We start from the raw sequence: 55,998 nt of genomic DNA, 5'->3' as shown, positions 1-55,998 counted from the left end.
GAGATGGCGGTGGAAAGCGATGACACGCGGGGGATTGAGGCATCCGTTTCCGCCGATTTGGCGGTGCATGCCGTGTTGGCGGGCTCAGAGCCGCCGTTTGTCGAGCGGATTGCGCATGGCGGGGTCTTGCCCGAATTGGCGGTGATCAAGGTGAATATGTATGTCGCTGATCCGGTGCATTCCGAGGCGGTGTCGGCTTTGGCTGAGATGATCCGGCAGGTGTATCTGTCGCGGGCAATCCGGTCTGCGGCGTGAGCGCCAAGCCGCCCTGGACTTGATCCGGGGCGGCGGGGTGTGAGCTTATAGGGTGATCACAACCTTGCCAGTGGCTTGACGGCTGCGCAGCAGCTCGAGGCCTTTGGGGTAATCTGCGAAGGCCAACTCGTGGCTGATGTGGGGGCGCAGGCCACCTTCCGCGAACCATTGGAACAGCGTGCGCAGGCTGTCGGTCAGCACGTGCGGTGCAAAGGTCAGATAGCCGCCCCAGTACAGGCCGATCACGCTGAGGTTTTTCACCAGCAGGTGGTTGGCAGGGATGTCTGGCACCTGACCGCTGGCGAAACCGATGGTCAGCAGGCGGCCTTCGGGGCGGCAAGCCGAGAGGGCTGCACTGAAGGCGGGGCCGCCAACCGGGTCATAGACCACATCGACGCCGCCCCAAGGTTTTGCGGCGGCCTTAAGCGCGGCTTTCAGATCAGGGGTGTCGCTGTCGATGAGAATGTCGGCTCCGGCAGCGCGGGCGATGGCCAGCTTTTCCGGGCCACGCGCGCAGGCGATCACCTTTGCCCCCATGCGTTTGCCGATTTCCACCGCCGTCAGACCGACGCCTCCGGCAGCACCGAACACCAGCAGAGTTTCGCCGGGTTGCAGCCTGGCTTTGTGGGCAAGTGCCAAGTGCGAGGTGCCATAGGCGATCTGGAAGCCTGCGGCTTGCTGGAAGCTCATGCTGTCGGGCAGCGCGATCAGTTGGGCGGCTGGGGCGGTGATATATTCGGCCAAAGCGCCGTGGCTGGCAAAGCCTGCAACACGGGTGCCGGGTTTCAGAGTGGTGGGCGTGGCGGGATGCAGGGCGTCAACGGTGCCGGCAAATTCCATGCCGGGGATGAAGGGCAGCGTGGGGTGCTCTTGATATTTGCCCTCGGCCATCAGCAGATCGGCAAAATTCAACCCGACGGCGGCGACTTTCAACCGGGCCTGTCCCGGTTCGGGTGTAGGCAGTGGACGCTCTGCCTGATGCGCTGGGGTGCCCAAAGCTGCGACTTGCCAAACCTGCATTTCCCGCCTCCGATTGCTGAGCAGGTGGTGTCAGATTTTTCTGGAAAACGCCAACAAAATGGCCAGGATTGCCTTTAGGGCAACAAATTCATGGTACGGAAACGACCCTATTCGAATTGGAAACGATGCCATGCGGAAGTACTGTAGCAATATGCAATTTTCTGGCGCATTTAATTGCAAAATGCAATGCAAAATAATATGCACGCTTAGGGAGAGTTAACTGCTAAGCGTAAACGCAAGGGGATGTAGCCCGCATCTGGGGGCTGTTTCTTCTCCGCCTGTATAATTGGACATATCCAAAAAGACAGGTTTTCAGAAAGCTTTCGGAAAATCTGAGGAGAAAGTTGGTTTTACAAAAGTTGGCACGGAAATTGCTTTGTAAGCGAGTGTCAGGTAGCATTGAAAGTGGAGACTGTTATGAAACACCCCGTTGACGCTCATGTCGGCAAGCGCATCCGCCATCGCCGGTGGATGATCGGTATGACGCAGCAACAGCTTGCGGATAAGGTGGGTATCAAGTTCCAGCAGATCCAAAAGTATGAGACCGGGATGAACCGGGTTTCTGCCTCGCGGCTGTGGGATGTTGCAGAAACGCTTGGGGTGACGATTGCCTTCTTCTTTGAAGGTCTGGCCGATGGCGCACAAGCCGCAGCAGCCGGGCATGACTTGATGGCGGATAAAGAAGCGCTGGAACTGGTGCGGTCTTATTACGCGATCCCCGAAGCACAGCGGCGCCGGCTGTTCGATCTGGCACGCGTATTGAGTGAAGCGGCTTAATCGCTGGGCACATAGCTTTGTAACCCGGCGTGCATTGCCCCCAATTGCGCTGGTTACAAAGCTTGACCGCTTGCCTGCAAGTGCTTAGCCAAGGCAAGACACTTACGGGCGACGGGCGTTTTTTGGCCCCGGTAATGGGGCGAAACATGACGAAATTTTCTGACACTGAAGCGCAAGATATCATCCGCACGGCGGCGCGGCTGGCGGATGCGGCGCGCGTGGCGACCTTGCAGCATTTTCGCAGCGATGGTCTGACGGCAGATAACAAAGAAGCGGCGCGGTTTGATCCGGTGACGGTGGCGGATCGCTTGTCGGAGCAGCGGATGCGGGAGATCCTCGCCGCGCATCGGCCTTTGGATGGGATATTGGGTGAGGAATTCGCACCGGTGGTTGGGTCTTCGGGGCTGACCTGGGTGTTGGACCCGATTGACGGCACGCGCGGATATTTGTCGGGCACGCCGACCTGGGGGGTGCTGATCTCGGTTCGTGACGCTTCCGGCGTGATTTATGGCGTGATCGACCAGCCCTATATTGGTGAACGGTTTGAAGGTGGTTTGGGGCGCGCGGAAGTGAACGGGCCGATGGGGCGCAAGGTTTTGCGCACGCGGGCGGCGCGGCCGTTGTCGGAGGCGATTTTGTTCTCGACTTTCCCGGAAGTGGGCACTGCCGAGGAGGGCGCGGCATTCCGGCGCGTGGCACCGCAGGCAAAACTGGTGCGCTATGGCATGGATTGCTACGCTTACGGGCTGGTCGCTGCCGGGCAGATTGATTTGGTGATTGAGGCGGGTTTGCAGGCCTATGACGTGCAGGCGCCGATCGCGGTGATTGAAGCGGCGGGCGGGATTGTCACCGATTGGTCGGGGCGGCCTTGTCTGGAGGGTGGTCAGGTGTTGGCCGCGGCGAATGCGGCGATTCACGCCGAGGCTTTGGCTTTCTTGAACGCGTAGCCGATTTTTGAAAGAGATCGTGGGGGGCGGTCTGCCCCCTCGGCCTGCGGCCTCACCCCGGAGAGTATTTTTACCAATGTGAAATGGCTTGGCGGCTGGGCAAGGCTTTGCTAAGTTTACCCGCGCGAGTCCTTAGCTCCCCCTTCTGTCGCGCTTCCCTGATCCACCGAAGGGGGTGGTATTCAGGGGAAATCATGTCCGAAATTCTGATCAAGAACGCCGATGTTGTGGTGACGATGGATGGCGCGCGCCGCGAGATTGCGGGCGGCGATGTGTTGCTGCGCGGTGGGCTGATTGCGGCGGTCGGGCAGGGGCTTGTCACCTCGGGCGCGGTGGTGGAGGCGCGGGGTTGCGTGGTGACGCCGGGTTTGGTCAACACCCATCATCATCTGTATCAGACCCTGACGCGGGCGGTGCCGGGGGGGCAGGACGCGCTGCTGTTTGGCTGGTTGCAGACGTTGTATCCGATTTGGGCAAAGTTTGGGCCGGAGGAGATGTTTATCTCGGCACAGGTGGGCTTGGCGGAACTGGCACTGTCGGGCTGTTCGCTGACGTCGGATCATCTTTATCTGTTCCCGAATGGGTCGCGGTTGGATGATACGATTGCGGCGGCGGGCGAGGTGGGCTTGCGGTTTCACCCCACCCGCGGCGCGATGAGCATTGGGGTGAGCGATGGCGGGTTGCCGCCGGATGCGTTGGTGGAGCGCGAGGCTTTGATCCTTGAGGATTGCATCCGGGTGGTGGATCGTTTCCATGATGCGGGTGAGGGTTCGATGCTGCGGGTGGGAATAGCGCCTTGTTCGCCGTTTTCCGTCAGTCGCGATTTGATGCGCGAGGCAGCGGTGTTGGCACGGGACAAGGGCGTGATGTTGCACACCCATCTGGCCGAGAATGACGAAGATATCGCCTATTCGCTGGCGAAATTCGGCTGCCGCCCAGGGCAATATGCCGAGGATTTGGGCTGGACCGGGGATGATGTCTGGCACGCGCATTGTGTGAAGCTGGATGCGGCTGAGATTGATTTGTTTGCGCGCTCGGGCACCGGGGTGGCGCATTGCCCGTGTTCGAATTGTCGCTTGGGGTCGGGGATTGCGCCGGTTCGGGCGATGCGGGATCGGGGCGTGAAGGTCGGGCTGGGGGTGGATGGTTCGGCCAGCAATGACGCGGGGAATTTGATTCTGGAGGCGCGGCAGGCGTTACTGTTGCAAAGGGTGTCGCGCGGGGCCGATGCGATGGCGGCGCGCGAGGCGTTGGAGATTGCCACTTTGGGGGGGGCGGGCGTGCTGGGGCGCGGGGATTGCGGCGCGTTGGAGGTCGGCAAACGCGCCGATATTGCGATCTGGGATGTGTCGGGGATTGAGGCGGCGGGGTCTTGGGATCCTGTGGCGAGTTTGCTTCTTTGTGGACCATCAAAGGTGCGGGATTTGTTCGTCGAGGGCCGTGCGGTGGTGCGCGGTGGCCAGATGGTGACGATTGATTTGGCCAAGGTGATCGCGCGGCAGAACCAGTTGGCGCGGCGGTTGATTTAAGCGCGCGCGAAAAAACATTTACAGGCCGCAGTGCATCCGCTATCCAAATCCTATGATCACCCGGACCGCCTGTTTCGCCCGTCCCCGACGCCTGCGCTGAAAAGCGCAGACGTTTGATCCGCTTTGGCCCGGCGAAATGGGCTGCCCTCCGTTGACTTCCCCTACACTCCTTGGCTACGCCTAGGCTTTCCCGTGAAAGGCCCCGCCCATGATCACCGCAGTTTTGCCCACCTACAACCGCGCGCCGATGGCTTTTGTCAAAGGCGAAGGCTCTTGGCTGACCGCAGAGGATGGCAGCCGATATCTGGATTTGGGCGCAGGCATTGCGGTGAACGCGTTGGGCCATGCCAATCCGGCGCTTGTTGCGGCGTTGACCGAGCAGGCAGGCCAGTTGTGGCATGTCTCGAACCTGTATCGCATCCCGCAGCAGGAAAAGCTGGCGCAGATGCTGGTGGACAAGACCTTTGCCGATACGGTGTTTTTCACCAATTCCGGCACAGAAGCCTGCGAATTGGCGATCAAAATGGCCCGGAAATACCATTATGACAATGATATGGCCGACCGGGTTGAGATTATCGCGTTTGAGGGTGCCTTCCATGGCCGCTCTACCGGGGCGATTGCGGCGGCGGGATCGGAAAAGATGGTCAAGGGCTTTGGCCCGCTGATGCCCGGCTTCAAGCAGTTGAAATGGGGCGATCACGATGCGATCCGCGCGGCGATCAGCACCCGCACCTGTGCGGTGATTATCGAGCCGGTGCAGGGCGAAGGCGGCATCCGGGTGGTGCCGGATCAATGCCTGAAGGGCCTGCGCGATCTGTGCGATGAAACCGGCACTTTGCTGATTTTCGACGAGGTGCAATGTGGCGTCGGGCGAACTGGCAAGCTGTTCGCGCATGAATGGGCGGGGGTTTACCCCGATATCATGATGGTCGCCAAGGGCATCGGCGGCGGCTTTCCACTGGGCGCGGTGCTGGCGACCGAAAACGCGGCCAGTGGCATGGTCGCAGGCACGCATGGCTCGACCTATGGCGGCAATCCATTGGGCTGTGCTGTGGGCGCGAAAGTGATGGAGATTGTCGCTGATGATGCCTTCCTGGATGCGGTGTCGCGCAAAGCGGCGCAGTTCCGGCAGGGGCTAGAGGGCCTGGTCGCCTCACACCCAACCGTGTTTGAGGCGGTGCGCGGCCAAGGGCTTATTCTGGGGCTGAAGTGCAAGGCTGCGACCACGGATGTGGTGAAGGCGGCATATGCCGAACACCTGTTGACCGTGCCTGCGGCGGATAACGTGCTGCGGTTGCTGCCTGCTTTGAACATCCCCGATGCCGATATAACGGAAGCTTTGGCGCGGCTGGATCGCACCGCGCTTCGGATTGAGGCGGCATAATGCGACTGATCCACCCCAGCGCCGAGGCGGCCCATTGTGCGTCCCGACGAGTATTTTGCTGACCTTTTGGTCATCCTCTCTGCTCAAATATCCTATGGGGTTTGGGGGTGTAAAACCCCCAATCTCTCATCAACAAGAGACGCTTTATGAAACATTTCCTCGATATCCACAAAACTGACGCCAGCGATTTGCGGGCGATGATCAACTCGGCGCTGGCGATGAAGACCGCGCGCAACAACCGCCCCAAGGGCACGCCGGATGATGACCAGCCCTTGGCGGGGCGGATGGTGGCGCTGATTTTTGAGAAACCTTCCACCCGCACCCGTGTGTCGTTTGACGTGGGCGTGCGGCAGTTGGGCGGGCAGACCATGGTGCTGTCCGGTAAGGAAATGCAGTTGGGCCATGGCGAGACGATTGCCGATACCGCGCGGGTTTTGTCGCGTTATGTCGATCTGATCATGATCCGCACGTTTGAAGAGGCGACGCTGCTTGAGATGGCCGAGCACGCCACGGTGCCGGTGATCAATGGGCTGACCAACCGCACGCATCCCTGTCAGATCATGGCGGATGTGATGACCTATGAAGAACATCGCGGCCCGATTGCGGGTAAAAAGGTGGTTTGGGCGGGCGACGGCAACAACGTCTGCGGCAGCTTCCTGCATGCGGCGGGGCAGTTTGGTTTTGATTTCACCTTTACCGGGCCGGAAACCTTGGAGCCGGAGGGTAAGTTCATCGGGTTTGCGCGCGAAAAGGGCAGTCGGGTGACGATTGAGCGCGATCCGGCGAAGGCGGTCACCGGGGCGGATTTGGTGGTGACTGATACTTGGGTGTCGATGCACGACCCCGAGTCTGCAAAAGAACGGCGGCACAATCAGTTGCGGTCCTATCAGGTCAACGAGGCTTTGATGGCGCGCGCCAAGCCGGATGCCTTGTTCATGCATTGCCTGCCTGCACACCGCAATGATGAGGCGACGTCTGCGGTGATGGACGGGCCGCATTCGGTGATCTTTGATGAGGCTGAGAACCGGCTGCATGCTCAAAAGGCGGTGATGCGCTGGTGTTTGGGGGTTTGAGCGTGCTGCTGTCCGCGCTGGGCACTGAAGCAGCGGTATAAGAATCAATGGCTTATCCAGCCCAGATGAAGGTTTGTTGATCTGGGCTGGTTTTGATCGGGCGATTGTCCCCCTTGCATCTTCGGGGTTTGTGCGGCCATCTATCGGCCAGAAAACATCGCCTGAAAGGCCGCACTGATGCAAAATCCAGTCCCGTTCTTCACCCATTCGCTGACCGCTTTGTCGAAGATCCTTGATAAGGCCGAAGCCTTTGCAGAGGCTAAAAAGTTGAAGCCCGAGGTGATCCCGCAACTGCGGCTGATCGCGGATATGTTGCCACTGTGGCGGCAGGTGACGATTGCTTGCGATCATGCCAAAGGCGCGCCTGCCCGATTGGCGGGGCTGGAGGTGCCGAGCTTTGCCGATACCGAAACCACCTTGGCCGAGTTGAAAGAGCGCATCGCCAAGACGATTGCGTTCCTTGCCACCATCCCGGCGGATGCGTTTGACGGCGCCGAGGCGCGCACCATCGCGGTGAAGGCGGGGCCTCGCGAATTGTCGTTTGCGGCGGCGCAGTACTACCACGGCTATGCGGTGCCGAATTTCTATTTCCACATGACGACGGCCTATAACATCCTGCGCGCCAATGGCGTTGAGGTGGGTAAGACCGACTTTTTGGGGGCGTAATGATGTCAACGGCTTTGCTGGTGATCGACGTGCAGATGGATTTCGTCACGCGGCGTGATCGCGGTATGGTTTGGGGCAACCCTGACGCCGACACCAGCATTGCCAAGGTTCTGAAAGCGTTTCGTGACAAGGGTTTGCCGGTGCTGCATGTGCATCACAATGACCCGAACCCCGAAGACAGCTTTCACGCGGGTCAACCGGGATCGGCGGTGCAGCCTTTCGCTGCTCCGCTGCCGGGTGAAGCGGTGTTTATAAAGCACGGCTCGTCGGGGTTCATTGGCACCGGTTTGGCCGATCACCTGACCGCCGAAGGCATCACCGGCTTGGTGATTGTCGGTGGCGCTGCGAATTACTGCGTGGATTCAACCGCGCGGATGGCGGGGAATTTGGGCTATGCCACCACGGTGGTGGGCGATGCTTTGATCAACTTCCGCCAGCGTCTGCGCGATGGCCGCGAGATGGCGGCGGGCGATGTGCTGGCGCTGACCTTGGCCAATCTGGAGGGCGAATGCGCGCATATCGCCTCGGTGAATGAGATTTTGACGCAAGTGGCCACTTGACCCGCTGCACCAGAATATTCTCGATCGTCTACAACATATTGTGGAAATAGCCGCAGAATTAGGCATTTTACACAAGTGATTCCCCGCGGGGAAGACTTTTTCGGGCCAGTAACGCCCCGCAGATCACTGACCAGCCAAACCTGTGGTCCTCACCCCGTCAGCGGCTTTCACCCTTGGCGCAAGTGCTGTGACGATCAGAAGCACCACGGCGAGGGCGGCATAGGTGGCGCGAAAGCCGATGTGATCGGCGATGAAGCCGATGCTGGACGGAGCCACCAATATGCCTGCATAGCCGACCATGGTGACGGTGGAAATTGCAGCGCCTGCGGCCATGCCGGGGTGGTTGCCTGCGGCGGAAAACAGGATCGGCACCATGTTGGCGACGCCCAGACCTGCGAAGGTGAAGCTGGCGATGGCTGTGATGTCATTCGGGGCCAATGCACCGCCCATCAGGCCTGCGGCTGAGATAATGCCAGAGATTTGCAGGGTTTTCACGGCTCCGAAGCGGTTGCGCAAACGGTCGCCTGCAAAGCGCATCACTGCCATAGCGCCCGCGAAACCGGCAAAGCCGAGACCTGCGCGGAACAAATCGGACCCCAGTTCGCGGCTGAGGTAGATCGCCGCCCAATCCAGCACCGCGCCTTCGGGGACCATGCAGAACAGCGCCATAAAGCCCAGAATCCAGAGCGAAGCGTCACGCGGGAACAATGCGTGGGGCACGGGCTTTTCAGCGCTGGGATGCGGCGCGTCGGCGATCAGGTGCGGGCCTGCCAGCAGCACGGTCAGCAGGGCGATGCAGGCCACGATCAGGGCCTGGGTCTCGGCCCCCAAAAGGGCCGCGACATAGCTGCCCGCAAAGCCGCCGATGAAGCCGCCAAGGCTCCAGAACCCGTGGCTGGAGGACATTATGGCGCGACCCATGCGGCGTTCGACCTCGATCGCGTTGGCGTTTATCGCCACATCCATGCAGCCGATCAGCGCACCCATCAGCGCCATCGCCGGGGTCAGCAGCCAGAGGTCGGGGGCAAAGACCACCAGCGGCAGGGCGGGGGCGGTGGCAAGGCCAAAGGCGCGGGCGATGCGGCGCGAGCCATGGCTTTGGATCAGGCGACCGGCGAACAGCATGGCGCTGACAGCACCCAGGCCGAGCGCAAGGATCAGCAGGCCAAGGGTGGTGTTGGTGATATTGTGCCGTGTCAGCAGCAGCGGGATTTGCGGTGCCCAAGCGCCCATCACGAAGCCATTGGTGGCAAACATCGCCGCCACCGCCCAGCGTGCCGTTTGTATTTTCTGCATCGTGACCCTCCCGTTAGCGCTGACAGGCTTAGGGTTTGGCGGCGGGAAGGGGAAGGGGCGGATGTGGCTTTTGTGCCGCCTGTGTCAGGGGGGAGGGTATTTTGGCGGAAAAGGGCGGCGTCGGTGGATGCTATCGGCGTTCCGGGGGTTGATCCGGCGGTGTGATTTCAGTGGCCCGGTGTGAAGCGCCATTCGGTGATTTGGGTCAGGGTTTCGCCTTTTGCCAAGGTGATCGGCGGGAAGCCGGGTTTGTTGGGGGCATCGGGCCAGCCCTGCGCCTCAATCGCGAGGCCTTTGTAGGCATCATGGCGGCAGTCGTAGATCTGGATGCCGGGTTCGGTGGTGGCGACGGTCATTTTGAGGTTTGATTGGCCGGTCAGGGTGAGGACATCGCGCAGGGGGTGCTGCGTGGTGCTGAGACAAAAGCAATTGTCCAGGTCAGGGGATTGTGGGGCGACGGGTCTTGGTTTGCGGAAATCGAACATATCGTGGGCGGGGCGGATTTCTCCGGTCGGGATGAATTCATCGCTGGCGGGAAGGTAGTGATCGGCAGCGATCTGTAGGCTGTGGCCGGTGAAATCTGCGCTGCCGTCAAGGTTCCAATAGCTGTGGTTGGTGGCATTCAGCAGGGTGTCGGCATCGGTTTGGGTGGTGATCGTCAGGCGCAGGCTGGCGGGGGCTGTGACCTGAAACAGCGCGGTGATGCGGCGGGTGCCGGGGAAGCCACCTTCGTTGTGGGGCAGGGTGAGGGCGAGGAGACACTCGGTTTCAGTGGCGTGGACGATTTGCCAGACCTTCAGATGGGTGCCTGCATCGCCGGAGTGCAAGGTGTGCTGGCCGTTGAAATTCAGTTGAAAGTGCAGGGTTTTGTCACAGAGCGGGGCTTGGGCATTGCTCAGGCGGTTCACAACCGGGGCGATGATCGAGCCGTGATAGCGCAGCGAGCCTTCGTAATCGGTGAGGGTTTCGGAGCCTAGGGTAAGATCGTAGGGGATTTTGGCGAGGCGGACGGATTGGATCACGGCACCCCACGTCAGGATCGCGACGGTGAGATCGCCTGCGGTGAGGGTGATTTTCTCAACCGCCTCGCCTGTGGTGGTTGTGCCGAAATGTGCCATGCTGCCTCCGCTTGCTGCGGCGATGAAGCTTTATCGCCGCAGCAAGGTCAAGCGGGTTTGGCGGGTGCGTCGAAGCGCTTCAGCCGTTCAGGCAATCGGTCAGAGTTTTGGCAATGCTGCGCATCAGGGTGTCATAGGCATCGGGACCAAATGGCAGCGAGGAGCCGACGGGATCGAGGGCTGCGCCCAGTTTGGTGGCGGTGCCCTGCATCAGTTGCGTCAGCATCGCGGGGTCGTGTTGCACTTCGGGGAAGGCGCAGGTGTAGGCGCCGGATTTCAGCTCGGCTTGCAACTCGGTCAGTTTGGCGGCACCGGGCGTGGTGGCATCGCCCATTGCGAGTGATCCGTGATGGGCGAGGCCGTAATGAGTGGTGAAATAACCGTAGGCGGCGTGGAAGGTGACGAAAGGTTTGTCTTTTATTGCAATTAGTTGCGCGGTGATTTCGGCATCCATCGCGGTGATGCGGGCTTTGGTGGCGGCGGCGTTGGCAGCGTAGGTGGTGGCGTGTTCGGGGTCTAGCGCGCTAAGGTCTGCGGCGATCAGATCGGCCCAGATCGCGGCATTGGCGGGGTTCATCCAGGCATGGGGGTCGGTGCTGTCATGGGCGTGGCTGTGTCCGACTTCGGTGGTGTCGGCATCATCATGGGCTGGCTCTTCCTCGCCCCGAGCTGCGGGATAGGCTTGGGTTTCGGTGCCTTTGTCGTCCAGCAGGGCCAGCGACACCGCCTTGCTGTCGGTCATCGCGCGGTCGAGCCATGGCGTCAGTTCCGGGCCGATCCAGATCACGGTGTCGGCGTCGGCAATGCTTTGCATCTGGCTGGGGCGGAGTTGGAAATCATGCTCATCCGCGCCCTTTTCCAGCAGCAAAACGGGCGTGCCGAGGCCGCCCATCACTTGGCTTACCAGCGCGTGAACCGGGGGGATGTCGGTGACGACTTTGGGAACTTCGGCGAGGGCAAGCGTTGGCAGACTGGCAAGCGCAAGTGATATGATATAACGCATCGGTAAGGCCTTTTGTTTTGCGACGAAGGGCGGTATAAATGTTATAATATAACATGTCAAGAGGGCCGCATGGCGCATTCACATATCGACGCATGCCCCGGCTGCGAGGTGCCGGATCTGGCTTTTGCGGCGCATGACCACGCGCATTGCAGTGCCGATGCGCTGGCGCGGGCCGAGGCTTTGGTGGCCGAGAAGGGGCTGCGGCTGACCCCGGTGCGCCGTAGGGTTTTAGAGATTTTGCTGGAGGAGCATCGGGCGCTTGGAGCCTATGATGTGCTGACCAGGTTGGCCGCCGAGGGCTTTGGCAATCAGCCGCCTGTGGCTTACCGCGCGCTGGATTTTCTTGAGGAACAAGGGCTTGCGCATCGTATCCGCCGCCTAAACGCCTTTACCGCTTGTATGCATCCTGGTGAGGCGCATGCGCCTGCGTTCCTGATCTGCCGCGGCTGTAATGTGGTGGCCGAAGCGCCCGCAGCACCCGTTATGGCGGCGTTGCAGGTGGCGGCAGGGCAGAGCGGCTTTGTGATCGAACGCTCTACCATCGAGGCTTTGGGGCTGTGCCCAAACTGTCAGGTGGCGGCATGAGTTTGCTTGCGGCGCATAAAATCACCGTGCGGTTTGGCGGCGAGGCGGTGCTGTCGGATGTGTCCTTGGCGATCGAGCCGGGGGAGATCGTGACGATTCTGGGGCCGAATGGCTCGGGAAAATCGACGTTGTTGCGGGCGTTGCTGGGCATTTTGCCGTTGGCAGCGGGGTCGGTCAGCCGCGCTGTGGGGCTGCGGCTGGGCTATGTGCCGCAGAAACTGAGCATTGATCGGTCAATGCCGATGACGGTGCGGCGGTTTTTGTCGCTGCCGGTGCGGGTGGGTGATACGGAAGCCACGACGGCGCTGGCGCGGGTGGGTCTGCCGGGGTTAGAGGCGCGGCAGATGGCCGGGTTGTCGGGGGGGCAGTTTCAGCGGGTGCTGTTGGCGCGGGCTTTGTTGTCGGCGCCGCAACTGTTGATTTTGGACGAGCCTACCCAAGGGTTGGATCAGCCCGGCGAGGCCGGGTTTTATCGGCTGATTGAGGAAGTGCGGCGGGAAACCGGGGCGGCGATTTTGATGGTCAGCCACGATCTGCATGTGGTGATGGCGGCGTCGGACCGGGTGATTTGTCTGAACGGCCATATTTGCTGTCAGGGCTCGCCGCTGGTGGTGTCGAATGCGCCGGAATATCGGGCGTTGTTTGGGCTGGGATCGCAGGGCGCGCTGGCACTGTACCAGCATCAGCATGATCACAGCCACGAGCCGGATATGGTCGATGCCCATGGCCGCGCGCCGTCTGACCCGCATCATGGACATAATCATGCTTGACGATTTTCTGATACGCGCGGTTTTGGCCGGGATTGGTTTGGCGCTGGCGACCGGGCCTTTGGGGTCTTTCGTGGTCTGGCGGCGGATGGCGTATTTTGGCGATGCCACGTCCCACGCGGCGATCCTCGGCGTGGCTTTGGCGCTGGCCTTGCAGCTGCCGATTGGGGTGGGCACGCTGCTGGTGGCGCTGGCGATGGCCGGGACGGTTTCAACTTTGGCGGCGCGGGGCTGGTTGATGGATACCACTTTGGGGGTGCTGGCACATTCGGCTTTGGCCTTTGGGCTGGTGGCAATTTCCTATGTGCCGGGGGTGCGGGCGGATTTATCCAGTTATCTGTTTGGCGATATTCTGGCGGTGTCCAAGGCCGATCTGGGGTTCATCTGGGCCGGGTCTTTGCTGGTGGTGGCGCTGCTGGTCTGGCGCTGGCAGGCGTTGTTGACGGCGACGCTGAATGAGGATCTTGCGCATGCCTCGGGATTGAACCCGGACCGCGAGCGGTTGGTTTTGACGCTGGCCTTGGCTTTGGTGGTGGCGGTGGCGTTGAAGATCGTCGGGGCGTTGCTGATCGCGGCGATGCTGATTATTCCGGCTGCAGCGGCGCGCGGCTTGGCGCGGACGCCCGAGGCGATGGCGCTTTATGCTGCGGGGTTTGGTGCGCTGGCCTGTCTGGTTGGGCTGCGGCTGTCGTTGTGGCAAGACACCCCTGCGGGCCCGTCGATTGTCAGTGCGGCAGCGGTGATTTTCGCGCTGGCGGCGGTGTTTGGGCGGATGCGGCGAATGTAAACCGGGCGGGTGGCGCCGCTGGCGATGCCGCTTTTTGACGCCCATGTCGTTTTTATCCGCCATGTGTCGGCTGGCCTTGCCCGCTGAGCTGCGCTTGCGGCACATATGGTGCAAATTCCATTCGGAGAGACTCGATGAAGACTCATGTCAAGGCGCTGGTTGTGGGCGGTGGTGCGGTTGGTAATGGCATTGCCTATCATCTGGCGAAGGCCGGATGGGACACCATGCTGGTGGAACGGGATGAGCTGACGTCAGGCTCGACCTGGCACGCAGCGGGGCTGCTGCCTTTGTTCAACATGGGCTATGCGACGACGCATATTCACAAGTATTCGGTGGATTTTTATAAGTCACTGGAGGCCGAAACCGGGCTGAACGCGGGATTCGCCGTGGTTGGCAATTTGCGGATGGCGCAAAATGCCGCGCGGATGGATGAGTATATGCTCTATTCGTCGGTGGCAGAAACCGCCGGGGTTTACCATGAGTTTATGACTCCGGTGCAGATGAAAGAGCGTTGGCCGTTGCTGCGCACCGATGATCTGGTGGGCGCTTTGTATCACCCGCAGGATGGTTACATTAACCCCGCCGATGTGACGCAGGCGATGGCCAAGGGCGCGCGACAGCATGGCGTGACGATCGAGCGTAAGGTGCAGGTGGACGGTTATAAGTGGGCGGGATCTGAGTGGATCGTGTCTTGCACCCGGATGGTCGAGCAGGGCGGCAACCTGGTCGCCTCGGACGATAAGTTTGAAATCCGGGCCGAGCATGTGGTGACGGCAACCGGCAACCACGCGCAGCGCACGGCGCGGCTGTTGGGGATCAAAATTCCGGCGATTCCGGTCGAGCATCAGTTCATCGTGACCGAGCCTGATCCGATGTTGGTTGAGTATCGCAAGACCAACCCCGAGCATCCGGTTTTGCGCGATGCGGATGCCAAGTGGTATGTGCGCGAAGAGCGCGGCGGCTGGATTTTGGGGCCGTATGAAAAGGGTGCGCCTGCCCGGTTTGAATATTCGGTGCCCGATAGCTTCCGTGCCGATCTGTTCCCGCTGAACCTAGAGCGGATCGAGGCGGAGTACATGGCGATGATCCACCGCTTGCCGTCGTCGGAAGTGGTTGGTTTGAAAGACGATTTCAACGGCCCGATCTGCTACACGCCAGATGGCAACCCGCTGGTTGGCCCGGTTCCGGGCTTGCGGAATATGTGGATTGCGGAAGGCTTTTCGTTTGGCATCACGGCGGCGGGCGGTACGGGCTACTACCTTGCGCAGATGATGGTGAATGGCGAGGCCGAGATTGACATGGCCTCGCTGGACCCGCGCCGCTATGGCTCGTGGATCACCACCGAATATGCCGCGCGGAAGAATGAAGAATGCTACGACCATGTGTTCGTGCTGCACCACCCGGATGAAGAACGTGAGGCGTGCCGTCCGCTGCGCACTGCTCCGGTTTATGACCGCCAGAAGGCTTTGGGCGCGCAATTTGGTCAGGTGAATGGCTGGGAGCGGCCGATTTACTACGGGCCATTGGATGCACCAGAGGATTTCGACCACACATCGCGGTCGTTCCGGCGTGGGGCCTGGTGGCAATATGCGGTCGAGGAAGCCAAGGCTATCCGCGAAACCGCTGGGCTGATTGATGCGACGGCGTTCACCAAGCATGTGGTGAAAGGACCGGGGGCGACGGCGTTCCTTGACTGGTTCACCTGTAACGCTTTGCCGAAAGTTGGCCGGATCAATCTGACCTATGCGCTAACGCCTGCCGGTACGACGCGGACGGAATACACCATCGTGCGCAATGGCGAGGATGATTATTATCTGGTCAGCGCCGGTGCTTGGACCGCTTACGACGCCGATTTCTTGCGGAAGTGTGCGGAAGATAAAGCGCCGGAGTTTGGTTACATCGAGATTCACGATGTGACGACCCAGTGGGGGGTGTTTGCGATTGCGGGGCCGAACAGCCGCAAGATTTTGGCTGAGATCATCAAGGATGAGAACCCGACGACGGCTTTGTCGAACAAGCGCTTCCCGTGGCTGTCGGCGCGGCGGATTGAACTGGGCATGTGCCCGGTCAATGCGATCCGGGTGGCTTACACTGGCGAACTGGGCTGGGAATTGCACCATCCGATCGAGATGCAGCGCTATTTGTGGGATCAGTTGATCGCCGCTGGGGCCAAGCATGGCATGAAGTTGGTCGGCGCACGGGCGCAGAACTGGCTGCGGCAGGAGAAATCGTATCGGGCGTTTGGCAACGAATTGGGCCGTGATGCGACGCCACTGGAGGCGGCTTTGGATCGGTTTGTCGATCTGAAGAAGGACTTTCAGGGCAAGCAGGCGATGCTGGATGTGGGGATCCGGTCGAAATGCTGCACGTTGTTGATTGATGGGCCTTCGGATACCGATCCGTGGGGCAAAGAGGCGTTGTTGCTGGATGGCGTGAAGATCGGGCGTCTGACCTCGGGCGGCTATTCGGTGGCTTTTGGCAAGCAGATCGGCATGGGCTATGTGCGGCCTGATCTGGCGGAAGTTGGCACCAAGTTGAAGGTTCGGATGAACCTGGAGCTGTGGGATGCAGTGGTGGTTGAGGATTCTCCGTTTGATCCGAGCAATGCGCGGATCAGGGTTGATGGCTGATTTGTCTGCGCGTGGGCGCTGGAACTAACCTATTGAGATCAAAGGGTTGGGTTTGAACGTTTACGGATCGTTCAGGATTTGGGGCGGTGGGAGTGATCCTGCCGCCCTTCTTTTTGGGGCTGATCGCCGGGGGTTTCACACCCCCAGACCCCCGTGGAGTATTTGTGCCAATGTGAAATTGCAGAGCGGGGCGGGCGACCTCGCGGGAGAAAATTTTAGACGAATTTTAGCAGTTGGGAGTTGGTCTAGCGCTGGCTGGCGGCGAGCCATGCTTGCCAGTCGCGGGCGTTGCCTGCGAAGGCGTTGAGGTCAACTTTGCCTGCGATGCCGGGGACTTGGCCGGTGCCGCTGTATTGCCAGAAGGTCCAGTGCTGGCCTGCGTAGAGGTCGCGCGGATGTGCTGCAACGGAGCGCAGCCAGAAATCAGCGCCTTGGACTTTCCACATCTGGTTGTCTTCGAAGAAGTCGATGGCGGTGTAAAGGATCGGGCGCTGGCCGTAGTGGGATTGCAGGGCGCGGATGAAGATTTGCGCCTCGGACCGGATGTGGTCTGGGCTGTTGCGGATGCGGCAGGTCGGGGAAGTGGGGGTCCACTCCATGTCGAGCACCGGCGGGAGTGCTCCGGGCGTGCGGGGGACATGGGCGAAGAACCAGCGGGCTTGCTCGATGGCCGGGCGGCAGTGGTAGAAGAAATGGTAAGCGCCGCGCGGGACGCCTGCGCGGGCTGAGCCTTGCCAATGTTGGGTGAAGAGGGGATCGGCTTGGTCGCCGCCTTCGGTGGCTTTGATGAAAGCAAAGCTGACGCCGTTGGCTTGCGCGGTTTGCCAATCGACGGCGGTCTGGAACTTTGAGACGTCAATGCCGTGGATGCGGTGATCTTGCGGTGCTGCCGAACCGAAATCTTGCGGATGGACATCGCCGAAATTGGCGCGGTTCGGGGTGGCGGTGGGCGAGGAGGTGGATTGGGTGGTTTCGCGCGGACGCCCGCCGCAGGCGGCGAGGGTGAGGATCAGGGCGAGGGTGAGGGCGTGGCGCATCGGGTCAAAATGCCAGAGCCGGCGGGGTTTGTCAGTGGGGGAAATTTAAGGCTCGGCGGGATTCCCCCTGCGGTTTTGCGGCGGCCTCATGCGGTGGCGACCCGGTGGCCCCGGCTTTTGCCGGGGCGGCTTGGCGGAGGGGGTTATCCGAAGCGCGCGGGCGACAGTGAGGCGATCAGGCTGGCGCTGGCGTTGGGTGGAGTGCCGATGATCAGATCGGCGCTAAGTTGGCTGGCCGCGGGGCTGGATTGAAAGCCGTAGCCACCTTGGCCCGCCAGCCAGAAGAAGCTGGGGTCGCGGGCGTCGGGGCCGATCACCAGCACGCGGTCGGGGCTGAAGGTGCGCAGGCCCGCCCAGTTTGACAGCAGTTTTGTGACGGGTTCGGTGACGAATTCTTCGTAGCGGGCAAGGCCCTCGGCCAGCACCATATCGTCGGCCCAAGCGTCGTGCGGCTCCATCGGGTGTTCCTCGGCGGGCGAGACGATCAGCGCGCCTGCGTCGGGTTTGGCATACCATGTCTCGCCGCAACCAAACATCATTGGCCAATGGGTGACATCATGGCCGCCGGGGGCGGGGATGCGGGCCATCGAGCGACGGTTGGGCTGGAAGCCGAGCGGGGTGATGCCGGCCATTGCTGCGGTGTGGTCGACCCAAGCGCCGGAGGCGTTGATCAGGATGGCGGCTTCATATTCGCCGTTGGCGGTGGTGACGCGCCAGCCTTTGGCGGTTTTGGTGATGGCGGTGGCGCGGGCGTTGAGGTGGAATTCGGCCGCATTGGCTTTCGCTTCGCGGGCAAAATTTTGCAGGAGGAGGTCGGTGTCGATGTCCCATGCATGGCTGGCGAGGGCGGCGCGGGTGACGGTTTCGGGGTTGAGGATCGGCACGAGGGCGCGCGCCTCGTCGAAGGCGATTTCGGGCAGGTGCATATCGGCGATGTCATGCTCGAAGGCTGTGTCTTCGCCGGGGCGACCCAAGATCATGATGCCGCGCGGGGAGAGCACGTTGGGTTGCGCGCGGAAGTATTCGCCTGAGGCGATGGAGAGTTCGACCACTGGGGCGAGGCCGTAGCGGGGTTCATAAAGGGCAGCCGAGCGGCCAGAGGCATGGTGGGCGAGGTTGGATTCGGCCTCGAGCAGGGTGACTTTGCCATGCTGGGAGAGGCGGGCTGCGGCAGAAACGCCTGCGATGCCACCGCCGATGATCAGGAAATCTGTGTGCATGTCTGCCCCCATGGTTTTGCGCGATTGGTTGGTATGCTTGGGCGAAACGCAAGGGGGCGGTGGCGAAATGTTGTGGGATTTCGGCGATATGGCGTGGGATGCTGCGGGTCTGCGGCGTTGTGCTGGTTGGGGCCGCGCAGTTTGAGTATTTGAGAAAGAGCAATTCTGTGTTGGTTCGGTTTGGTTGCGGCGGAGCGGTCAGCCGCGCCGGGCGGCGTCGATTTTGGCGACGTCGATTTTCTGCATCGTCATCATGGCGGCAAAAGCGCGCGCGGCCTCGGCTCCGCCTGCGACCATGGCTTCGGTCAGGGTGCGCGGGGTGATTTGCCAGTTGATGCCCCATTTGTCGCGGCACCAGCCACATTCGCTGGCCTGGCCGCCATTGTCGATGATGGCGTTCCAGTAGCGGTCGGTTTCGGCTTGGTCGTCGGTGGCGATCTGCATGGAAAACGCCTCGGTGTGTTTGAACGCAGGCCCGCCGTTCAACCCGATGCAGCGGACGCCGCAAACGGTGAAATCGACGGTGAGCACATCGCCCTTATGGCCTGACGGATAGTCGCCGGGGGCGTGAAAGACGGCGTTGACGGACGTATCGGGGAAGATGCTGGCGTAGAAGTTTGCGGCTTCTTCGGCGTCTTTGTCATACCAGATACAGATGGTATTTTTCGCGGCTTTGGCCATCGGGCGTTCCTTTCGGTCTGCTGGGTTGATGCAGCTTTCTACCGGATTGGGCTTGTGGCAAGCAAAAGGCCCGCGCTGGTTGCGCGGGCCTTCTTTGGTGGCAAGGATTGGCTTAGAAACTGCGTTTGACTTAGGACGCGCTTTCGACGCCTTTGACAAACCAGTCGATGGTGGCGAGTTGCTCTAGCGTCATGATCTCACCCGCTTTGACCTTTTCCACCCCGTCCTGGTCGAAAATCGGGCCAGTGAAGATGTCGTAGCTGCCGTCTTTGTAGCCTGCTTGCACTGCATCGGCCAAGGCCACCACATCGGCGGGGATCGCGGCATTGTAGGGGGCGATCACAACGGTGCCTTCTTTCATGCCATCCCACGTGTCGGTCGAGGTCCAAGTGCCGTCAACGATGGCTTGGGCGCGTTGAACGTAATACGGCCCCCAGATGTCCTCAATCGCAGTCAAATGCGCGGTGGGGGCGAAGGCCGACATATCGGCGCCTTGGCCAAAGCCGTAGAGGCCTTTCTGCTCGAGGATTTGCAGTGGGCCGGGGCTGTCGGTGTGGGTGGTGACGATATCGCAGCCGAGGTTGATCAGGGTCTCGGTCGCAGCGGCTTCTTTCGGTGGGTCGAACCAAGAATCGATCAGCACCAGTTTCACGGTCGCAGCCGGGTTTTGCTTTTGCGCCGCAAGAGTGAAGGCGTTCACGCCCAAGACCACTTCCGGCACTTTGTAGGAGCCGAGATAGCCCAAGCTGCCGGATTTCGACATTTTACCCGCGATGGTGCCCAGAACGGCGCGGCCTTCGTGGAATTTGGAGTTATAGGTCGCGACGTTATCGGTGCGCTTGAAGCCCGTGCAATGTTCAAACTTCACATCGGGGAACTCGGCGGCGACGGCCAAAGTTTGGTCCATGTAGCCGTAAGAGCAGGTGAAGATCAGCTTGCAACCTTGCTGAGCCAGATCGCGGATCAGCGGAATCGCCGACGCATCTTCAGCGACATTTTCGACATAGATCGTCTCGACCTTGTCGCCAAGCGCTGCGTCAATCGCCTCGCGGCCTTTGTTATGCGCCCAGGTCCAGCCATAGTCGCCGATGGGGCCGAGGAAGATGAAGCCGATTTTCACTTTGTCGGCGGCATGGGCTGTGGTGCCGACCAGTGAAAGCGTGGCAGCAGCGCCCACGGCTTTCATCAGACTGCGACGGTTGAGTGTCGTCATATTATTCTCCTGTTGGTGTTTAGGTAGAAGGTAGGAATGGTTTGCCGAGGCAGGCGGGGGCAGAGGCCCCGACGTTGCCACGGGACGAAATCAGGGTCAGGGCCACCACTGTCATAACGTATGGCATAGCCGCCCAGAATTGCGAGGGTATCGCTTGGATAAACGGCAGGCTGGGGCCAAAGCCGTTGGCCTTGGCAAATAATTCCAGCCACATCAGGAAGCCGAAAAAATACGCCCCCGCCAGCAAGCGCCCGGTGCGCCAGCCGGCGAAGACCACCAGCGCCAGCGCGATCCAACCGCGTCCGGCGGTCATTTTCTCGGCCCACATTGGGGTGATCACCATGCTGAAATAGGCGCCGCCGATGCCTGCCATAGCGCCGCCAAAGGCGATGGCGGCGTAACGCACGCCTGTCACGGAATAACCGATGGAATGGGCGGAATGGTCGTTTTCGCCGACTGCGCGCAGGATCAGGCCCGCGCGGGTGGATTTCAGGAACCATGCGGTAAGCGGCACCATGATCAGGGCGAAATAGACGAGGGGGGAGTAGCCGAAGAACAGCTTCCAGATCGGGTCTTTCGCCAGCACGTCGGGAAAGATCGAGCCAAACTGCGGCACGATGCGGCCAGTGAAAGATACGCCGATCAGCGACGACAGGCCGGTGCCGAAGATCGACAGCGCAAGGCCGGTGGCGACTTGGTTGGAGTTGAGTTGCAGCACGAGAACGGCGAACAGCATCGACGACAGCGCGCCGCCTGCGGCTGCTCCGATCACGCCAAGCCATGGGTTGAAGGTCAGGGCGGTGATGACAAAGCCCGAGATCGCCCCCATCAGCATCATCCCCTCAACCCCGAGGTTCAGCACACCGGATTTCTCGGTGATGAGTTCGCCCAAGCCCGCCAGCAGGATCGGCGTGGTGAGGCCGATGATGGTGACAATCGAGGCGATGATGAATTCCGGGCTCATATGTGCGCTTCCGTTGAGTTGGCGGTTTTTTTGGGGATGAAGCGGACGCGGTAGCGGATCAGGATGTCTGAGGCGAGGATGAAGAACAGCATCATGGCTTGGAAAATGCCAGCGGTGGAATTCGGGATATGGACGGTGGTTTGCGCGACTTGGCCGCCGACATAGGTGACGGCCAGCACAAAGCCCGCAATCAGGCAGCCGATGGGATTGAGGCGGCCCAAAAAGGCGACGATGATGGCGGAAAAGCCGTAGCCGGAGGGGAAACCGAGGTTGATGGCTTTCAGCGATCCGGTGAATTCCAAGGCTCCGGCAAGGCCCGCCATGCCGCCGCCGATCAGCAGGGCCATCCAGATGGTTTGCTTGGCGTCAAAGCCGCCGTGGCGGGCGGCGTGCGGGGCAGAGCCTACGACTCGGATCTGAAAGCCGAAGACGGATTTTGACATCAGCACCCAGAACACGAAGGGCAGGATCAAAGCGATGGCAACGCCAAGGTGGACGGTGGTGCCTTGGAACAGGATCGGCAGGGTGAGGCTTTCAGGCAGGGGTGCTGTGGCGGGGAAGTTGCGGCCATTGGGGTCTTTCCACGGGCCGCCGACCAAGAAGCCCAAGACTTGGAACGAGACATAGGTGAGCATCAAGGAGGTGAGGATTTCGTTGACGTCCCAGCGGGTTTTCAGAAACGCCGGGATCGCAGCCCAAGCCGCACCGCCGACGATGCCAGCAAGGATCATCAGGATCAGGGTGAAGGGGCCGCCCGTTGGGCCTGCGGCAATGCCGACGCCCGCGGCAAACAGCGCACCCAGCACATATTGGCCCTCTGCGCCGATGTTCCAGATTTGGGCGCGATTGCCGATCGAGAGGCCAAGCGCGATGATGATCAAGGGGGCGGCTTTGACGGCGACGTCCTGCCATTTGTAGCTGGCGAGGATCGGGGTCAGGAAAATATCGACCACGGCGCGCTGGCCGTCGATGCCGATGGCGTCGAACACGATGACGCCGATCAGCATGGTCAGCAGCACCGAGGCGATGGGGGTGGCGATCAGCATGAAGGTGCTGGGGACGGAGCGTTTTTCCAGCTTAATACGCATGGGCGACCTCGCTGGAGATGTGGGTTGGCGCGTTGGGGTCGCCGTGGACACCGCCCATGAGCAGGCCGATTTCTTCAATATTGGCGCCTGCGACCGGCATCGGTTTCGACAGGTGCCCTTCGTTGATCACCGCAAGGGTGTCGCAGAGCGAGAGCAGTTCATCAAGGTCTTGGCTGATCACCACGATGGCCGATCCGGTGGCGGCAAGGTCTACCAGCGCCTGATGGATCGCAGCGGCCGCCCCGGCGTCGACGCCCCAGGTCGGCTGGCTGACCACCAGAACCTGCGGTTTCTGCATGATCTCGCGGCCCATTATGAACTTTTGCAGATTGCCACCCGAGAGTGAGTCGGCCATCGCCGCGGGGCCGGTGGCTTTGACCGAGAAGGCGGCGATCACCTCGCCTGCGTAGGTGCGCGCGGAACGCGCGTTGACCATCCCGCCCGACACCATGCCCATGCGGTCGCGCGCGGTCAGGATAGCGTTGTCGGACAGGCTGAAATCGGGCACGGCGGCGTGGCCGTTGCGTTCCTCGGGGACGCTTGCCATCCCCGCAAGGCGGCGTTGTTTGGCGGTGAGAGCGGCGATTTTGCTGCCATCGATCTGGATGGCGTCGGGGTTTTGCGACGGGGTTTCACCGGAAAGCGCGAGCAGCAGGGCGTTCTGACCGTTGCCCGCGACGCCCGCGATGCCGAAAATCTCGCCCGCTTTGACCGAAAAGCTGATGTCTTTCAGCGCGATACCGAAGGGGCCGTCTTTCGGGATGCTAAGGCCCTGCACGGCCAGCTTGGCGCTGCCCAAGGCGCGCCCCTCGCCGCGTTGGATGTCTTTCAGGCTGCCGCCGATCATCTTCTCGGCCATCGAGCGCGAAGTTTCCTTCGCCGGATCGCAGGTATCGACCAATTTCCCGCCGCGCAGGATGGTGGCGGCATCACACAGCGCTTTGATTTCATGCAGTTTGTGGGAGATGTAGAGGATCGAGCAGCCTTCTTTCGCCAGTTGCCGCAGCACGACGAACAGTTGTTCGACTTCTTGCGGGGTCAGCACCGAAGTCGGTTCGTCCATGATCAGCAGGTTGGGGTTCAAGAGCAAAGCGCGGACGATCTCAATGCGTTGGCGCTCACCCACCGAAAGGGTCGAGACAATGCGGTGGGGTTCGAGTTTTAACCCGTATTGTTGCATGACGGAGAGGATTTTCGCCTCAAGATCGCGGGCGGGGATTTTGGCGTCCATACCGAGGGCGATATTTTCCAAGACCGTCATCGCCTCAAACAGCGAGAAATGCTGGAACACCATGCCGATGCCGAGTTTGCGGGCGGCTTTGGGGTTGGCGATGGTGATGCGCGCACCGTTCCAGCGGATTTCTCCGGCGTCGGGCTGCATGATGCCGTAGATCATCTTCACCAGCGTCGACTTGCCCGCGCCATTTTCGCCCAGCAGCGCATGGATCTCGCCGGGTTGCACCGCAAAGCTGACCTGATCATTGGCAAGCACGCCGGGGAAGCGTTTGGTGATGCCCGAAAGATCAAGGCGTGGCGGCGTTTGCATCGGGTGCGTGGTCCTTCGGGCTGAGGGGTGGTGGCGTAGTGGACACTGTTGCGTGGGGCGGTGGCTATGCGGATTGAGGTTGAAAGACTTTCAAGGTTTCCGCGCTTAATTGCGTTGGTTTTTCTTGAAAGCGGCGGGCCGGCGTTTTTTTTGAGAGGGCAGCAGATGCTGGGTTTTTGCGCAGTTAAGCTTAGGCAGGTTAGACCGGATGGCTTTGCTGTCGCAAGCGCCGCGTCTGCCGAGGGGGCGGATTTATAGGATTGGGTGAATGTCTGAAAATATATCAATATCAAGGTGATATAGAGTGTCATGGTGCATGGATGCGGATGCGGCGTGGGTTGTGTCGCTGTATTTGTAGGCAAAGCCAGAAGCAGCTGCTGAATTATGCCGCAGAATGGGGGCGAAACTTGGCTTGCTTGCGGGCGGGGAAGCGGTGACTCTGTCATCAGATATTGGGACAGAAAAGGAGCGGGCGATGGCGGGTGAAGCACTGGATCATGTGTCGCTGTTGCGGCTGGCGATTGCCGAATCCGCGAAAGCGCGGGACGCCGGGGTGCATCCGTTCGCCTCGATTTTGGTCGGGCCGGATGGCGCGGTGCTGATGACGCAGCACAATGCTTTTATGCCGGATCACGATATGACGGGTCATGCCGAGCGGGTTTTGATGACGCGGGCCTCGACCAGTTTGCCAGCGGAATTGCTGCGAGAGTGTACGATTTACACCTCGGCCGAGCCCTGCGCGATGTGTTCGGGGGCGATTTATTGGACCGGGTTACGCCGCGTTGTTTACGGGATGTCAGAGCAACTGTTGAAAGAGATGACCGGCAACCACCCGGAGAATCCGACGCTGGATTTGCCGTGTCGGGTGGTGTTTGCGGCGGGGCAGCGGCAGATTGAGGTGATTGGGCCGATGCTGGAGGATGAGGCGGCGTTGGTGCATGTCGGGGTTTGGGGGTAGCGATTTATGAAGTCATAAATCAGGGTCTGTGACGCGGGCAGCACCCTATGCAATGCTGTCTGCAGGGTGGCCTTTTCACATATCGGAGGCGACTTGCGTGATCTGCGCAGGGCGTTATGCGCCTGATTCAATCGGGGATACGCGCGGTTAGCTTGATTTCAACCTCAAAACTCGCGCGCTATGTCACCCCGAGGGCCGTCCAATTTCGATCGGGCGCGGATGGCAGGATTTCGGCTTTCCCCTGCATGATGGTGGGGAGCTGGGTTTCGGGTTCGGCGTGGAAGCAGGTCACATCCACGATACCGTCGAAGCTGTAACCTGCGGCGTTGGGTGTGTCGGCCAGATTTGAAAACGCAAGCCGGACTTGGGCCTCAAAACCCGGATTCGGACTGCTGTCGCTGCCGCTGCCGACTTGGCCCGATACGCACAAACCATCGCCCGAGCGGATCGCGGCGGAATAGCCGTGCACCGCGTCAAGCGCGTGGCGGTTGGCCGGGAAGATGGCGCTGCGCTGTATCATTTGGAACTTCTTTTGGGTTTGGTTTGGGGAACCCAGTAGAAAAGCCAGTGACAGAAGCGGCTACACGTTCTGTCTTGGATTTTACATTCGAGTCGCATGTCAATATGGATGCGTCGCGTATGTGAAAGTAGGCAAAATGGCCGCGAAACATCGCAGTGCGATGATGGAAGAAACCCGCCCCAAGCTGATCGTGGCGGGGCGTAAAGCCTTTGGTGAACAGGGCTTTGCCGCAACGTCGATGGACGAGTTGACCGCCGGGGCGAAGCGCGAGAGCCTCGCCTAGTACTCTGGCGCGAAGTCTAGCGCTGGGTCGATTTCGGACGGGCGGCCTTCTAGGAACAAAGCGCCGACACGCGCCGGGGTGCGGGCGATGATTTTGCCCGCTTTGATCACCAAGAGTTTGGTGGCTTTCAGGCGGAGCGCCTCGGCGGGGTCGCGGGCTTGCAGCAGGATCAGATCGGCGTTGCGGCCTTTTTCCAGCCCGTAGTTTTGCAGGCCCATGGTTTTGGCCGAGTTCACGGTCAGGGCGTTGAAGATTTTGGTTTTATCCTCAAGGCTGCCCATTTGCGCAGAGTGGATCGCCATATGGCCAACTTCCAGCATATCGCCCGAGCCCATCGCGTACCACGGGTCCATCACGCAATCATGGCCGAACGAGACATTGATGCCAGCGGCCATCAGTTCGGGCACCCGGGTCATGCCGCGGCGTTTGGGATAGGTGTCGTGACGGCCCTGCAGCATGATGTTGATCAGCGGATTGGGGATCACGTTCATCTGCGATTCCGCGATCAGCGGGATCAGTTTCGAGACGTAGTAATTGTCCATCGAATGCATGGATGTGAGGTGAGAGCCTGCAACGCGGCCTTGCAGCCCGTGGCGGATGGTTTGCTGGGCGAGGGTTTCGACATGGCGAGAGTTGGGGTCATCGGTTTCATCGCAATGCATATCGACGGGTAGGCCACGCTCGGCGGCAAGGCGGCAGAGGGCTTCGACGCTGGCCTGGCCTTCGGCCATGGTGCGCTCAAAATGCGGGATGCCGCCGACGATGTCGACGCCCATGTCAAGGGCGCGGGTCAGGGATGTGACGCCTTCGGAGGCGCGGAAGTAGCCGTCTTGCGGGAAAGCGACGAGTTGCAGGTCGATGTAGGGTTTGACGCGGGCCTTGACCTCTAGCATCGCCTGCACGGTGATGAGTTTGGGGTCGGAGGTGTCGACATGGGTGCGGATCGCCAGCAGGCCTTGGGTGACGGCGAGGTCGCAGTAGCGCAGGGCGCGGGCAACGAGGGCGTCGATGGTGAGGGTGGGGCGGAGTTCCCCCCATAGGGCGATGCCTTCGAGCAGCGTGCCGGAGCGGTTCATCCGTGGCAGGCCGAGCGACAGGGTGGCGTCCATGTGAAAATGTGGATCGACGAAGGGGGGCGAGGCGAGGCGGCCTGTGGCGTCGATTTCTTCTCGGGCGGTGGCTTGGATGTTCGGGGCGATTTCGGCGATTTTATTGGCCGTGATGGCGATATCGTGGCCTTTGCGGCCATCGGGGAGGTTGGCGTTTCTTAGGATCAGATCGAACATGGGTGCCCCTTGGAGGTTTGCGGCAGGGTTGAGGGTTTTCGCTTTGGCGTCAAGCGCTGCGGCTGGGGGCGGTTAGGCTGTGGCCCGCCTGTGCGGTGGGGCGCAGCAGCTGGGCGGCGACGCCAATGGCGATGGCATTTGGGTGTTTGCCAAGGCTGGGGTCGCCAATCGGGCAGGTGATTTTGGCGATGGTTTGCGGGGTATGGCCAAGGGCGCGCAGGCGGGATTGGAAGCGGGCCCATTTGGTTTGTGATCCGATCAGGCCCAGCGATTGGAAGCCGTGCAGCAGCAGGCGGTGGCAGAGATCAAGGTCGAGGGCGTGCGAATAGGTGAGGATCAGGTGCTCGGCGTTGCGGGGGGCGAGTTCGGTGGCGTTGGTGGGGGTTTCGACGGGCAGGGCGGTGGTGTTGTCGGGGATGGTAAAGGGGAAGCGGCTGGGGGCGGTGTCGATCCAAGTGATGTGTAGATCGGAGAGCGGGGCGAGTGTGTGTATTAGGGCGCGCCCGACGTGGCCTGCGCCCCAGATCCAAAGCTGGCGTGTGGGATGGGCGAGTGGTTCGATCATCCAGCCTTGCATCAGGTGCGGGGCGGGGAGTGCGCCTTGGTTGCGGGCGGTGGCGAGCAGGCGTTTGACGGCAAGGGGCATTGCCGTGTCGTTGGTGGGGCGGGCGATCAGCGAGTTCGGTTCGGGGAGGGTTTCGGCAGTAAACACTTCGGTGAACAGGGTGACGGCCCCGCCGCAGCATTGGTTTAGTTTGGGGCCGAGGGCGGTGTGGGTGAGGGATTTTTCTTTTGTGGCGAGAAGGCTGCGGGCGTGTTGGGTGGCTTGATGTTCTAGGGCGCCGCCGCCGATGGTGCCGGATTGGCCTGAAGACCAGACCAGCATGGATGCGCCGACTTCACGGGGGGAGGAGCCTTGGTGGGCGGCGATGACGACGCGGGCGGTAGGGCCGTGTTGGGTAACGGTTTCGGTGAGTGTTTCTAAGTCAAACATGGCGCTGATCTTGCACGGCTTTGAGGATGCGTTCGGGGGTGGCGGGGGCATCGAGGTTTGGATAGCGCGTGCCGTCTCCGCAGGCGGCTATCGCGTCAGACAGGGCGAGGAAGGCGGAGATGCCAAGGTTGAACGGCGGCTCGCCCACAGCTTTGGATTTGCCGACGGTGTCTTCGCGGTTGGGTTTATCCCAAAGGGCGACGTTGAAAATCGGCGGGCGGTCGGAGCAGGCGGGGATTTTGTAGGTGCTGGGGGCGTGGGTGGTCAAAGCACCTTTGGCGTTCCAGACCAGTTCTTCGGTGGTCAGCCAGCCTGCGCCTTGGACATAAGCGCCCTCGACCTGGCCGATGTCGAGGGCGGGGTTCAGGCTGGTTCCGGCGTCGTGCAATATATCGGTGCGCAGGATGCGGTTTTCGCCGGTGAGGCTGTCGATCACGACCTCGGTGATGGCGGCACCATAGGCGAAGTAGAGGAACGGGCGGCCTTTGCCTTTCACACGGTCCCAGTTGATTTTTGGGGTGGCGTAGAAGCCGGTTGAGGACAGCGAGATGCGGGCTTGGTAGGCCCATGCGGCGATTTGGGCAAAGGGATAGGATTCGCCGCCCGCCCGCACGGTGCCGTTCTCAAAGCGGACTTCGTTGGGCTGGGTGCCAAGCTTGTCGGCAAGGAAATCGGCCATGCGGGCGCGGATGATCTCGCAGGCGTTTTGCGCGGCCATGCCGTTCATATCGGCCCCCGACGAGGCGGCGGTGGCCGAGGTGTTGGGCACTTTTGCAGTGTCGGTGGCGGTGATTTTCACCTGCGACGCGTCGACGCCGAACACCGAGGCCGCGACTTGCGCGACCTTTTGGTTCAGGCCCTGGCCCATCTCGGTGCCGCCGTGGTTGAGGTGGATCGAGCCGTCTTGATAGACATGCACGAGGGCTCCGGCTTGGTTCAGCCATGTCAGGGTAAAGGAGATGCCGAACTTTACCGGGGTGAAGGCGAGGCCGCGCTTCAAGATTGGGTTAGTGCTATTCCAAGCGGCGATTTCAGTACGGCGGGCTTGGTAATTGCTCGATTTCTCCAAGGCGTCGTGGATGTCTTGGCCGATGAAATCCTCGACCTCCATGAAATAGGGGGTGGTTTGCGCCTGCGCGTTGGTGGGGGAATAGGTGGAGCCTATGCGGTGACCTGTGCCGGGCCCGGTGGGTTGCGCGGCGCGATAGTAGTTGAGTTTGCGGATCTCGTTGGGGTCTTTTTTCAGCGCGTGGGCGACGTGGTCGATCACCCGCTCAATCCCGATGATGCCCTGCGGGCCACCGAAGCCCCGGTATGCGGTGGCGGATTGGGTGTTGGTTTTCAGGCGGTGCGATTCAATGCGGATGTCGGGGAGGTGATAGCAGTTGTCGGCGTGCAGCATGGCCCGGTCGGCGACGGCGAGCGACAGATCTTGCGCCCAGCCGCAGCGGACGAGATGGGTGAAATCTATCCCTAAGATGCGGCCTTGCGCGTCGATCCCGGCGCGGTAGCTGATGCGCAGATCGTGGCGTTTGCCAGTGATCATCATATCGTCGTCGCGGTCGTAGCGCATTTTGCAGGGTTTATTCAGGTCGCGGGCAGCAATGGCGCAGGCGATGGCGAGGGCGTTGCCCTGGGATTCCTTGCCGCCGAAACCACCGCCCATGCGGCGGGTTTCGACGCGGACAGCGCTCATGGGAAGGTGCAGGGCGTGGGCGACTTTGTGTTGAATCTCGGTCGGGTGTTGGGTCGAGGAATAGATATGCACGCCGTCTTCTTGTGGGATGGCGGCGGCGATCTGGCCTTCGAGGTAGAAGTGTTCTTGGCCGCCGACGTCCATAGTGCCTTCGATGATTTGTGCGGCGGTGGCGATGGCTTTGGCGGCGTCGCCTTTGGTCCAGATGATCGGGCCTTGCTCAAACCGGGAATTGGCTTTGAGGGCGTCGTCCACCGTCAGCAAGGCGGGGAGGTCGGCGTAGGTTATTTTGCCCAAGCGCGCGGCTTTGCGGGCGTTGAGATGGGTGTCGGCGATGACAAGGAAGACGGGTTGGCCGATGTAGTGGACTTTACCCGTGGCGAGCAGCGGTTCGTCATGGGTGGAGGGCGAGCAATCGGGCATCTCGGTGAAGTCGGCGCTGGCATAGGTTTTGATCACACCGGGGGCTGCGCGGACGGCGGAAAGGTCAATGTCGGTGATGGTGCCGTGGGCGCAGGGGGACAGGCCAAAGGCGGCGTGCAAGGTGCCTGCGGGCAGCGGAATGTCGTCAAGATAGCGGGCTTGGCCTGTGACGTGCAGGGGGGCAGAATCGTGTGGGAGCGGTTTACCCTTGGTCATACCGAGACCTCCAGCACGTTGGTTTTGGTGCCGCTGAGGTCGTGGAAATAGCGGATCAGCAGGTTTTGCGCGGTGGTGAGGCGGTAGGTGGATGAGGCGCGCATGTCGGTGAGGGGTTGAAAATCTTTGGCGAAGGCGGGGAGCGCGCATTCTAGGGTTTGCAGGGAAAAGGGTTTGTTGAGGACGGCGGTTTCAACTGCGGCGGCGCGTTTGGGGATGCCTGCCATGCCGCCGAAGGCGATGCGGGCTTGGGTGATTTGGTTGGCCTCAACTGTGAGGTTGAAGCAGCCGAGAACGGCGGAAATGTCTTGATCGAAGCGTTTGGTCAGTTTGTAGCAGCGTAAGTTTGGGGCGCTGGTGGGGATGGAAAGGCCTGCGACGAACTCGCCGGGGTGGCGGTCTTGTTTGCGGTATTCGATGAAGAAATTCTCCAGCGCGATAGAGCGCAGGTCGGGGCCTTTGCGCAGGTGTAAGGTGGCACCCAGCGCGATCAGGGCGGGCGGGGCGTCTCCGATCGGCGAGCCGTTGGCGATGTTGCCGCCGATGGTGGCGGCGTTGCGGACCTGTTCCGAGGCGTAGCGGCGCAGCATTTCCGCGAAGGACGGGTGCAGCGGCAGCAGGGCTTCGCGCAGTTGATTGATGGTGACGGCAGCCCCGATGTGAAGTTGGCCGGGGGAGTGTTCGATCTGTTGCAGGTCGGTGACGGCGTTCAGGAAGGCCACCGGCCCGAGGTCGCGCAGTTGTTTTGTGACCCAAAGGCCGACATCGGTGGCACCTGCGATCAGGGTGGCATCTGGGTTTTGCTGATACCAATCGGCGAGATCATCGGAGTTGGTGGGTCGGAACGCGCCGGGGAGGCTGTACGCCTCCCCCGTCCCCACCACGGTGGGCAGGTTGCGCTGGTCGGATTGCATCCATGCGGGAACCTTCGCGGATTCGGCGGCTTTTGCGGCCCGGATGATCGGGGCGTAGCCGGTGCAGCGGCAGAGGTTTCCGGCGAGGGTGGTGTCGTGATCGGTGCGGTTCAGGGTGTGGGCCACGGCCATTGAGGCGATAAAACCCGGCGTGCAGAAGCCGCATTGGCTGCCGTGGTGGGCGATCATTTCGGCTTGGACCGGGTGAAGTTCGCCGTTCGGGCCAGAAATGCCCTCCACGGTGCGGACGGCTTTGCCGTGCAGTTGCGGTAGGAACAGGATGCAGGCGTTCAGCGCCTTGGGGCCGTTCGCGTCGGTGACCATGACGGTGCAGGCCCCGCAATCGCCTTCATTGCAGCCCTCTTTGGTGCCGCAGAGGGATTGGTCTTCACGCAGATATTCCAACAGGGTGCGCGTCGGGCTGCCGCCTGCGATGCGCACCGGCGTTCCGTTCAAGAGAAACGCTGTCTCGGTCATGGTTCATCCTGCCGCTGTCTGTATCAACTGGGCCGTGTGCGCGCCCGCCCGATGCGGCGGAAAGCGGGTCGCGCGACCCTATGGGGTATCAAGCCTTGGTCTGTGGCGTTGCGCAAGGGATACCTTGATGGGTTTCGCGAAAGGAGTTTCTAGATTCTTGCGGGAAAGCCGCGGGCCGGCGGTCGGAGGGCGACGGTTTTGGATGCGGATGAGGGGCGGTCCCAACTCGGGACCTTTTTTATGTGTTTTGAAACAATGGGTTGGGGTAGTCGAATTAAGGATTTGTTAAGGATTGAGGGCAAGCGGTGGGTTGAAACCCCACCCTACGACTGGTTCCCTGTTGCTGAGGGGTTGAGAAAAGAGACTTAGGCTGCGGCAGAAAGCAGTTGCAGGATTTGCCTGCGAAGAGGGCGGGCTTTTGTTCTGGGCGCTGGTTGGTTACTCTGCCCCCATGTCAGCACCTCGATTCATCCATCTGCGCACCCATACCGAACATTCACTGTTGGAGGGGGCTGTGCCTGTGAAGGCGCTTTTGAAGCTTTGCGCGAAGCACGAGATGCCTGCGGTGGCGGTCACTGACAGCAATAACATGTTCGCGGCGCTGGAGTTTTCGGTTTACGCGAAAGACGCCGGGGTGCAGCCGATTGTGGGCTGTCAGGTCTCGGTGGCTTATGATCCGGTGGCGGCGGGCGAGAAGCTGAAGGCGGCGGCTTCGGTTGTGCTGCTGGCGCAGAATGAAGCCGGGTATATGAACCTGATGAAGCTGAACTCTTGTTTGTATATCGACAAGGGCGGGGCTTTGCCGGAAGTGACCGTCGCGGAGTTGGAGAAGTATTCGGCGGGGTTGATCTGTTTGACTGGCGGGGCGGATGGGCCGCTGGGGCGGCTGGTGCAGACGGCGCAAACCCCGAAAGCGCGGGTGCTGGTGGAGCGGTTGGCTGCGGCTTATCCGGGGCGGCTTTATATGGAGTTGCAGCGCCATCCCGGCGAGGGCGGGCGGCTGACCGATGCGGAAGCGGGCACCGAGCGGTGGTTTATTGAGACGGCTTACGCGTTGGAACTGCCGCTGGTGGCGACCAATGATGTCTATTTCCCCGCCGCCACGATGTATGAGGCGCATGATGCGCTGATCTGCATTGCCGAGGGGGCTTATGTTGATCAACAGCAGCCGCGGCGTAGGCTGACGCCGCAGCACTATTTCAAGTCTGAGGCCGAGATGGTGACTCTGTTCGCCGATCTGCCGGAAGCGGTGCAGAACACCGTGGAAATCGCGCGGCGCTGTGCGTTTGCGGCGTTCAAGCGCGCGCCGATCCTGCCGAAATTTGCCGATGATGAGGTGAACGAGTTGCGGCGGCAGGCCAATGCCGGGTTGCAGGCGCGGCTGGCGATTATTCCACATGCGGTGAGCGTCGAGGACTATCAGGCGCGGTTGGATTTTGAGCTTGGGATCATCGAGAAGATGGGGTTTCCCGGCTATTTCCTGATCGTGGCGGATTTTATCGGCTGGGCGAAGAAACAGCATATTCCGGTCGGGCCGGGGCGGGGATCGGGTGCGGGGTCATTGGTGGCTTATGCGCTGACGATCACTGATCTTGACCCTTTGCGTTATGCTTTGCTGTTTGAGCGGTTTTTGAACCCGGAGCGGGTGTCGATGCCCGACTTTGACATCGACTTCTGCATGGATCGCCGGGGCGAGGTTATTCAATACGTTCAAGCCAAATATGGCCGCGATAAGGTCGGGCAGATCATCACTTTTGGCGCTTTGTTGTCGAAGGCGGCGGTGCGCGATGTCGGTCGGGTGTTGCAGATGTCTTATGGGCAGGTGGACCGCTTGTCGAAGATGATCCCGGTGGAGGGGGTGAAGCCGGTCTCAATCACCAAGGCTTTGGCCGATGAGCCTCGGTTGCGGGAAGCGGCGAAGGAAGAAGTGGTCGCGCGGCTGCTGAATTACGGCGCGCAAATTGAGGGGCTGTATCGCAACGCCTCGACCCATGCCGCCGGGGTGGTGATTGGCGATCGCCCCCTGGATGAGTTGGTGCCGCTTTATCAAGACCCGAAGTCGGACATGCCTGCCACGCAGTTCAACATGAAATGGGTGGAGCAGGCCGGGCTGGTGAAGTTCGACTTCCTCGGGCTGAAGACGCTGACGGTGATCCAGAACGCGATTGATCAGATCAACAACGGCAACCGGGCGCTTAATCAATCCGCCGATGGTCGCGCGCTGTATGAGGCGAAACCGGGGGCCGAGAACGACATCGGGCTTATCCCACTGGACGATAAAGCGTCGTATGAGCTGTATGCGGCGGCGAAAACCGTGGCGGTGTTTCAGGTGGAATCCAGCGGCATGATGGATGCTTTGCGGCGGATGAAGCCGACCTGCATCGAGGACATCGTGGCTTTGGTGGCTTTGTATCGGCCCGGCCCGATGGAGAATATCCCGACCTATTGCGAGGTGAAGAACGGGCTGAAGGATCTGGAGTCGATCCATCCGACGATTGATCATATTCTGGCGGAAACCCAAGGGATTATCGTTTACCAAGAGCAGGTTATGCAGATTGCTCAGGTGATGGCGGGGTATTCTTTGGGCGGGGCGGATTTGCTGCGCCGCGCGATGGGTAAGAAGATCGCCGAGGAGATGGCAAAGGAGCGCCCCAAGTTTGTTGAGGGTGCCAAGAAGACCCATAATGTCGATGTAAAAAAGGCCGGTGAAGTCTTTGACTTGCTGGAGAAATTCGCCAACTACGGCTTTAACAAATCGCACGCGGCGGCTTATGCGGTGGTCAGCTATCAGACCGCTTGGCTGAAGGCGAACCATCCGGTGGAGTTCATGGCCGGGGTGATGAACTGCGATATTCATCTGACCGACAAGCTGGCGGTGTATAAGCGCGAAGTCGGCAAGCTGGGGATCAAGACGGTAGCGCCTTGTGTGAATGCGTCTTTGGCGACGTTCACGGTGCGCGATGGGGCTGTGGTCTATGCTTTAGGCGCGCTGAAGGGCGTGGGCGCGGATGCGATGGGGCTGATTGTAGCCGCGCGCGGCGAAAAACCGTTCGCGACCTTGTTCGATTTCGCCCGCCGGGTGGATATGAAGCGGGTTGGCAAGCGGCCGTTGGAGATGTTGGCGCGGGCTGGGGCGTTTGATGTGCTGGATGGCAACCGCGCGCGGGTGTTTGAGGCTCTGGATGCGTTGGTCGCCTATTCGGCGGCGATCCATGAGGCGAAATCGTCCAATCAGGTGAGTTTGTTTGGCGAGGCGGGGGCAGATATTCCCGAACCGCGATTGGCGTATCGCGATGACTGGCTGCCGGTGGAGCGGTTGACGCAAGAGCACCTGGCGATTGGGTTTTATCTGTCGGGCCATCCGCTGGATGATTACATGTCGGCGCTGAAACGGCGCGATGTATTGACGCTGACCGAAGTGACGCGGAAAGCCGAGCGTGGCATGTGCATTGCCAAGATTGCAGGCTCGGTGGCGTCGAAACAGGAGCGTAAATCGGCCAAGGGCAACCGCTTTGCTTTCGTGTCGCTGTCAGATCCGACCGGGCTTTATGAGGTCACGGTGTTTTCCGACACGCTGGAAGCCGCCCGCGATCTGTTGGAGCCGGGGATGAATGTGGTGCTGACGGTGAAGGCCGAGTTGGAAGGCGAGACGTTGAAACTGCTGGCCAATGCGGTGCAGCCGATTGATCAGGTGGCTGATGCGGCGGGGGCGCAGGCGTTGCGGATTCACTTGAACCGGGCCGAGGCGGCGGTGTCGATTGCGATACTGTTGGCCAAGGTGGAGGGCCGCAACAAGGCGCAAATTACCCTCTGTGTGCCCGATGATCAGGGCCGCGAGATTGATCTGATCCTGCCGCAAAGCTATCCGGTGACGGCGCAAATCAAGGGTGCGATCAAGGCGATGCAGGGCGTGGTGATGGTGGAAGAAGTGTGATGCTTCCACGTCTGACCCACCCATGAGCCGTGCCCAAGCTTGTGCGAAACCTCGCCGATGATGACGCTTTTGTGCGCAGAAAGGTCGAATCCATGCCAAATTCCTTCGAAAGAGAAAAAAATAGTTGTTTGCTGGATTGAATAAGTAAATATCTACGGAAATTGTCGTAATTAAGGGGCGGAATCAGCATGGACAGCATTTGGGACTACATGCTCATCGGGTTCATTGCGCAGTTGATTGATGGATCATTGGGCATGGGCTTTGGGGTGATCTCGTCTGCCGTGCTGCTGGCGCAGGGTGTGCCGCCGCCCTTGGTTTCGGCCTCGGTCAATGCGGCGAAACTGCCCACCGGGGGGACGGCGGCGCTGTCGAACCTGTATCATCGCAATATTGACTGGCGGATTGTCGGGGCACTGGCGGTGTTTGGGTCGATTGGTGGAATAGTTGGGGCGACGCTGCTGTCGGGGCTGAAGGGCCATGCTTTGCAGTATCTGGTCAACGGCTATCTGGTGCTGATGGGCAGCTATATCGTCTATCGTGGCATCTATGGCATCGCCGTCAAAGTGGTGAAAACCCGGCGGTTTCAGGCGATTGGCTTTGCGGGCGGCCTTATTGAGGGCATCGGCGGATCGTGGGGGCCGATTGTGAACACCGGGCTGCTCGGCTCGGGGGTGCAGTCGCGCTATGCGATTGGCTCGACGAATTTCTCGGAATTTATTGTCAGCTTCGTGGTGTTTACCGCGCTGGGCGTGGCGTATTATTTCGGCTGGTGGGGTGAGGAAACTGACTGGAGCCAAGTGCGGATGACAGTGTTCGGGCTGGCTTTGGGTGGCTTGCCTGCGGCGTTCTTTGGCGGATATCTGGCGAAGATGGCCCCGCGCAGGCCGCTTACGATTGCGGTCGGGCTGTTCGCGCTGGGCGTGGCGGTTTATCGGTTGGCGACGATGTAATCACCAATGCGCCCGTTACCAGTGAGGGGGGCGGACGTTGGCTTCGGGGGCTTGGCCGGGGCCTTCACGCTCGGCCTCTCGCTCGGCCAAAAGCTGGGTCAGGCGCAGCAAGCGGTCTAGGTCTTTCGACTGCCGGGCGACCACATCCGACAGGTCTTCGACGGCGCGGGTCAAATGGGCGATGCGTTCTTCTAGGGCTTCGGTGCGGTCCATATCGTCCCCTGCTTGCTGCGGATGCCCCCATCCGTTACACGGAGCGCGAGAAAAAGCGAAGGCTGTAAGCTATGGCAAATGACAAAACCCCCGCCCCGAAAGCGGCGCGCCGCCCGCGCGCGGAAACCCCGAAGGGCTTCCGCGATTACTTTGGCGCGGAGGTCACCGCCCGCAAGGCGATGCTGGACAAGATTGCCGAGGTTTATCATCGCTATGGCTTTGATCCGCTGGAGACTTCGGCGGTGGAAACCGTCGAGGCTTTGGGCAAGTTCCTGCCCGATGTGGATCGCCCGAATGAAGGTGTGTTTGGTTGGCAGGATGAAGATGCCGATTGGCTGGCGTTGCGCTATGACCTGACCGCGCCCTTGGCACGGGTGGCGGCGCAGTATCGCAACGACCTGCCATCGCCGTATCGGCGGTATGCGATGGGTCCGGTGTGGCGCAATGAGAAACCGGGACCGGGGCGGTTCCGGCAGTTTTATCAATGCGATGCGGATACGGTGGGGTCGGCGAGTGTGGCCGCCGATGCCGAGATTTGTGCGATGCTGTCGGATGCGTTGGAGATCGTGGGCATCCCGCGCGGTGACTATGTGGTGAAGGTCAACAACCGCAAGGTGCTGAACGGGGTGATGGAAGTCGCAGGGGTTTTGGACGCTTCTGACCCGGACCGGTTTTCGCGTGAGCGTGGTATTGTGCTTCGAGCGATTGATAAGATCGATCGGCTTGGGGAAGATGGCGTAATGTCATTGCTTACTTCTGGTCGTGAAGATGAGAGCGGCGATTTTACCGCAGGGGCGGGCCTAACGTCCCACCAAGCCGCAACAGTCATGACATTCGTGTCTGCTCCGCGTTCGATTGCTCGAGCAATTGCGGAAATTGAAGACAGCGGGCCAAGCCATCCAATGTTTGAGGCCTCGCTTTCTCCACATTTCCGAAATGCTACTACAATTGGATATTTGAGAAGCGTTGTAGGGCTTAGTCAAATAGGGCGAGACGGACTGGATGAGCTGGAGACAATCGCAACGCTCTTGAATGCGCAAGGCTACGGCCCCGACCGCATCGTCATCGACCCCGGCGTCGTGCGTGGCCTCGGTTACTACACGGGCCCGGTTTACGAGGCGGAACTGACCTTTGAAATCCTCGACGAGAAGGGCCGGAAGCGGTCGTTCGGCTCGGTTGCGGGCGGGGGGAGATATGACGATCTGGTCAAGCGCTTTACCGGACAGGCGGTGCCTGCGACTGGTGTCTCGATTGGGGTGGATCGGTTGCTGGCGGCATTGGCTGCTAAGGGGCGTGGGGCCTCGGACACGGCGGGGCCTGTCGTCGTGACGGTGATGGATCGTGACCGGATGGCGGATTATATGGGGATGGTGGGGGAGTTGCGCGCGGCTGGCATCCGGGCGGAGGTTTATCTCGGCAACCCTAAGCAATTCGGCAACCAGTTGAAATATGCCGATAAGCGGCAGTCGCCGATTGCGGTTATTCAGGGTGGGAACGAGGCCGAGAAGGGTGTTGTGATCCTGAAAGACCTGATTTTGGGCGCGAAGATTGCGCAATCTGCGACGCTGGAGGAATGGAAAGACCAGCCTGCGCAGGTGGAAGTGCCGCGCGGTGATCTGGTGGCGGCGGTGCGGAAGATGCTGGGGCAATGAGCCAGCCTGGCAACAAGGCGGCGATCCGGGCTGAGGCTTCGCTGCTGTTTGCGGCGTTTCAGGCGGCGGGGGCCGTGGCGGTTGAGGCGGATTTGCTGCTGCCGGCCGAGACTCTGCTGGATCTTTATGGCGAGGATATTCGGGCGCGGGCTTATGTCACCACCGACCCGTTGCGCGGCGAGATGATGCTGCGGCCGGATTTCACCGTGCCGGTGGTGCAGGCGCATATGGCCGATGGCGCGGACCCGGCGCGCTATTGCTACATGGGCGAGGTTTTCCGCAAGCAGGAACACTTGGGCAACCGGGCGAGCGAGTATTTGCAGGTTGGCTTTGAGGTGTTTGATCGCACGGCCCCCGAGGCGGCGGATGCCGAGGTGTTTGCGTTGTTTGCGGGGTTGGTCAGCGGGCTGGGTTTGCGTGCGGTGACGGGCGACATCGGCATCTTGATGGCGGCGGTGCGGGGGCTGGAGACGACCGAGCGGCGGCGGGCGGCGTTGTTGCGGCATATCTGGCGGCCAAAGCGGTTCCGGGCTTTGCTGGATCGGTTTGCCGGGCGGGCGGCGGTGCCTGCGGGGCGGGTGGCATTGTTGGAGCGGTTGGCGGGCGGTGCGCCTGACGAGTTGATCGCGCAGGCGGGGGCGTTCATTGGGCTGCGCGCGCCCGAGGATATTGCGGCGCGGGCGCAGGCGTTGATTGAGGATGCGCAGGCGGCACCGATCAAGGCCCCTGAAGCAGCGTTGCTGTACGATTTGTTGGGGCTGCAGGCCCCGGCCGGGGCGGCTTTGGGGCATTTGCGCGGGATTACCCCGATGTTGCCCGCGATTGCGCCTGCGGTGGATCGGTTTGCGCATAGGTTGGAAGCGCTGCGGGCGCGGGGTGTGGCGGTGGACACGCTGGCGTTTGAGGCGAGCCTTGGGCGGACCTCGATGGAATATTACGACGGCTTTGTGTTCAGCTTTCACGCGGACGGGATGCCTGCGGTGGCGACGGGCGGGCGGTATGATGCGCTGACGGCGGTGCTGGGGGCGGGGCGGTCTATTCCGGCGGTGGGCGGGATCATTCGGCCGCATCTTGTGGCGGCCTTGAAGGGGGCGATCTGATGTTGAAGATCGGGGTGCCCTCGAAGGGCCGGTTGATGGAAAAGACCTTCGAGTGGTTCGGCGCGCGCGGGGTTGCGATGCGGCAAACCGGGGCGGAGCGGGAGTATTCCGGCGCGGTTGAGGGCATTGACGGCGTGGAGCTGGTGATGCTGTCGGCGGGGGAAATCCCGCGTGAATTGGCGGCGGGGCGGATTCATCTGGGCGTGACTGGCAGTGACCTTGTGCGCGACAAGCTGGCGGATTGGGATGTGCAGGTGGCGGAGCTTTCGCCTTTGGGCTTTGGCCATGCCGATCTGATCATCGCGGTGCCAAGCTGCTGGATTGATGTCGATACGGTGGATGATCTGGACGCAGCGGCGGCGGCATTTCGCGCTGTGCATGGCTTTCGGTTGCGGATTGCCACCAAATATCATCGGCTGGTGCGCGAGTTTCTGACCGCGCAGGGCGTGGCGGATTATCAACTGGTCGACAGTCAGGGCGCGACTGAGGGCACAGTGAAGAACCTGACGGCCGAAGCGATTGCGGATATAACTTCGTCGGGCGAGACGCTGCGGGCGAACCATCTGAAAATCCTGTCTGACAGCGTGATCTTGCAAAGTCAGGCGGTGCTGTTTGCCAGCCGTGGGGCCGATTGGACGCAGGCGCGTGGCGTGCTGGAGCGGTTGGCGACGCAACTTGGTCTGATACTGCCGCGCATTTAAGCCGCTTGACCTTGGGGGGCGAAGGGTTAACTCTCACCCCTAACCTGAGGAGGCCCCCGTGCGCTATATTCTGCCGCTGATGCTGATGGCCTCGCCCGCGCTGGCGGCCGATTTGGCAAAGGGCGATGCGATTCGCGCGGCGCTGGTCGGCAATACCGTGACTGGCAGCATGGTGGCCTCGGGCGGCTATGCCGAGTTCTATGCCCCCGATGGCAGTTTGCACGCGGCGGACTACACCGGGGCTTGGGCGGTGAAGGGTGATAAAATGTGCTTCACCTATGGTCAAGACCCGGAAGTGTGCTGGTCGGTTGCGATCAGTGGCGCGCAGGTGATCTGGATGAGCGAAGCGGGCGAAGAAGGCCACGGCAAAATCAAACCGGGCAATCCCGGCGGCTGGTGATCAGGCCTCTGGCTTGGAAAGGGCCGACTTTTTGTTTACCCCAGATTTTTTGCTGACCCCAGATTTTTTGCTGACCAAAGCCACACCCAGACCCGCCAATGCCATGCCTGCCCATGCCAAGGGCGGCATCGCCTCGCCCAGCAGCGGCCATGCGAACAGGGCAGACAGCGCGGGCACAAGGTAGAACAGCGCCGAGACTCGGGCGACCTCTCCGGCACGGATCATTGCCAGCAAGAGGCTGATCGCAAGGATGGAATTGCCGATCACCAGATACCCGAGGATCAGCAGGAATTCGGGCGACCAGCGCACCGCCATGCCTTCGGTCAGGTAGGCGGCGGGCAGGGTGAAGGCGGCGCCGGTGGCGTATTGGATCAGGTTGGCGGTGATCGGGTGTTGGCTGACGCCGAAGCGTTTTTCATAAAGCGTGCCGCCTGTCATGCCCAACAGCGCGCCGAATGTAAGCAGGATGCCCCAGGGGTTTTCGGCCTGAAGGCTGGAGCGTGACAGGATGGCGATGGCTGCCCCTGCAAGGCCCAGAGCGAGGCCGATCCAGCCGAGGCGCGAGGTGGCTTCGCCGACGGTGTAAGGGGCTGCGAGGGCGACGAGAATCGGTTGCAGGCAGACGATGATCGCCACGCCGCCCGCCGAGACTCCGGATTTAAACGCGATGCAGCAGAGGCCGAAGTAGACGACTTGGATCAAAAAGCCGGTGATGGCGACATCGGCCCAAGCGCGTTTGGTTTTCGGCAGTGGCGGCCGGAGGATCAGCGCGAGCGGCAGCAGCAGGGCCAGAACGCAACTGTAGCGTAAGGCCAGTAGGGTGAGGGGTTCTGCATGTTGCAGGCCAAGTTTGGCGATGCCGAAGCCGCCGGACCACAGCAGCAAAAACAGGACGGGAGCGGCGACAAGCCAGAGCGGGCGTTTGATCATATCTGGGTTGTGGCGCGGATTTTGGGGGAAGGGAAGGGTGGAGGTGGTGGAATTTGGGGTTTCACACCCCCAAACCCCGTGGAGTATTTGGGCCAATGTGAAAGCAAATTTTAGTCAAATTGGACGGGTTAGCGCAGGCCGATTTCTGCCAAGGCGGCGGCGAGGGCTGGCGGCAGGGTATCGTCTTGGACGCGGGTTTTCGGCAGGTCACGCGGCGATTCGGCGGGATCGAGGTAGCGCCAGCCTTGAAACGGGCGGCGCAGGGCGTTTTCGGTGCGGATGAGTTCCGCGTCGAGCACCAGGGCACAGCGCAGGATGCCGTCTTGGCCGCGACGCTCGGCGAGGCCGACAAGGCGCTGGCGGGCTTGGATCACGCCTTTGATCACCCAGTAGAGCGAGCCCCCGTTTAGGATTTCTTCCTCGCGCTTTGGCCACATCCTTGTGACATGTTCGGTGGTGCCGGGTGCCCAAACATGGGCATGGGCGCGGTGCCATTGGGTGAGGTCATCGACCGACTCGGTTCCGACGCTGAGTTTTAGGATGTTGAGCGCCATGAGTCCCTCGAACTTTGAGGATGTAGAATAGAGCTAAATCTGGTAGGCTCAAGGCTTGCTCGTTCAAATGTGTTGTGCTGGACACAATATGCCAGATGGGCATTCTGTCGCCTTGCCCGCCGCGTCGGTTGCCGTTAACAGTCACCCCTTATTCGATGCCCCCACAGGAAGGACCGCCCTCATGTCGCGATTTGCAGCCCCTATTGCCGAGCAGATTTGGGACATGAAATACCGCCTAAAGGCGCAGGATGGTACGCCGATTGATGGATCAGTTGAAGACAGCTGGCGGCGAATCGCCCGGGCTTTGGCTGAGGTTGAGGCGGAACCTGCGGTTTGGGAGGAGCGGTTCTATGCCGCCTTGGAAGGTTTCAAATATCTGCCAGCCGGTCGGATCACCGCAGGTGCTGGCACAGGCCGCAATGTCACGATGTTCAACTGCTTTGTTATGGGCACTGTGCCCGACAGCATGGGCGGAATTTTTGATGCGCTGAAAGAAGCCGCGCTGACGATGCAGCAGGGTGGCGGCATTGGCTATGACTTCAGCACGATCCGGCCGCGTGGGGCGGAAGTGAAGGGTGTGGCTGCGGATGCCTCTGGGCCACTCTCGTTCATGGATGTGTGGGATGCGATGTGTCGCACCATCATGTCGGCGGGGTCGCGTCGCGGGGCGATGATGGCGACGATGCGCTGCGATCACCCGGATGTGGAAGCGTTTATCGAAGCCAAGAAGGATGCCGCCCGGCTGCGGATGTTCAACCTTTCAGTGCTGATCACCGATCCGTTCATGGATGCGGTCAAGGCCGATGGGTCTTGGGATTTGGTGTTTCAGGGCCGGGTCTACCGCACTTTGCAAGCGCGCGATCTGTGGAACAAGATCATGCGCAACACCTATGATTTTGCCGAACCCGGCGTGATTTTCATCGACCGCATCAACAAGGCCAACAATCTGGGCTATTGCGAGACGATTGCCGCCACCAACCCCTGCGGGGAGCAGCCATTGCCGCCTTATGGCGCGTGTTTGCTGGGGTCGATCAACATGCCGACGCTGGTGGCGGGGGCGTTTACCAAGGGTGCCAAGCTGGATCTGGTGGCGCTGGATGATCTGGTGCGGTTGGCCGTGCGGATGATGGATAACGTGGTGGATGCCAGCCGCTTTCCGTTGCCAGAGCAGCAGGCTGAGGCGAAAGCGAAGCGGCGGATTGGGCTGGGCGTGACTGGGCTGGCCGATGCTTTGCTGATGGTCGGCTTGCGCTATGGCTCGGTTGAGGCCGCCCGCCAGACCGAGGATTGGATGCATGCGATTGCGCGGGCGTCTTATTTGGCGTCTGTCGATCTGGCCAAGGAAAAGGGTGCGTTTCCGCTGTTTGAGGCCGAGCCGTATCTCGCATCGGGCAATATGATGCAGATGGATGATGACGTGCGCGATGCAATCCGCACGCATGGGATTCGCAATGCCCTGCTGACCTCGATTGCGCCGACCGGGACGATTTCTTTGTATGCAGGGAACGTGTCGAGCGGGATTGAGCCGGTGTTTGCCTATGCCTACACCCGCAAAGTTCTGCAAAAAGACGGCTCGCGGACCGAGGAAGAAGTCGTCGATTACGCAGTGCGGTTGTGGCGGGAATTGAAGGGTGATGCGGCGTTGCCGGATTACTTTGTCAACGCGCAGACCCTGCCGCCCTTGGACCATGTGCGGATGCAGGCGGCGGCGCAGAAGTGGATCGACAGCTCGATTTCCAAGACGATCAACTGCCCGGAAGACATCAGCTTTGAGGCGTTCCAAGAGGTCTATATGGCCGCTTGGGATCAGGGTTGCAAAGGCTGCACGACATACCGGCCCAATGCGGTGACAGGGTCGGTGCTGACGGTTTCGGAAAGCACGGATCAGGTTCCGGCTGAGGCGCCCGCGATGGTTGCGGGCGGCGAGGTGGTGTATCTGACCGACCCGCTGGACCGTCCTGCGGCGCTGGAGGGGCAGACCTATAAGGTGAAATGGCCGGGGTCCGAGCACGCGCTTTATATCACCATCAATGACATCATCATTGCCGGGCATCGGCGGCCGTTTGAGGTGTTTATCAACTCGAAGAATATGGAGCATTTCGCCTGGACCGTGGCTTTGACGCGGATGATCTCGGCGGTGTTCCGGCGTGGCGGGGATATCTCGTTTGTGGTCGAGGAGCTGAAAGCCGTGTTCGATCCGCGTGGCGGGGCTTGGATGGAGGGACGGTATATTCCGTCTATTCTGGCGGCGATCGGTGGGGTGATTGAGCGGCATCTGGTCTCGATTGGCTTCATCGAGGGTGAGGGAATGGGGCTGAAAACCGACCCGCAGATGCAGGTGATGGCTGTGGGAGAGCGGCCCAAGGGCAAGGCTTGCCCAAGCTGTGGTGGCTATGCCTTACAGATGAAAGAGGGCTGCATGACCTGTTCGGATTGCGGTCATTCTAAATGTGGCTGAGGGCCAAATGCGGCTAAGGTGATTGTTTCGACAGCCGAACCTTGGCCAAACTGGCTGAATAGTTGTCCACCTGCGCGGTCATTTTTGTCCACCTCGCCATAAGCCGTTGAATTTGCAAGAATCGTCAGACGCCGTCCCGAGGGGCGGCGTTCTGCATTTCGGGGGGTGGTGGCGCTTGAGGGCGACTTGACCAAGAGCCGGATCGCGGTCTTCTTGGCCCGACGAGACGGCGGCGGAACGTTCCCTTTGGACATGGCCTTCACGGCTGACCGGGAAGAGCGGCTGACGTTTCCGTAACTGCAACAGGCGAACGGGCTGGCGGAGTGCGATGCTGGCCAGACAGGGAAGGTCCAGTATGAAACGCTCCAGCGGCTCGAATGCCCTCCGTTCCGCACTAGCCATCCCGCATATGAACGGCCCGCCCCGCAGCTGAACTCCGTCCCCCACCGACACCAAGAGTGATCCGCGATCTTGCCGCGGGCCGTTCCCGCTTGCCTTCAACGATGGACCATCCCATGACACCCAACGACCGAACGACCCTCGACCAGTTCCTTCTGGCGATCAATTCAGCAGAGGCCGGACCCTCCGCAGCCGACATTGCGACTGCACCAAGGCTTGAGCTCTGGCGACCGATGCTGAGCCGGTACGGCATGCCGATCCTCTGGGGCCGCGCGTCTGGCCACCCCCGCCTCGGCGATGACATGATCACGACCTCGGCGCTGATCGCGCTGGATGCCGAGGCCGGTTGGGCCCGCTCTTTGAGCCGCTGGTATCAGCTTGGCACGGCATTCGGCCAGGTCGAGAAAAATCTGGTGCGCGATCTCGAAAAGATCGACTTGGCGGTCGGCGTGATTGTATTCGACCTGCCGGGGTACACCCCGCTCAACGATTCTGAACTGCTTGCCCGCTTGCTGGCCACCCGCATCGACAGCATCCGACGCCTTTCGAGGGCCGCGCGTCAGGACTGACGTCCGACATAATTGCACTCCACACATCAATCCGTACGGGCGCCAACCGCCCGGCGGGCTCATCATGCCGAGAGAAATATAATGCGCCGCATCCCCTTCATCGACGCCGCCTTCCCTGACCCTAATATGTCGCGAACCCGGATCGAGCAACGTTTGGCGCGACATCAGCATGGCCTGCTCGCACGGAAGGCCGGTCTGGAGTTCCCAAAGCAGCAAAACGACGCGACCGAGGGTCAGCTCGAGGCTATCACCCGCCACATCGAGATACCGTGGAAGAAGTCGCAGCGCATCGCCCGGAGGGCCGCCTCTATCAGCGCATGCGCCAGCCAGCGGTCGCCGCTGGGCCGCATGAAGACCGAGGACCGCAAGCGTCTGGACGTTTTGCACAATGGCGTCGAATTGGTCGCTCTCCCGTCCGAACACCGCGCCGACGAGATCGCGGCAGAACTTCATGACGGCTTCCCGTGGCTGGGTAGGGCCACCGAGGAGATATGGCACAGTCTGCGGCGCTCGGTGCAGACCGGCGAGTCAGGCATCCGTATTCGCCCGCTGCTGCTTGTCGGACCACCGGGGATAGCCAAGAGCCATTGGGCCAGACAGCTCGCCCACCTGATTGGTGTGCCGGGCATGACCCTGGAGGCAACAGCCGAGAACGCTAGCTTCGGTCTGGTGGGCAGCCAGCGTGGTTGGGGCAATGCCGCGCCGGGTCGGCTGATGAAGCTGATCCTTGCAAGGTTGGTTGCCAACCCCGTCGTCATTGTCGACGAGGTCGAGAAAGCCGGACTTGCTAAATCCAACAAAGGCCAAAGCTTCTCCCTGACCGATGCGCTGCTGCCGTTGCTTGAGCCGATGACGGCACGGACGTGGAGCTGTCCCTACTTCGAGGTGGGCTTCGATATGAGTTGGATCGCTTGGATACTGACCGCGAACGACTGGCGACATCTGCCCGAACCGCTGCTCAGCCGGTGTCCGCCGATGCAATTGCAAGGGCCATCAAATGCGCAACGCCTCGCCTTCGCTCGACGCCAAGGCGCAACGCGCGGCCTCTCCGACGCATCGGTCGAGGCGATCTGCGCAACACTCGACTGGGCGGTGGCCCAGGGCCACCAGCCAGATCTGCGCAGAGTTATCCGGCTGTTGGAAAACGCCGAGAGACTGTAGCGGAGGCCGCCTCTTCAGTAGCCATCATAAAAAGAGGATCGGGATACCGGCGCGACGACGACCGGTGTCACGGAGATCCTCAACTTCGCCATCGGCGGGTGACCTTCGACATCTAAACACCGACTTATCGACAAAAGACGGTGTTTCGCGCCGAGTGCGGCGTCAGGCTGGAAAGTGATGCGCGCCTCGATGAGCGGCCTACTGGACGAGGCGGTTCCTGAAGACGTGTTGGCAAAGGTACGTTGAGAGGATGCTGGTCGCCGCGTCTTTCAAGGGGAAGACTGCTTCAGTGACGCATGTTATGCGACGATGTCTTTTATGTGTACGGGCGCCCCTGACTTTAGCGATAGGGTTGCGGCCTCAGCCATCGCAAGGGCGGCGACACCGTCCGCAAGTGTCACTGGCAGGGCAGATCCAGCGTCAACTGCTGTGACGAAGGCGGCCCATTCGGCACGATAAGCGGGCATATAACGCTCAAGGAAGAAATAGGTCGGCTTGGCCCCGGTTACCCCCGCAGTGGTCGATTTCACGACGGTGTTTTCCAGCATGTTCTGCGCCTGCAGCAATCCTTCAGAACCCAGCAGTTCAACGCGTTGATCATAGCCATAGACGGCGCGGCGAGAGTTCTTGATGACGGCAATGCTTCCGTCTGCGTAGGACAGAGTGACGACTGCGGTGTCAACATCGCCAGCCGCACCGATGGCTGGGTCAACAATGCAAGATCCCGTTGCCGAGACGCTGACCGGAACCGCGCCAAAGATGAAGTTGGCCATATCGAAGTCGTGGATCATCATGTCGCGGAACAACCCACCCGATACCTTGATATAGGCCACCGGCGGCGGGGCAGGATCGAATGAAGTGATCGAAAGAAGTTCGGCCTTGCCGATTTCGCCCTTGTCTAAGGCCGCCTTCAATGCCGAAAAGTTCGGGTCAAAGCGGCGGTTGAAGCCGATCATCACCGGACGGCCGTTGCTGGCCACGACTTTCTGGCAGGCCTGCGCACGGGCCAAAGACAAGTCCACCGGCTTTTCACACAACACGGCCTTGCCTGCTGCTGTGGCGCTTTCGATCAAGTCCGAATGGGTATCGGTCGACGTGGCAATCAGTACGGCGTTGATGGATGTGTCAGCCAGAATGGCATCGGTCGTGCGCACCTCTGCGCCATACTCTGCGGCCAGTTTGGCAGCGGCATCTGCATTGATGTCAGACACCGCAACAAGGCGCGAACCGGGGTTGGTCGAAATGGCGGTGGCATGGACGCCGGCAATACGGCCTGCGCCAAGAAGGGCTACGTTCAGCATTTTATGTCCTTGAAGTTAAAGGCCCAGATCGGCCTTGAAAGCGGAAAACTCAGCGTCGACCATGGCGACGTTGTGACGGGGTTCGGGATATTGGCCTGCGTTTACGTCAGCGATGAACTCGGCAAACGCAGCCACACGTTCGGTCTGCAGCCGGGCATATTCGGCGGCGAAGTTGCGGTAGGTTTTGGCGTGGCGCGGCTTGTGGCCGTCGGTGCAGCCCAGAACATCCTCGGCGAACAGGTATTGGGCGTCGGCACCGGGGCCAGCCCCCATGCCCAGCATGATCATCGGGGTGTTTTGGGAAATAATCTCGCCCAGGCGGTCGGGAACAACCTCCAACTCAGCCCCAAAGCAACCGATGGCTTCCAGTTGCTTGACGTGGTCCCACACGGCGCGGGCCTCATCAGCCGTCTTGCCAACCGCGCGCCAGCCAGTCCAAGTGATGTAACTGGGGATCAGGCCAACATGTGCGACCACCGGCATGTGGTTGTCGCACATCGCTTTCTGAATAGCCAAGGAGGCAGCGCAATAAAAACAGTCACCTCCCATCGCGGTGAACTTGAACGCCTCGCGCAAGTAATCTTCCGCCGTCGCCAGCCCGCCGTAGGGGCCGAAGGGCAGGCCCACCTGCACGAAACACTTGCCCGCTGCCTCGCGCATTTCTGGCGTGAAGAAGCGGCTTTCGATGGACAGCATATGGATGCCCGCGGCATCCGCCGCCGCCGCTTCGTCCAGCGAGGTGACGTAAAGCATCGAAATCTTCTGCCCTCGCGCCTTCATGGCGCGCATGTCGTGGACGGTAGGGCGGTTTGCTTTGTGGACCATAACTACACCGTAAATGCGTTGCGGAAGGCTTTCAAAGCCAACTCTTCATCACCCGCCGCATTGGCCTCCATGCCCACAGGGCCGGAATAGCCCATGGCTTTCAGAGCCTTGGCAATGCCTGGATAGTTGATCTCTCCGGTGCCCGGTTCACACCGGCCCGGATTGTCGGCGACTTGCACTTCGCCGATCCACGGCAGGCAGGCCTCGCACCAACGGATTAGATCGCCCTCGCCTATCTGGGTATGGTAAAGGTCCAGATTGATACGCAACTGCGGACGGTTGACCGCCGACACCAGCGCCAGCACATCGGCGGTAGACCCGAACGGGCAACCGGGGTGGTCGATGGGGTTCAGGTTTTCAAGAGTGAACACTTGGCCCCCTGCATCTGCCAGATCGCAGATGCGGTGCAGCGTGTCGCGGGCGCGCTGTTCCATACCAGGGGCAAAAGACCCGATCTGCGGAATTGGGATGCCCATATCGCCAAGCCCCGTGCCATGCAGGTTCAACCGATGCACGCCCAGCCGCTTGCCTACGGCGGCAGTCTCGGCGGCAGAAGCCAGCAGCATCGCGCAGCCGTCGGCATCGGTCAGACGGCCCTGCAGATAGCCATTCATAATAGTGAACGTCGCACCAGTTGCTTCCAACTTAGCCAAGTCCCAAGCGGGCCAGTTCCACAGGCCGACGCCAAAGCCCATCTCATTCAGACGCGACGCCCGCCACTCGATGGGCCGGTCGCGCCACAGCATTTCCGCGCAGGCAGCAAGTTGGAATGTCATGTCAAATCTCGATATAAACAGAGCCGTCTTCAACTTTGACAGCAAAGGTTTTCAGGTTGATGCAGGCTGGGGCGGTTTTGGCCTCGCCCGTGCGATAGTCAAAAGTCGCGCTGTGCTTGGGGCATTCGACGCGGCCTTCCATCACCAGACCATCGCAAAGATGCACCTTTTCGTGGCTGCAAATGCCGTCCATGGCATGAAAGGTATCGTCTTCGCTGCGGATGATGATGAAGGTCTGCGTGCCGTGATCAAAGCGGATCAGATCATCCGGATCGATATCTGTCGTGGCGCAGGCGCGTATCCAGTTTGTCATGTGTCAGATCCGTTGTTGGGGCCCCGGCCCGCGTGGAGGTCGGGCCGGGGCAAGGTCGGGGCCGGGGAGAAATCCGACTTGCCGACGGGGAGAGCTTAGGCCGCAGGCGGGGGCGGGTGGCCGCCATGGCTGTTCATGTAGATTTCAATCTCGGCTTCAAGACTGGCCATGCTGGCTCCACCCGCCATCAGATCGGTGATTTCCTCGCGGGTTTTCTCGCCCTTGTGGAAATCGGCCGCGACAGCGCCGCGGATCAGCACGGCAAAGTGATCGCCAACTGCCATCGCGTGCATGACCTGATGGGTGATGAAAATCACCGCCAACCCGCGCCGTTTCGCCTCGTTCACGATCCGCAGAACGTGGGTGGCCTGCTTGACGCCAAGGGCCGCCGTGGGTTCGTCCAAAATCAGCACGCGGGCACCGAAATGCACCGCCCGCGCGATGGCAAGCGACTGACGTTCCCCGCCCGACAGACCGCCGACGAGCCGGTCGCCGTCGTCAATCCGCGTGATGCCAAAGTCGCGCACGGCTTTGACGGCGATGTCATTGGCACCTTTGCGGTCGTAAACCTTGAACGGCCCCCAGCCTTTGGTCTTCTCGACGCCCACGAAAAAGCTGCGCCCGATGGACATTAAGGGGAATGTGCCGCCGAACTGATGAACTGTGGCGATGCCTTTGTCGGACGCAGCGCGCGGGGTGGGCAGGGTGATGGTGGCCCCGTCGATCTCGATGTGCCCGTTGGTGGGTTGGTGCACGCCCGACATAAGCTTGATCAACGTCGATTTGCCCGCGCCGTTATCGCCCAGAAGGCACAGCACTTCGCCTGCGTGAACCTCTAGCGTGATGTCGTGCAGCACGTCGATGGGGCCGAAAGATTTGTTGACGCCGCGCAGGGCAAGGATTGGGGCGGCCATCACTTGGCCCCTTTCTTTGGCGCATAAGACAGCGCCATCTGACGGAAGGTGTTGTTCATCAAAACTGCACCGAGCAGCAGCACTCCGATGATCAGCGACGACCAGTTGCGGTCAAAATCAGTGTAGTAAATACCTTGGGTCACAATCGCGAAGGTGATGGTGCCAAAGAAGATCCCGATCACCGATCCAAAGCCGCCGGTCAGCAATACGCCCCCCACCACAACCGAAATGATCGAGTTGAAGATGAACGACTGCCCGCCTGCGACTTGGGCCGAGTTGTAAAGCATCGCCTGACACATGCCGACAAAGGCGGCACTTGTGGATGACAGCACGAACAGGACCATTGTCAGGCGTTCGGTCGGGATACCGGCGTTGCGGGCGGACACCTTGTCGCCGCCCATGGCGAAGATCCAGTTTCCGAAAGGTGACAGGTGGACGTAAAAGACATAGAGCGCGGTCAGCCCCAGCCACCACAGCACCATAACCTGCATCTGGCCACCCATAACGAAATCGCCAAACATCGCCTTGGCGACGCCTTCAGTTTTCAGCGCAACGCTGGTGGATTTGGTGATCAACACTGTCAGGCCCAGAACGATGCCTTGGACCGCAAACAGGCTGCCAAGGGTCACGATCAGCGATGGCACGGCGGTGCGGATGACCAGAAAGCCGTTCACCAGCCCGACGATGACGCCGAAAGACAGCGACGCGGCGATGCCGATCCAGATCGGTAGGCCGTAGTGACCTGAGATCACCGCAACGGTCAGCGCGCCAAAGGGCACCATGGCACCCACTGAAATGTCCAACTCTCCGGCGATCATCAGTAGGCCCAAGGGAATGGCGATGACGCCAAGATTGGCCGCGACGTTCAACCAGCTGGCCATGCCCGCAGGTTTCAAAAAGGTCAGGCCGCCAAAGATAGCGAAAAAGATCAAAACCGCGATCAGACCGAGGGCTGCCCCGGCTTCGGGTCGGCGCGCAAGGGCACCAAAAGAGAAATTGCGAAGCATGATGGCCCCCGGAATGGCTGCGGAATAAGGGTCCGGCCTGCGGATGTGCAGGCCGGACCGATCGTCAGATCAGCGCGCGCCCTTGGCGACACCGGCCAGCGTGGCCTCGATGTTTGACGCATCCACGATGCCCGGACCGGTCAGAACCGGGAAAACCGGCAGATCTGTGCCAAAGTCGATGGCGGATGCCAGCATGCTGACCGCCAGGAACGACTGCAGGTAGGGCTGCTGGTCAATCGCAAAGGCTTGGGTGCCGCCCTTGATCCGGTCCAGACCGGCCTGGTTCATGTCAAACGAGCCCAGCATCGCGGGGGTTGCCTGACCTGCCTGAGCCACAGCGATAGCTGCGCTGTCCGCATCGCCTGCCGAGATGGTGATCACACCGTCGATTGTGGCGTCCTTGATCAGTTCGGCCTTGATGGCTTCGGCCACAGCCGTCGCATCGCCAAAGCTGGTGGTCGGCAGCGGCAGTTGCACGCCCTTGCCACCAGCAGCCACCGCACCCTCGATTACGCCTTTGCAGCGGGCTTCAGTGTTCGCCGCACCCGGCAGAGTGTTGATGCACAGAACGTTCTTTTTGCCTGCTTTGCCGAAATACTCGCCACCGGCCAGACCGGCTACATATTCGTCAGAGCCGACATAGTTGATCGCGCCCAACTCTGTCGCTTTGTCTGCGCCGCCTGCGTTCATCAGGATCACGGTGATGCCAGCCGCAATCGCGTCTTTGATCGCCGGATCTTCAGCTTCTGGCACCCAGTTCGGGATCACGAGACCATCGACTTCCATCGAAATCGCGGTGCGGATCAGTTGCACAACGTCAGGGGCGAAGTTGTCATAATTCACCAGACGCAGGTAGTTGACGGTGCCGCCATTGGCCACAACGCCGGGGGTTGCATCGTCGATGCCCTTTTTGATGATGTTCCAGAACGCATCATCGTTCGAACCGCCGATGACAGCGATATCTGCAGCCATTGCCGCACTTGCGCTGCTGACCAGTGCAGTAGTGGCCAAAACCTTGGCAAGTGTTTTCAGAAAAGTCATGTGTCGTATCCTCCCTTTGTCCGCCATTTTTTGACGGGTTTCCGTTGCGTAAAACTCCATCTCCCGCCTCCTCGCGGGGGATGGTCCGTGTCATTCTGAGATCAGCCGCGCGCCGCCTTGGCGTTCATCCGGGCCTTCTTTTTCTGAAAACGTGCATCCATACGGGCTTCGGCCTCTTTGGTGCCGTCGTGCCAATAGCCGAACCATTTATCCAATGGGATCAGGCCGTCGCCGCCGTAGTTCACTTCGAAATGCTTGTGGTGCAGGTAGTGGGCATAGGCGTGGCTGTCCAACGCGACGTCCTCGCTGATCTCCAGCTTGTCAAAACCGATATGGCCGTTGATCGCGCCAAAGCCCGCGGAGTGCAGCTGGAACAGCGCGATGATCGGATTGGACGGAATGATCAGGTGCCAGAATGCGACAGCATGATACAGAAAACCCTCCACCGGATGCATTGAAAGAGATGACCAAGGGCTGGGGTTGATCGAGTTGTGGTGGACCGAATGGACCCATTTATATAGAATGGGCGTGTGGATCAGGCGGTGGATGCAGAAAAAATGCACCTCATGAATAACCGGAACCATCAGGGTAAGTGCTGCCAGATAAACCGGTTGATCTGCCCAAGTCAGCCACGGCACATAACCCACGGCATAGGCATGTAGAAACAACACCTCGACCAGAGTCCACAGCGGGATCGAAAAGAAGAAAGACCGCAGGAAATTATCGATGTTCTGGCTTTTGAACCAAAAGACATCGGACGGGTTGTCAGCCGGGAATTTACCGTTGAACTTGAACCGCGTGGCCTGCTTGCGTTTGACATACCAGAACAGCTCAACCGAGCCGTACATCACGAAAATCGCAGCAGCGTTCACGGCAAACAGCCACAACGCCCAGCCAAAGCTTAGGGTCTTCATCGTCTCCACATCGGGGATCACATAATACCAATACAGCAGTGTGGTGACCATGTGGAACGTGTTCCATGGCCAGATGTAGCCGATCAGGAACTTCAGGAACTTCGACAGGTTGAACGGCCAAGCCCAACTGGAAGCGATCTCCAACGGGGTAGCGGGTGCCCAGTCACCACGCTTGTTACGCGTCCCGAATTTCAGATCATCCATCCCAGCCTCCCCAACATCAAGGCAACCGCCCAGTCTTCATGCACACCACCAAATGCCGTTGTCACAAGGCATCGAAACACTCTTCGAGCCGCGGCAAGCGGTCGGTCAAGGTTCGTGATGATCGGTGTTAGTCCCCTTTGCGGCACCTATCAGATCGCTGACAGGCATCGCTTTCTTCCCGTCCTCAGACTGGCATCTTGACGTAGATCAAATCAAGATGCGATGATGTGTCACGGGCTATTTCGTCTCATCATGTCAGGATGGGGGTGAAATTTGACATGAAATGATATGAGGCTTCGATGACCCGCCCAACGATCCCAGATCTTGCAAAGGCCGCAGGCGTATCGGTTGCCACAGTGAACCGCGTCCTTGCGGGCACCGAAAAAGTCCGTATGCCGACCCGGTTGCTGGTGCAGGAAGCCGCAGAAAAGATTGGTTTTTACGGACTTGGCACTATTCAGGCCAAAGTGTCCGCCAGCCGTCCGCGCTATCGCTTTGGCTTTCTTTTGTTGCAACCGCATCGCCAATTTTACCAAAGCTGTGCAGCGGCTATTCGCGATGCGGCAGCCAGCGTTTCAGAGGCAGGCTTCGATGTCGATGTCCGCATTGAGTTTCTGGAGGATCTGTCGCCTCAGAATACCGCTGCCCGCGCATTGGCATTGGGCGACGAATGCGATTCGATCTGCATCACCTCTGCCGTCCACCCTGTTGTCATACAAGCCGTCGAAACCTTGCAGCACCGGGGTCTGCCGGTCTTTGCCCTGATTTCGCAGCTTTCGGCGGCTGGTCTGGTGCATTATGTCGGGCTCGACAACTGGAAGGTCGGACGCACCTCGGCATGGGCCATTGAGAACCTCTGCAAGAAACCCGGCAAGATAGGTATCCTGATGGGGAACCCTCGCTATCGTAATCAAGAAATGAATGAGTCGGGGTTTCGGTCCTACTTCCGCGAACACGCCCCCGATTTCACCCTGCTGGAGCCGCTGTCGACCTTTGAATCCGCCGCCGTTGCCGAAGAAATGACCGATAGGCTTTTGACACAGAATCCCGACCTGACCTCTTTGTTCGTGTCAGGCGGCGGCGTAACAGGGGCCATGGCGTCGCTTCGGGCTTCGGGCCGCGCATCTGACCTCGTTGTCGTCGCCTATGACTTGATGGACAGCACCCGCGCCGGGCTGCTTGATGGAACTTTGAAGGTGGTGATCGCCCACCCCTTGCGCCAAGTAGCGGACGCATTGATCAGTGGTATGGTCCGCGCCACGCGTTCGCCGCAAGATGGCGTAAATCACACGAAGATCGTGCCTTTTCAAATATATACACGCGAAAATATCTGATGCTCACTTTCAATTCCGTGGAACTGTAACATCAATAGGCATGGCCTTTGACGCTCCAAGCTGACAGTGCTTGCGCTGCCGTTGCTGACGAGTTTTGATTACTGCAAACGTGGCATGTCAACGCCACGTCAACCCGCATATGCCGATTTGGCGCGGTCGGTATGGGTGGAACCACGCCAATGTCCGTCGCTGTGGGAATGAAAAATGCGCGAAATTAAAGGCTCGCGCCGTAAGTTGTTGAATTACCTAAGCTATTGTAATCGCTGGGGTTTTGGATCATAACCTGAAGGTCACAGTGTTGATTTGCACTGAGAAGTGACCCGGGTTTTTCATCGAGAATTGACCCACCTTTGATTATGGATTTTGGGTCATGCTTGGGTCAAGGGCGAGTTTCACTCCTTCTTTTTTTGGGCTGCAGCGGCTGAGCTTGCCTTG

At 60.5% G+C, this 55,998-nt stretch carries 51 protein-coding genes (1 of these 51 only partly in view); 24 read left to right on the top strand and 27 right to left on the bottom strand.

What is annotated here, in order from left to right; all coding sequences use genetic code 11:
• Window positions 1-255: the end of a LysR family transcriptional regulator gene (locus Q7V03_RS04810; RefSeq protein WP_304924472.1), read on the top strand. 618 nt of this gene lie to the left of the window's left edge; 255 of the gene's 873 nt are visible here — the last part of the coding sequence; its start codon lies off the left edge, out of view; the stop codon is at window positions 253-255.
• A gap of 45 nt (window positions 256-300) precedes the next feature.
• Here the strand turns inward: Q7V03_RS04810 and Q7V03_RS04805 are convergent, their stop codons facing one another.
• Entirely contained in the window at window positions 301-1,275 is a 975-nt protein-coding gene (locus tag Q7V03_RS04805) for an NADPH:quinone oxidoreductase family protein (RefSeq protein WP_304924471.1), read from the bottom strand.
• Between the two features lie 417 nt (window positions 1,276-1,692).
• On the opposite strand from Q7V03_RS04805, the gene Q7V03_RS04800 reads away from it, so the two are divergent.
• The 7 genes from Q7V03_RS04800 to Q7V03_RS04770 all read left to right on the top strand — a co-directional run bounded on the left by Q7V03_RS04800 (window position 1,693) and on the right by Q7V03_RS04770 (window position 8,211).
• Window positions 1,693-2,052, top strand: coding sequence for a helix-turn-helix domain-containing protein (locus Q7V03_RS04800; protein WP_304924470.1), 360 nt, complete (start codon window positions 1,693-1,695; stop codon window positions 2,050-2,052).
• 146 nt (window positions 2,053-2,198) lie between these two features.
• Entirely contained in the window at window positions 2,199-2,999 is an 801-nt protein-coding gene (locus tag Q7V03_RS04795) for an inositol monophosphatase family protein (RefSeq protein WP_304924469.1), read from the top strand.
• Between the two features lie 194 nt (window positions 3,000-3,193).
• Window positions 3,194-4,528 carry an 8-oxoguanine deaminase gene (locus tag Q7V03_RS04790; RefSeq protein WP_304924468.1) on the top strand — a complete coding sequence of 445 codons (1,335 nt, stop codon included), beginning with the start codon at window positions 3,194-3,196 and terminating at the stop codon, window positions 4,526-4,528.
• Between the two features lie 208 nt (window positions 4,529-4,736).
• Window positions 4,737-5,912: an aspartate aminotransferase family protein gene (locus Q7V03_RS04785; protein WP_304924467.1), complete on the top strand. Its 1,176-nt coding sequence runs from the start codon at window positions 4,737-4,739 to the stop codon at window positions 5,910-5,912.
• A 146-nt stretch (window positions 5,913-6,058) separates the two neighbouring features.
• The gene (gene argF / locus Q7V03_RS04780) at window positions 6,059-6,985 is read left to right on the top strand and encodes an ornithine carbamoyltransferase (protein ID WP_304924466.1); all 927 of its coding nucleotides are present in this window, start codon (window positions 6,059-6,061) and stop codon (window positions 6,983-6,985) included.
• 177 nt (window positions 6,986-7,162) lie between these two features.
• A complete protein-coding gene (locus Q7V03_RS04775) occupies window positions 7,163-7,651 on the top strand; it encodes a DUF1993 family protein (RefSeq protein WP_304924465.1) in 489 nt (162 codons plus the stop codon).
• Between the two features lie 2 nt (window positions 7,652-7,653).
• Window positions 7,654-8,211: an isochorismatase family protein gene (locus tag Q7V03_RS04770; RefSeq protein ID WP_304924464.1), complete on the top strand. Its 558-nt coding sequence runs from the start codon at window positions 7,654-7,656 to the stop codon at window positions 8,209-8,211.
• A gap of 123 nt (window positions 8,212-8,334) precedes the next feature.
• Here the strand turns inward: Q7V03_RS04770 and Q7V03_RS04765 are convergent, their stop codons facing one another.
• The 3 genes from Q7V03_RS04765 to Q7V03_RS04755 form a co-directional block, all read right to left on the bottom strand.
• Window positions 8,335-9,507 (bottom strand): MFS transporter, encoded by a 1,173-nt coding sequence (locus tag Q7V03_RS04765; RefSeq protein ID WP_304924463.1) that lies wholly within the window; start codon window positions 9,505-9,507, stop codon window positions 8,335-8,337.
• Window positions 9,508-9,674: 167 nt separating this feature from the next.
• A complete protein-coding gene (locus tag Q7V03_RS04760) occupies window positions 9,675-10,625 on the bottom strand; it encodes an aldose epimerase family protein (protein WP_304924462.1) in 951 nt (316 codons plus the stop codon).
• Window positions 10,626-10,704: 79 nt separating this feature from the next.
• A complete protein-coding gene (locus Q7V03_RS04755) occupies window positions 10,705-11,628 on the bottom strand; it encodes a zinc ABC transporter substrate-binding protein (RefSeq protein ID WP_304924461.1) in 924 nt (307 codons plus the stop codon).
• 69 nt (window positions 11,629-11,697) lie between these two features.
• On the opposite strand from Q7V03_RS04755, the gene Q7V03_RS04750 reads away from it, so the two are divergent.
• From Q7V03_RS04750 to Q7V03_RS04735, 4 genes are all read left to right on the top strand, one after another.
• The gene (locus Q7V03_RS04750) at window positions 11,698-12,213 is read left to right on the top strand and encodes a Fur family transcriptional regulator (RefSeq protein WP_304924460.1); all 516 of its coding nucleotides are present in this window, start codon (window positions 11,698-11,700) and stop codon (window positions 12,211-12,213) included.
• Complete coding sequence (locus Q7V03_RS04745) at window positions 12,210-12,983, top strand: metal ABC transporter ATP-binding protein (protein ID WP_304924459.1); 774 nt, start codon at window positions 12,210-12,212, stop codon at window positions 12,981-12,983. Before Q7V03_RS04750 ends, Q7V03_RS04745 begins: the two co-directional genes overlap by 4 nt.
• Complete coding sequence (locus Q7V03_RS04740; protein WP_304924458.1) at window positions 12,976-13,767, top strand: metal ABC transporter permease; 792 nt, start codon at window positions 12,976-12,978, stop codon at window positions 13,765-13,767. The genes Q7V03_RS04745 and Q7V03_RS04740 overlap by 8 nt, the downstream gene beginning before the upstream one ends.
• 134 nt (window positions 13,768-13,901) lie before the next feature.
• Complete coding sequence (locus Q7V03_RS04735) at window positions 13,902-16,397, top strand: FAD-dependent oxidoreductase (protein ID WP_304924457.1); 2,496 nt, start codon at window positions 13,902-13,904, stop codon at window positions 16,395-16,397.
• Between the two features lie 245 nt (window positions 16,398-16,642).
• Here Q7V03_RS04735 and Q7V03_RS04730 read toward each other — a convergent pair whose 3' ends face one another.
• The 7 genes from Q7V03_RS04730 to Q7V03_RS04700 form a co-directional block, all read right to left on the bottom strand.
• A complete protein-coding gene (locus Q7V03_RS04730; protein WP_304924456.1) occupies window positions 16,643-17,434 on the bottom strand; it encodes a GH25 family lysozyme in 792 nt (263 codons plus the stop codon).
• Between the two features lie 143 nt (window positions 17,435-17,577).
• Window positions 17,578-18,654 carry an FAD-binding oxidoreductase gene (locus Q7V03_RS04725; RefSeq protein ID WP_304924455.1) on the bottom strand — a complete coding sequence of 359 codons (1,077 nt, stop codon included), beginning with the start codon at window positions 18,652-18,654 and terminating at the stop codon, window positions 17,578-17,580.
• Between the two features lie 198 nt (window positions 18,655-18,852).
• Entirely contained in the window at window positions 18,853-19,335 is a 483-nt protein-coding gene (locus Q7V03_RS04720; protein ID WP_304924454.1) for a VOC family protein, read from the bottom strand.
• 130 nt (window positions 19,336-19,465) lie between these two features.
• Entirely contained in the window at window positions 19,466-20,548 is a 1,083-nt protein-coding gene (locus tag Q7V03_RS04715) for a BMP family ABC transporter substrate-binding protein (protein ID WP_304924453.1), read from the bottom strand.
• 19 nt (window positions 20,549-20,567) lie between these two features.
• Complete coding sequence (locus Q7V03_RS04710; RefSeq protein ID WP_304924452.1) at window positions 20,568-21,512, bottom strand: ABC transporter permease; 945 nt, start codon at window positions 21,510-21,512, stop codon at window positions 20,568-20,570.
• On the bottom strand, window positions 21,509-22,600 hold the full coding sequence (locus tag Q7V03_RS04705; protein WP_304924451.1) for an ABC transporter permease: 1,092 nt from the start codon (window positions 22,598-22,600) through the stop codon (window positions 21,509-21,511). Before Q7V03_RS04705 ends, Q7V03_RS04710 begins: the two co-directional genes overlap by 4 nt.
• Window positions 22,590-24,146, bottom strand: coding sequence for an ABC transporter ATP-binding protein (locus Q7V03_RS04700; RefSeq protein ID WP_304924450.1), 1,557 nt, complete (start codon window positions 24,144-24,146; stop codon window positions 22,590-22,592). The genes Q7V03_RS04705 and Q7V03_RS04700 overlap by 11 nt, the downstream gene beginning before the upstream one ends.
• Window positions 24,147-24,621: 475 nt before the next feature.
• Between Q7V03_RS04700 and Q7V03_RS04695 the strand changes: the two genes are divergently transcribed.
• Window positions 24,622-25,104, top strand: coding sequence for a nucleoside deaminase (locus Q7V03_RS04695; RefSeq protein ID WP_304924449.1), 483 nt, complete (start codon window positions 24,622-24,624; stop codon window positions 25,102-25,104).
• Between the two features lie 178 nt (window positions 25,105-25,282).
• Here the strand turns inward: Q7V03_RS04695 and Q7V03_RS04690 are convergent, their stop codons facing one another.
• Window positions 25,283-25,624, bottom strand: a complete 342-nt coding sequence (locus tag Q7V03_RS04690) for a Rid family hydrolase (protein WP_304924448.1) — start codon at window positions 25,622-25,624, stop codon at window positions 25,283-25,285.
• 136 nt (window positions 25,625-25,760) lie between these two features.
• On the opposite strand from Q7V03_RS04690, the gene Q7V03_RS04685 reads away from it, so the two are divergent.
• A complete protein-coding gene (locus tag Q7V03_RS04685; protein WP_304924447.1) occupies window positions 25,761-25,907 on the top strand; it encodes a TetR family transcriptional regulator in 147 nt (48 codons plus the stop codon).
• On the opposite strand, the gene Q7V03_RS04680 is transcribed toward Q7V03_RS04685, so the two are convergent.
• Genes Q7V03_RS04680 through xdhA form a run of 4 tightly spaced genes read right to left on the bottom strand, consistent with a single transcriptional unit; the run spans window position 25,904 to window position 31,913 of the window.
• Window positions 25,904-27,193: an amidohydrolase family protein gene (locus Q7V03_RS04680; RefSeq protein WP_304924446.1), complete on the bottom strand. Its 1,290-nt coding sequence runs from the start codon at window positions 27,191-27,193 to the stop codon at window positions 25,904-25,906. The genes Q7V03_RS04685 and Q7V03_RS04680 overlap by 4 nt on opposite strands.
• Before the next feature lie 49 nt (window positions 27,194-27,242).
• Window positions 27,243-28,187, bottom strand: coding sequence for a xanthine dehydrogenase accessory protein XdhC (gene xdhC / locus Q7V03_RS04675; protein WP_304924445.1), 945 nt, complete (start codon window positions 28,185-28,187; stop codon window positions 27,243-27,245).
• The gene (gene xdhB, locus Q7V03_RS04670; RefSeq protein ID WP_304924444.1) at window positions 28,180-30,522 is read right to left on the bottom strand and encodes a xanthine dehydrogenase molybdopterin binding subunit; all 2,343 of its coding nucleotides are present in this window, start codon (window positions 30,520-30,522) and stop codon (window positions 28,180-28,182) included. Before xdhB ends, xdhC begins: the two co-directional genes overlap by 8 nt.
• Complete coding sequence (gene xdhA, locus Q7V03_RS04665) at window positions 30,519-31,913, bottom strand: xanthine dehydrogenase small subunit (protein WP_304924443.1); 1,395 nt, start codon at window positions 31,911-31,913, stop codon at window positions 30,519-30,521. Before xdhA ends, xdhB begins: the two co-directional genes overlap by 4 nt.
• A 451-nt stretch (window positions 31,914-32,364) precedes the next feature.
• On the opposite strand from xdhA, the gene dnaE reads away from it, so the two are divergent.
• Both dnaE and Q7V03_RS04655 read left to right on the top strand, forming a co-directional pair.
• Window positions 32,365-35,847, top strand: a complete 3,483-nt coding sequence (dnaE, locus tag Q7V03_RS04660) for a DNA polymerase III subunit alpha (RefSeq protein WP_304924442.1) — start codon at window positions 32,365-32,367, stop codon at window positions 35,845-35,847.
• A 188-nt stretch (window positions 35,848-36,035) separates the two neighbouring features.
• A complete protein-coding gene (locus Q7V03_RS04655; protein WP_304924441.1) occupies window positions 36,036-36,797 on the top strand; it encodes a sulfite exporter TauE/SafE family protein in 762 nt (253 codons plus the stop codon).
• A gap of 15 nt (window positions 36,798-36,812) precedes the next feature.
• Here the strand turns inward: Q7V03_RS04655 and Q7V03_RS04650 are convergent, their stop codons facing one another.
• Window positions 36,813-37,010, bottom strand: coding sequence for a SlyX family protein (locus tag Q7V03_RS04650; RefSeq protein ID WP_054005744.1), 198 nt, complete (start codon window positions 37,008-37,010; stop codon window positions 36,813-36,815).
• A gap of 71 nt (window positions 37,011-37,081) precedes the next feature.
• Between Q7V03_RS04650 and hisS the strand changes: the two genes are divergently transcribed.
• The 4 genes from hisS to Q7V03_RS04630 are packed head-to-tail and all read left to right on the top strand — an operon-like array spanning window position 37,082 to window position 40,863.
• A complete protein-coding gene (hisS, locus tag Q7V03_RS04645; RefSeq protein ID WP_304924440.1) occupies window positions 37,082-38,662 on the top strand; it encodes a histidine--tRNA ligase in 1,581 nt (526 codons plus the stop codon).
• Window positions 38,659-39,762: an ATP phosphoribosyltransferase regulatory subunit gene (locus Q7V03_RS04640; protein WP_304924439.1), complete on the top strand. Its 1,104-nt coding sequence runs from the start codon at window positions 38,659-38,661 to the stop codon at window positions 39,760-39,762. The genes hisS and Q7V03_RS04640 overlap by 4 nt, the downstream gene beginning before the upstream one ends.
• Window positions 39,759-40,463 (top strand): ATP phosphoribosyltransferase, encoded by a 705-nt coding sequence (hisG, locus tag Q7V03_RS04635; protein ID WP_304924572.1) that lies wholly within the window; start codon window positions 39,759-39,761, stop codon window positions 40,461-40,463. Before Q7V03_RS04640 ends, hisG begins: the two co-directional genes overlap by 4 nt.
• A gap of 58 nt (window positions 40,464-40,521) precedes the next feature.
• Window positions 40,522-40,863, top strand: a complete 342-nt coding sequence (locus Q7V03_RS04630; RefSeq protein WP_304924438.1) for a hypothetical protein — start codon at window positions 40,522-40,524, stop codon at window positions 40,861-40,863.
• On the opposite strand, the gene Q7V03_RS04625 is transcribed toward Q7V03_RS04630, so the two are convergent.
• Together Q7V03_RS04625 and Q7V03_RS04620 are read right to left on the bottom strand one after the other, a co-directional pair.
• Complete coding sequence (locus tag Q7V03_RS04625; protein ID WP_304924437.1) at window positions 40,864-41,793, bottom strand: DMT family transporter; 930 nt, start codon at window positions 41,791-41,793, stop codon at window positions 40,864-40,866.
• 128 nt (window positions 41,794-41,921) lie between these two features.
• Window positions 41,922-42,347 (bottom strand): DUF1489 family protein, encoded by a 426-nt coding sequence (locus Q7V03_RS04620; RefSeq protein ID WP_304924436.1) that lies wholly within the window; start codon window positions 42,345-42,347, stop codon window positions 41,922-41,924.
• A 181-nt stretch (window positions 42,348-42,528) separates the two neighbouring features.
• Between Q7V03_RS04620 and Q7V03_RS04615 the strand changes: the two genes are divergently transcribed.
• The 3 genes from Q7V03_RS04615 to Q7V03_RS04605 all read left to right on the top strand — a co-directional run bounded on the left by Q7V03_RS04615 (window position 42,529) and on the right by Q7V03_RS04605 (window position 46,934).
• Window positions 42,529-44,805: an adenosylcobalamin-dependent ribonucleoside-diphosphate reductase gene (locus Q7V03_RS04615; RefSeq protein ID WP_304924435.1), complete on the top strand. Its 2,277-nt coding sequence runs from the start codon at window positions 42,529-42,531 to the stop codon at window positions 44,803-44,805.
• Between the two features lie 515 nt (window positions 44,806-45,320).
• A complete protein-coding gene (locus tag Q7V03_RS04610; protein ID WP_304924434.1) occupies window positions 45,321-45,773 on the top strand; it encodes a DUF6634 family protein in 453 nt (150 codons plus the stop codon).
• Window positions 45,774-45,854: 81 nt separating this feature from the next.
• On the top strand, window positions 45,855-46,934 hold the full coding sequence (locus Q7V03_RS04605) for an AAA family ATPase (protein ID WP_304924433.1): 1,080 nt from the start codon (window positions 45,855-45,857) through the stop codon (window positions 46,932-46,934).
• 299 nt (window positions 46,935-47,233) lie between these two features.
• Here the strand turns inward: Q7V03_RS04605 and iolG are convergent, their stop codons facing one another.
• From iolG to Q7V03_RS04565, 8 genes are all read right to left on the bottom strand, one after another.
• The gene (gene iolG, locus Q7V03_RS04600) at window positions 47,234-48,235 is read right to left on the bottom strand and encodes an inositol 2-dehydrogenase (protein ID WP_304924432.1); all 1,002 of its coding nucleotides are present in this window, start codon (window positions 48,233-48,235) and stop codon (window positions 47,234-47,236) included.
• A gap of 15 nt (window positions 48,236-48,250) precedes the next feature.
• Window positions 48,251-49,060: a 3-methyl-2-oxobutanoate hydroxymethyltransferase gene (locus Q7V03_RS04595; protein WP_304924431.1), complete on the bottom strand. Its 810-nt coding sequence runs from the start codon at window positions 49,058-49,060 to the stop codon at window positions 48,251-48,253.
• A 2-nt stretch (window positions 49,061-49,062) separates the two neighbouring features.
• Window positions 49,063-49,836 (bottom strand): TIM barrel protein, encoded by a 774-nt coding sequence (locus Q7V03_RS04590; protein WP_304924430.1) that lies wholly within the window; start codon window positions 49,834-49,836, stop codon window positions 49,063-49,065.
• A 1-nt stretch (window position 49,837) separates the two neighbouring features.
• The gene (locus Q7V03_RS04585; RefSeq protein WP_304924429.1) at window positions 49,838-50,149 is read right to left on the bottom strand and encodes a MocE family 2Fe-2S type ferredoxin; all 312 of its coding nucleotides are present in this window, start codon (window positions 50,147-50,149) and stop codon (window positions 49,838-49,840) included.
• 95 nt (window positions 50,150-50,244) lie between these two features.
• Complete coding sequence (locus Q7V03_RS04580; protein ID WP_304924428.1) at window positions 50,245-51,063, bottom strand: ATP-binding cassette domain-containing protein; 819 nt, start codon at window positions 51,061-51,063, stop codon at window positions 50,245-50,247.
• Window positions 51,063-52,070: an ABC transporter permease gene (locus Q7V03_RS04575; RefSeq protein ID WP_304924427.1), complete on the bottom strand. Its 1,008-nt coding sequence runs from the start codon at window positions 52,068-52,070 to the stop codon at window positions 51,063-51,065. Before Q7V03_RS04575 ends, Q7V03_RS04580 begins: the two co-directional genes overlap by 1 nt.
• Before the next feature lie 69 nt (window positions 52,071-52,139).
• Window positions 52,140-53,111 carry a substrate-binding domain-containing protein gene (locus Q7V03_RS04570; RefSeq protein WP_304924426.1) on the bottom strand — a complete coding sequence of 324 codons (972 nt, stop codon included), beginning with the start codon at window positions 53,109-53,111 and terminating at the stop codon, window positions 52,140-52,142.
• 101 nt (window positions 53,112-53,212) lie between these two features.
• Window positions 53,213-54,229 carry a sterol desaturase family protein gene (locus Q7V03_RS04565; protein ID WP_304924425.1) on the bottom strand — a complete coding sequence of 339 codons (1,017 nt, stop codon included), beginning with the start codon at window positions 54,227-54,229 and terminating at the stop codon, window positions 53,213-53,215.
• A 299-nt stretch (window positions 54,230-54,528) separates the two neighbouring features.
• On the opposite strand from Q7V03_RS04565, the gene Q7V03_RS04560 reads away from it, so the two are divergent.
• Window positions 54,529-55,563, top strand: a complete 1,035-nt coding sequence (locus tag Q7V03_RS04560; protein ID WP_304924424.1) for a LacI family DNA-binding transcriptional regulator — start codon at window positions 54,529-54,531, stop codon at window positions 55,561-55,563.
• The last annotated feature ends 435 nt before the right edge of the window (window positions 55,564-55,998 follow it).

Source organism: Cypionkella sp. (genome assembly GCF_030652235.1).
In the GTDB taxonomy this organism is placed as follows: domain Bacteria; phylum Pseudomonadota; class Alphaproteobacteria; order Rhodobacterales; family Rhodobacteraceae; genus Cypionkella.
The sequence above is the reverse complement of the archived record's forward strand: the minus strand, read 5'-3'. Positions and strand labels throughout refer to the sequence as shown.

Excerpts from the sequence above, each read along its gene's own strand:
- Q7V03_RS04690 (WP_304924448.1), bottom strand. The coding sequence starts at position 25,624 with ATGATACAGCGCAGCGCCATCTTCCCGGCCAACCGCCACGCGCTTGAC.
- Q7V03_RS04755 (WP_304924461.1), bottom strand. The coding sequence starts at position 11,628 with ATGCGTTATATCATATCACTTGCGCTTGCCAGTCTGCCAACGCTTGCC.
- Q7V03_RS04775 (WP_304924465.1), top strand. The coding sequence starts at position 7,163 with ATGCAAAATCCAGTCCCGTTCTTCACCCATTCGCTGACCGCTTTGTCG.
- Q7V03_RS04790 (WP_304924468.1), top strand. The coding sequence starts at position 3,194 with ATGTCCGAAATTCTGATCAAGAACGCCGATGTTGTGGTGACGATGGAT.
- Q7V03_RS04740 (WP_304924458.1), top strand. The coding sequence starts at position 12,976 with ATGCTTGACGATTTTCTGATACGCGCGGTTTTGGCCGGGATTGGTTTG.
- Q7V03_RS04765 (WP_304924463.1), bottom strand. The coding sequence starts at position 9,507 with ATGCAGAAAATACAAACGGCACGCTGGGCGGTGGCGGCGATGTTTGCC.
- Q7V03_RS04565 (WP_304924425.1), bottom strand. The coding sequence starts at position 54,229 with ATGGATGATCTGAAATTCGGGACGCGTAACAAGCGTGGTGACTGGGCA.
- Q7V03_RS04685 (WP_304924447.1), top strand. The coding sequence starts at position 25,761 with ATGGCCGCGAAACATCGCAGTGCGATGATGGAAGAAACCCGCCCCAAG.
- Q7V03_RS04730 (WP_304924456.1), bottom strand. The coding sequence starts at position 17,434 with ATGCGCCACGCCCTCACCCTCGCCCTGATCCTCACCCTCGCCGCCTGC.
- Q7V03_RS04650 (WP_054005744.1), bottom strand. The coding sequence starts at position 37,010 with ATGGACCGCACCGAAGCCCTAGAAGAACGCATCGCCCATTTGACCCGC.
- argF (WP_304924466.1), top strand. The coding sequence starts at position 6,059 with ATGAAACATTTCCTCGATATCCACAAAACTGACGCCAGCGATTTGCGG.
- Q7V03_RS04585 (WP_304924429.1), bottom strand. The coding sequence starts at position 50,149 with ATGACAAACTGGATACGCGCCTGCGCCACGACAGATATCGATCCGGAT.
- dnaE (WP_304924442.1), top strand. The coding sequence starts at position 32,365 with ATGTCAGCACCTCGATTCATCCATCTGCGCACCCATACCGAACATTCA.
- xdhB (WP_304924444.1), bottom strand. The coding sequence starts at position 30,522 with ATGACCAAGGGTAAACCGCTCCCACACGATTCTGCCCCCCTGCACGTC.
- Q7V03_RS04590 (WP_304924430.1), bottom strand. The coding sequence starts at position 49,836 with ATGACATTCCAACTTGCTGCCTGCGCGGAAATGCTGTGGCGCGACCGG.
- Q7V03_RS04620 (WP_304924436.1), bottom strand. The coding sequence starts at position 42,347 with ATGGCGCTCAACATCCTAAAACTCAGCGTCGGAACCGAGTCGGTCGAT.
- Q7V03_RS04715 (WP_304924453.1), bottom strand. The coding sequence starts at position 20,548 with ATGACGACACTCAACCGTCGCAGTCTGATGAAAGCCGTGGGCGCTGCT.
- Q7V03_RS04735 (WP_304924457.1), top strand. The coding sequence starts at position 13,902 with ATGAAGACTCATGTCAAGGCGCTGGTTGTGGGCGGTGGTGCGGTTGGT.
- Q7V03_RS04695 (WP_304924449.1), top strand. The coding sequence starts at position 24,622 with ATGGCGGGTGAAGCACTGGATCATGTGTCGCTGTTGCGGCTGGCGATT.
- Q7V03_RS04750 (WP_304924460.1), top strand. The coding sequence starts at position 11,698 with ATGGCGCATTCACATATCGACGCATGCCCCGGCTGCGAGGTGCCGGAT.
- iolG (WP_304924432.1), bottom strand. The coding sequence starts at position 48,235 with ATGCTGAACGTAGCCCTTCTTGGCGCAGGCCGTATTGCCGGCGTCCAT.
- Q7V03_RS04560 (WP_304924424.1), top strand. The coding sequence starts at position 54,529 with ATGACCCGCCCAACGATCCCAGATCTTGCAAAGGCCGCAGGCGTATCG.
- Q7V03_RS04680 (WP_304924446.1), bottom strand. The coding sequence starts at position 27,193 with ATGTTCGATCTGATCCTAAGAAACGCCAACCTCCCCGATGGCCGCAAA.
- Q7V03_RS04640 (WP_304924439.1), top strand. The coding sequence starts at position 38,659 with ATGAGCCAGCCTGGCAACAAGGCGGCGATCCGGGCTGAGGCTTCGCTG.
- Q7V03_RS04710 (WP_304924452.1), bottom strand. The coding sequence starts at position 21,512 with ATGAGCCCGGAATTCATCATCGCCTCGATTGTCACCATCATCGGCCTC.
- Q7V03_RS04725 (WP_304924455.1), bottom strand. The coding sequence starts at position 18,654 with ATGCACACAGATTTCCTGATCATCGGCGGTGGCATCGCAGGCGTTTCT.
- Q7V03_RS04625 (WP_304924437.1), bottom strand. The coding sequence starts at position 41,793 with ATGATCAAACGCCCGCTCTGGCTTGTCGCCGCTCCCGTCCTGTTTTTG.
- Q7V03_RS04800 (WP_304924470.1), top strand. The coding sequence starts at position 1,693 with ATGAAACACCCCGTTGACGCTCATGTCGGCAAGCGCATCCGCCATCGC.
- Q7V03_RS04655 (WP_304924441.1), top strand. The coding sequence starts at position 36,036 with ATGGACAGCATTTGGGACTACATGCTCATCGGGTTCATTGCGCAGTTG.
- Q7V03_RS04705 (WP_304924451.1), bottom strand. The coding sequence starts at position 22,600 with ATGCGTATTAAGCTGGAAAAACGCTCCGTCCCCAGCACCTTCATGCTG.
- Q7V03_RS04795 (WP_304924469.1), top strand. The coding sequence starts at position 2,199 with ATGACGAAATTTTCTGACACTGAAGCGCAAGATATCATCCGCACGGCG.
- Q7V03_RS04575 (WP_304924427.1), bottom strand. The coding sequence starts at position 52,070 with ATGCTTCGCAATTTCTCTTTTGGTGCCCTTGCGCGCCGACCCGAAGCC.
- xdhA (WP_304924443.1), bottom strand. The coding sequence starts at position 31,913 with ATGACCGAGACAGCGTTTCTCTTGAACGGAACGCCGGTGCGCATCGCA.
- Q7V03_RS04615 (WP_304924435.1), top strand. The coding sequence starts at position 42,529 with ATGTCGCGATTTGCAGCCCCTATTGCCGAGCAGATTTGGGACATGAAA.
- Q7V03_RS04700 (WP_304924450.1), bottom strand. The coding sequence starts at position 24,146 with ATGCAAACGCCGCCACGCCTTGATCTTTCGGGCATCACCAAACGCTTC.
- Q7V03_RS04605 (WP_304924433.1), top strand. The coding sequence starts at position 45,855 with ATGCGCCGCATCCCCTTCATCGACGCCGCCTTCCCTGACCCTAATATG.
- xdhC (WP_304924445.1), bottom strand. The coding sequence starts at position 28,187 with ATGTTTGACTTAGAAACACTCACCGAAACCGTTACCCAACACGGCCCT.
- Q7V03_RS04805 (WP_304924471.1), bottom strand. The coding sequence starts at position 1,275 with ATGCAGGTTTGGCAAGTCGCAGCTTTGGGCACCCCAGCGCATCAGGCA.
- Q7V03_RS04770 (WP_304924464.1), top strand. The coding sequence starts at position 7,654 with ATGTCAACGGCTTTGCTGGTGATCGACGTGCAGATGGATTTCGTCACG.
- Q7V03_RS04785 (WP_304924467.1), top strand. The coding sequence starts at position 4,737 with ATGATCACCGCAGTTTTGCCCACCTACAACCGCGCGCCGATGGCTTTT.
- Q7V03_RS04580 (WP_304924428.1), bottom strand. The coding sequence starts at position 51,063 with ATGGCCGCCCCAATCCTTGCCCTGCGCGGCGTCAACAAATCTTTCGGC.
- Q7V03_RS04570 (WP_304924426.1), bottom strand. The coding sequence starts at position 53,111 with ATGACTTTTCTGAAAACACTTGCCAAGGTTTTGGCCACTACTGCACTG.
- Q7V03_RS04745 (WP_304924459.1), top strand. The coding sequence starts at position 12,210 with ATGAGTTTGCTTGCGGCGCATAAAATCACCGTGCGGTTTGGCGGCGAG.
- Q7V03_RS04760 (WP_304924462.1), bottom strand. The coding sequence starts at position 10,625 with ATGGCACATTTCGGCACAACCACCACAGGCGAGGCGGTTGAGAAAATC.
- Q7V03_RS04595 (WP_304924431.1), bottom strand. The coding sequence starts at position 49,060 with ATGGTCCACAAAGCAAACCGCCCTACCGTCCACGACATGCGCGCCATG.
- Q7V03_RS04720 (WP_304924454.1), bottom strand. The coding sequence starts at position 19,335 with ATGGCCAAAGCCGCGAAAAATACCATCTGTATCTGGTATGACAAAGAC.
- hisS (WP_304924440.1), top strand. The coding sequence starts at position 37,082 with ATGGCAAATGACAAAACCCCCGCCCCGAAAGCGGCGCGCCGCCCGCGC.
- Q7V03_RS04610 (WP_304924434.1), top strand. The coding sequence starts at position 45,321 with ATGACACCCAACGACCGAACGACCCTCGACCAGTTCCTTCTGGCGATC.